This is a genomic window from Kitasatospora sp. NPDC001132, from assembly GCF_053598415.1.
This window is the reverse complement of the sequence record NZ_JBSFKF010000023.1, coordinates 52984-108283: the sequence shown is the minus strand read 5'-3', so window position 1 is coordinate 108283 and position 55300 is coordinate 52984. Positions and strand designations below refer to the sequence as shown.

At 73.4% G+C, this 55300-nt stretch carries 55 protein-coding genes (2 of these 55 running past the window's edge); 33 read left to right on the top strand and 22 right to left on the bottom strand.

Annotation, left to right across the window (positions count from 1 at the left end; translation table 11 throughout):
* The 7 genes from ACWDBE_RS26965 to ACWDBE_RS26935 all read left to right on the top strand — a co-directional run.
* A protein-coding gene (locus tag ACWDBE_RS26965) for a hypothetical protein (RefSeq protein WP_449809353.1) crosses the window boundary here: on the top strand, window positions 1–293 show its 3' portion. It extends 292 nt beyond the left edge of the window; only the last 293 of its 585 coding nucleotides appear in the window; the start codon falls outside the window, past its left edge; it ends in the stop codon at window positions 291–293.
* The gene (locus tag ACWDBE_RS26960) at window positions 217–747 is read left to right on the top strand and encodes a DUF6879 family protein (protein ID WP_402404227.1); all 531 of its coding nucleotides are present in this window, start codon (window positions 217–219) and stop codon (window positions 745–747) included. Before ACWDBE_RS26965 ends, ACWDBE_RS26960 begins: the two co-directional genes overlap by 77 nt.
* A 31-nt stretch (window positions 748–778) precedes the next feature.
* Window positions 779–1627 carry a helix-turn-helix domain-containing protein gene (locus tag ACWDBE_RS26955; RefSeq protein WP_449809342.1) on the top strand — a complete coding sequence of 283 codons (849 nt, stop codon included), beginning with the start codon at window positions 779–781 and terminating at the stop codon, window positions 1625–1627.
* Between the two features lie 134 nt (window positions 1628–1761).
* Window positions 1762–3216 (top strand): ASCH domain-containing protein, encoded by a 1455-nt coding sequence (locus ACWDBE_RS26950; protein ID WP_449809341.1) that lies wholly within the window; start codon window positions 1762–1764, stop codon window positions 3214–3216.
* On the top strand, window positions 3213–3638 hold the full coding sequence (locus tag ACWDBE_RS26945) for an arsenate-mycothiol transferase ArsC (protein ID WP_449793078.1): 426 nt from the start codon (window positions 3213–3215) through the stop codon (window positions 3636–3638). The genes ACWDBE_RS26950 and ACWDBE_RS26945 overlap by 4 nt, the downstream gene beginning before the upstream one ends.
* 187 nt (window positions 3639–3825) lie before the next feature.
* Window positions 3826–4590 (top strand): CPBP family intramembrane glutamic endopeptidase, encoded by a 765-nt coding sequence (locus tag ACWDBE_RS26940; protein ID WP_449793077.1) that lies wholly within the window; start codon window positions 3826–3828, stop codon window positions 4588–4590.
* Between the two features lie 100 nt (window positions 4591–4690).
* Entirely contained in the window at window positions 4691–5350 is a 660-nt protein-coding gene (locus tag ACWDBE_RS26935) for a class I SAM-dependent methyltransferase (RefSeq protein ID WP_449809340.1), read from the top strand.
* On the opposite strand, the gene ACWDBE_RS26930 is transcribed toward ACWDBE_RS26935, so the two are convergent.
* Both ACWDBE_RS26930 and ACWDBE_RS26925 read right to left on the bottom strand, forming a co-directional pair.
* Entirely contained in the window at window positions 5323–6084 is a 762-nt protein-coding gene (locus tag ACWDBE_RS26930; RefSeq protein ID WP_449809339.1) for a helix-turn-helix domain-containing protein, read from the bottom strand. The genes ACWDBE_RS26935 and ACWDBE_RS26930 overlap by 28 nt on opposite strands.
* Entirely contained in the window at window positions 6081–6716 is a 636-nt protein-coding gene (locus ACWDBE_RS26925) for a hypothetical protein (RefSeq protein ID WP_449809338.1), read from the bottom strand. The genes ACWDBE_RS26930 and ACWDBE_RS26925 overlap by 4 nt, the downstream gene beginning before the upstream one ends.
* A 378-nt stretch (window positions 6717–7094) precedes the next feature.
* Between ACWDBE_RS26925 and ACWDBE_RS26920 the strand changes: the two genes are divergently transcribed.
* Window positions 7095–8048, top strand: a complete 954-nt coding sequence (locus ACWDBE_RS26920) for a hypothetical protein (RefSeq protein ID WP_449809337.1) — start codon at window positions 7095–7097, stop codon at window positions 8046–8048.
* A gap of 52 nt (window positions 8049–8100) precedes the next feature.
* Entirely contained in the window at window positions 8101–8916 is an 816-nt protein-coding gene (locus tag ACWDBE_RS26915) for a hypothetical protein (RefSeq protein WP_449793072.1), read from the top strand.
* Here ACWDBE_RS26915 and ACWDBE_RS26910 read toward each other — a convergent pair.
* Window positions 8876–10186, bottom strand: coding sequence for an RNA-guided endonuclease InsQ/TnpB family protein (locus tag ACWDBE_RS26910; protein ID WP_449809336.1), 1311 nt, complete (start codon window positions 10184–10186; stop codon window positions 8876–8878). The two genes, ACWDBE_RS26915 and ACWDBE_RS26910, sit on opposite strands and share 41 nt — an antisense overlap.
* A 149-nt stretch (window positions 10187–10335) precedes the next feature.
* Between ACWDBE_RS26910 and ACWDBE_RS26905 the strand changes: the two genes are divergently transcribed.
* A complete protein-coding gene (locus tag ACWDBE_RS26905; RefSeq protein WP_449809335.1) occupies window positions 10336–11241 on the top strand; it encodes a hypothetical protein in 906 nt (301 codons plus the stop codon).
* On the top strand, window positions 11238–12260 hold the full coding sequence (locus ACWDBE_RS26900; protein WP_449809334.1) for a hypothetical protein: 1023 nt from the start codon (window positions 11238–11240) through the stop codon (window positions 12258–12260). The genes ACWDBE_RS26905 and ACWDBE_RS26900 overlap by 4 nt, the downstream gene beginning before the upstream one ends.
* 175 nt (window positions 12261–12435) lie before the next feature.
* Here the strand turns inward: ACWDBE_RS26900 and ACWDBE_RS26895 are convergent, their stop codons facing one another.
* Together ACWDBE_RS26895 and ACWDBE_RS26890 are read right to left on the bottom strand one after the other, a co-directional pair.
* The gene (locus ACWDBE_RS26895) at window positions 12436–13527 is read right to left on the bottom strand and encodes an endonuclease/exonuclease/phosphatase family protein (RefSeq protein ID WP_449809333.1); all 1092 of its coding nucleotides are present in this window, start codon (window positions 13525–13527) and stop codon (window positions 12436–12438) included.
* A gap of 10 nt (window positions 13528–13537) precedes the next feature.
* On the bottom strand, window positions 13538–14185 hold the full coding sequence (locus ACWDBE_RS26890) for a M15 family metallopeptidase (RefSeq protein ID WP_449809332.1): 648 nt from the start codon (window positions 14183–14185) through the stop codon (window positions 13538–13540).
* Window positions 14186–14327: 142 nt separating this feature from the next.
* Between ACWDBE_RS26890 and ACWDBE_RS26885 the strand changes: the two genes are divergently transcribed.
* The gene (locus tag ACWDBE_RS26885; protein ID WP_449809352.1) at window positions 14328–15047 is read left to right on the top strand and encodes a response regulator transcription factor; all 720 of its coding nucleotides are present in this window, start codon (window positions 14328–14330) and stop codon (window positions 15045–15047) included.
* Window positions 15044–16174 (top strand): sensor histidine kinase, encoded by a 1131-nt coding sequence (locus tag ACWDBE_RS26880; protein ID WP_449809331.1) that lies wholly within the window; start codon window positions 15044–15046, stop codon window positions 16172–16174. The genes ACWDBE_RS26885 and ACWDBE_RS26880 overlap by 4 nt, the downstream gene beginning before the upstream one ends.
* A 298-nt stretch (window positions 16175–16472) precedes the next feature.
* On the opposite strand, the gene ACWDBE_RS26875 is transcribed toward ACWDBE_RS26880, so the two are convergent.
* Window positions 16473–19340, bottom strand: coding sequence for an AfsR/SARP family transcriptional regulator (locus ACWDBE_RS26875; RefSeq protein ID WP_449809330.1), 2868 nt, complete (start codon window positions 19338–19340; stop codon window positions 16473–16475).
* Between the two features lie 393 nt (window positions 19341–19733).
* Between ACWDBE_RS26875 and ACWDBE_RS26870 the strand changes: the two genes are divergently transcribed.
* Window positions 19734–20399 carry a hypothetical protein gene (locus tag ACWDBE_RS26870; protein WP_449793064.1) on the top strand — a complete coding sequence of 222 codons (666 nt, stop codon included), beginning with the start codon at window positions 19734–19736 and terminating at the stop codon, window positions 20397–20399.
* Between the two features lie 50 nt (window positions 20400–20449).
* Complete coding sequence (locus ACWDBE_RS26865) at window positions 20450–21064, top strand: RICIN domain-containing protein (protein ID WP_449793063.1); 615 nt, start codon at window positions 20450–20452, stop codon at window positions 21062–21064.
* Between the two features lie 97 nt (window positions 21065–21161).
* Here the strand turns inward: ACWDBE_RS26865 and ACWDBE_RS26860 are convergent, their stop codons facing one another.
* Window positions 21162–21572, bottom strand: coding sequence for a winged helix-turn-helix transcriptional regulator (locus tag ACWDBE_RS26860; RefSeq protein WP_449793062.1), 411 nt, complete (start codon window positions 21570–21572; stop codon window positions 21162–21164).
* A 138-nt stretch (window positions 21573–21710) separates the two neighbouring features.
* Between ACWDBE_RS26860 and ACWDBE_RS26855 the strand changes: the two genes are divergently transcribed.
* Window positions 21711–22751: a zinc-binding alcohol dehydrogenase family protein gene (locus ACWDBE_RS26855; protein WP_449793061.1), complete on the top strand. Its 1041-nt coding sequence runs from the start codon at window positions 21711–21713 to the stop codon at window positions 22749–22751.
* Window positions 22752–22755: 4 nt separating this feature from the next.
* A complete protein-coding gene (locus ACWDBE_RS26850; RefSeq protein WP_449793060.1) occupies window positions 22756–22962 on the top strand; it encodes a hypothetical protein in 207 nt (68 codons plus the stop codon).
* 421 nt (window positions 22963–23383) lie between these two features.
* On the opposite strand, the gene ACWDBE_RS26845 is transcribed toward ACWDBE_RS26850, so the two are convergent.
* The 4 genes from ACWDBE_RS26845 to ACWDBE_RS26830 form a co-directional block, all read right to left on the bottom strand.
* Window positions 23384–24277 carry a helix-turn-helix domain-containing protein gene (locus ACWDBE_RS26845; protein WP_449809329.1) on the bottom strand — a complete coding sequence of 298 codons (894 nt, stop codon included), beginning with the start codon at window positions 24275–24277 and terminating at the stop codon, window positions 23384–23386.
* A 10-nt stretch (window positions 24278–24287) separates the two neighbouring features.
* Entirely contained in the window at window positions 24288–24530 is a 243-nt protein-coding gene (locus tag ACWDBE_RS26840) for a hypothetical protein (protein WP_449793058.1), read from the bottom strand.
* 543 nt (window positions 24531–25073) lie between these two features.
* Entirely contained in the window at window positions 25074–25508 is a 435-nt protein-coding gene (locus ACWDBE_RS26835; RefSeq protein ID WP_449809328.1) for a carboxymuconolactone decarboxylase family protein, read from the bottom strand.
* A gap of 938 nt (window positions 25509–26446) precedes the next feature.
* Window positions 26447–27550 carry an NADH:flavin oxidoreductase/NADH oxidase gene (locus tag ACWDBE_RS26830; protein ID WP_449809327.1) on the bottom strand — a complete coding sequence of 368 codons (1104 nt, stop codon included), beginning with the start codon at window positions 27548–27550 and terminating at the stop codon, window positions 26447–26449.
* Between the two features lie 149 nt (window positions 27551–27699).
* On the opposite strand from ACWDBE_RS26830, the gene ACWDBE_RS26825 reads away from it, so the two are divergent.
* Window positions 27700–28134, top strand: coding sequence for an NUDIX hydrolase (locus tag ACWDBE_RS26825; RefSeq protein WP_449790222.1), 435 nt, complete (start codon window positions 27700–27702; stop codon window positions 28132–28134).
* 174 nt (window positions 28135–28308) lie between these two features.
* On the opposite strand, the gene ACWDBE_RS26820 is transcribed toward ACWDBE_RS26825, so the two are convergent.
* The 4 genes from ACWDBE_RS26820 to ACWDBE_RS26805 all read right to left on the bottom strand — a co-directional run bounded on the left by ACWDBE_RS26820 (window position 28309) and on the right by ACWDBE_RS26805 (window position 32687).
* Entirely contained in the window at window positions 28309–29721 is a 1413-nt protein-coding gene (locus tag ACWDBE_RS26820; protein WP_449790223.1) for an MFS transporter, read from the bottom strand.
* Between the two features lie 428 nt (window positions 29722–30149).
* The gene (locus ACWDBE_RS26815; RefSeq protein WP_449809326.1) at window positions 30150–30773 is read right to left on the bottom strand and encodes a TetR/AcrR family transcriptional regulator; all 624 of its coding nucleotides are present in this window, start codon (window positions 30771–30773) and stop codon (window positions 30150–30152) included.
* Window positions 30770–31732 (bottom strand): quinone oxidoreductase family protein, encoded by a 963-nt coding sequence (locus ACWDBE_RS26810; protein WP_449790225.1) that lies wholly within the window; start codon window positions 31730–31732, stop codon window positions 30770–30772. Before ACWDBE_RS26810 ends, ACWDBE_RS26815 begins: the two co-directional genes overlap by 4 nt.
* Before the next feature lie 106 nt (window positions 31733–31838).
* On the bottom strand, window positions 31839–32687 hold the full coding sequence (locus ACWDBE_RS26805; protein WP_449790226.1) for a MerR family transcriptional regulator: 849 nt from the start codon (window positions 32685–32687) through the stop codon (window positions 31839–31841).
* Between the two features lie 423 nt (window positions 32688–33110).
* Here ACWDBE_RS26805 and ACWDBE_RS26800 point away from each other — a divergent pair, with 423 nt between their 5' ends.
* Window positions 33111–34958 carry a protein kinase domain-containing protein gene (locus tag ACWDBE_RS26800; RefSeq protein WP_449809325.1) on the top strand — a complete coding sequence of 616 codons (1848 nt, stop codon included), beginning with the start codon at window positions 33111–33113 and terminating at the stop codon, window positions 34956–34958.
* 58 nt (window positions 34959–35016) lie between these two features.
* Here ACWDBE_RS26800 and ACWDBE_RS26795 read toward each other — a convergent pair whose 3' ends face one another.
* The gene (locus ACWDBE_RS26795; protein WP_449809324.1) at window positions 35017–38004 is read right to left on the bottom strand and encodes an AfsR/SARP family transcriptional regulator; all 2988 of its coding nucleotides are present in this window, start codon (window positions 38002–38004) and stop codon (window positions 35017–35019) included.
* A 201-nt stretch (window positions 38005–38205) separates the two neighbouring features.
* Here ACWDBE_RS26795 and ACWDBE_RS26790 point away from each other — a divergent pair, with 201 nt between their 5' ends.
* On the top strand, window positions 38206–38709 hold the full coding sequence (locus tag ACWDBE_RS26790) for a hypothetical protein (RefSeq protein ID WP_449790229.1): 504 nt from the start codon (window positions 38206–38208) through the stop codon (window positions 38707–38709).
* A gap of 111 nt (window positions 38710–38820) precedes the next feature.
* On the opposite strand, the gene ACWDBE_RS26785 is transcribed toward ACWDBE_RS26790, so the two are convergent.
* Window positions 38821–39681 (bottom strand): alpha/beta fold hydrolase, encoded by an 861-nt coding sequence (locus ACWDBE_RS26785; RefSeq protein ID WP_449809323.1) that lies wholly within the window; start codon window positions 39679–39681, stop codon window positions 38821–38823.
* Window positions 39682–39838: 157 nt separating this feature from the next.
* On the opposite strand from ACWDBE_RS26785, the gene ACWDBE_RS26780 reads away from it, so the two are divergent.
* The 3 genes from ACWDBE_RS26780 (at window position 39839) to ACWDBE_RS26770 (ending at window position 42407) form a co-directional block, all read left to right on the top strand.
* The gene (locus tag ACWDBE_RS26780; protein ID WP_449790231.1) at window positions 39839–40144 is read left to right on the top strand and encodes a hypothetical protein; all 306 of its coding nucleotides are present in this window, start codon (window positions 39839–39841) and stop codon (window positions 40142–40144) included.
* Between the two features lie 433 nt (window positions 40145–40577).
* Entirely contained in the window at window positions 40578–41588 is a 1011-nt protein-coding gene (locus ACWDBE_RS26775) for a hypothetical protein (RefSeq protein WP_449790232.1), read from the top strand.
* A gap of 330 nt (window positions 41589–41918) precedes the next feature.
* Complete coding sequence (locus ACWDBE_RS26770; protein WP_449809322.1) at window positions 41919–42407, top strand: RICIN domain-containing protein; 489 nt, start codon at window positions 41919–41921, stop codon at window positions 42405–42407.
* Window positions 42408–42641: 234 nt separating this feature from the next.
* Here ACWDBE_RS26770 and ACWDBE_RS26765 read toward each other — a convergent pair whose 3' ends face one another.
* On the bottom strand, window positions 42642–43193 hold the full coding sequence (locus ACWDBE_RS26765) for a hypothetical protein (protein ID WP_449809321.1): 552 nt from the start codon (window positions 43191–43193) through the stop codon (window positions 42642–42644).
* A 15-nt stretch (window positions 43194–43208) separates the two neighbouring features.
* Entirely contained in the window at window positions 43209–43628 is a 420-nt protein-coding gene (locus tag ACWDBE_RS26760; protein ID WP_449809320.1) for an ATP-binding protein, read from the bottom strand.
* 158 nt (window positions 43629–43786) lie between these two features.
* On the opposite strand from ACWDBE_RS26760, the gene ACWDBE_RS26755 reads away from it, so the two are divergent.
* Both ACWDBE_RS26755 and ACWDBE_RS26750 read left to right on the top strand, forming a co-directional pair.
* Entirely contained in the window at window positions 43787–44617 is an 831-nt protein-coding gene (locus ACWDBE_RS26755) for a helix-turn-helix domain-containing protein (protein ID WP_449790236.1), read from the top strand.
* Window positions 44614–44826 (top strand): DUF397 domain-containing protein, encoded by a 213-nt coding sequence (locus tag ACWDBE_RS26750; protein WP_449790237.1) that lies wholly within the window; start codon window positions 44614–44616, stop codon window positions 44824–44826. The genes ACWDBE_RS26755 and ACWDBE_RS26750 overlap by 4 nt, the downstream gene beginning before the upstream one ends.
* A 176-nt stretch (window positions 44827–45002) precedes the next feature.
* On the opposite strand, the gene ACWDBE_RS26745 is transcribed toward ACWDBE_RS26750, so the two are convergent.
* Complete coding sequence (locus ACWDBE_RS26745) at window positions 45003–45650, bottom strand: NADPH-dependent F420 reductase (protein WP_449809319.1); 648 nt, start codon at window positions 45648–45650, stop codon at window positions 45003–45005.
* 78 nt (window positions 45651–45728) lie between these two features.
* On the opposite strand from ACWDBE_RS26745, the gene ACWDBE_RS26740 reads away from it, so the two are divergent.
* The 4 genes from ACWDBE_RS26740 (at window position 45729) to ACWDBE_RS26725 (ending at window position 47692) form a co-directional block, all read left to right on the top strand.
* On the top strand, window positions 45729–46100 hold the full coding sequence (locus ACWDBE_RS26740; RefSeq protein ID WP_449790239.1) for a winged helix-turn-helix transcriptional regulator: 372 nt from the start codon (window positions 45729–45731) through the stop codon (window positions 46098–46100).
* Window positions 46101–46295: 195 nt separating this feature from the next.
* The gene (locus ACWDBE_RS26735) at window positions 46296–46739 is read left to right on the top strand and encodes a peptidase inhibitor family I36 protein (protein WP_449790240.1); all 444 of its coding nucleotides are present in this window, start codon (window positions 46296–46298) and stop codon (window positions 46737–46739) included.
* A 44-nt stretch (window positions 46740–46783) separates the two neighbouring features.
* On the top strand, window positions 46784–47221 hold the full coding sequence (locus ACWDBE_RS26730) for a peptidase inhibitor family I36 protein (RefSeq protein ID WP_449790241.1): 438 nt from the start codon (window positions 46784–46786) through the stop codon (window positions 47219–47221).
* A gap of 39 nt (window positions 47222–47260) precedes the next feature.
* Window positions 47261–47692 (top strand): peptidase inhibitor family I36 protein, encoded by a 432-nt coding sequence (locus ACWDBE_RS26725; RefSeq protein WP_449809318.1) that lies wholly within the window; start codon window positions 47261–47263, stop codon window positions 47690–47692.
* Window positions 47693–47914: 222 nt separating this feature from the next.
* On the opposite strand, the gene ACWDBE_RS26720 is transcribed toward ACWDBE_RS26725, so the two are convergent.
* Window positions 47915–48637, bottom strand: coding sequence for a heparin lyase I family protein (locus tag ACWDBE_RS26720; protein WP_449809317.1), 723 nt, complete (start codon window positions 48635–48637; stop codon window positions 47915–47917).
* A gap of 143 nt (window positions 48638–48780) precedes the next feature.
* Window positions 48781–50169, bottom strand: coding sequence for a uracil-xanthine permease family protein (locus ACWDBE_RS26715; protein WP_449809316.1), 1389 nt, complete (start codon window positions 50167–50169; stop codon window positions 48781–48783).
* A 637-nt stretch (window positions 50170–50806) separates the two neighbouring features.
* Here ACWDBE_RS26715 and ACWDBE_RS26710 point away from each other — a divergent pair.
* From ACWDBE_RS26710 to ACWDBE_RS26695, 4 genes are all read left to right on the top strand, one after another.
* Window positions 50807–53593 (top strand): BTAD domain-containing putative transcriptional regulator, encoded by a 2787-nt coding sequence (locus tag ACWDBE_RS26710; RefSeq protein WP_449809315.1) that lies wholly within the window; start codon window positions 50807–50809, stop codon window positions 53591–53593.
* 91 nt (window positions 53594–53684) lie between these two features.
* Complete coding sequence (locus tag ACWDBE_RS26705; protein WP_449790246.1) at window positions 53685–54170, top strand: RipA family octameric membrane protein; 486 nt, start codon at window positions 53685–53687, stop codon at window positions 54168–54170.
* Complete coding sequence (locus ACWDBE_RS26700; protein WP_449790247.1) at window positions 54167–54469, top strand: DUF7701 domain-containing protein; 303 nt, start codon at window positions 54167–54169, stop codon at window positions 54467–54469. Before ACWDBE_RS26705 ends, ACWDBE_RS26700 begins: the two co-directional genes overlap by 4 nt.
* Window positions 54470–54663: 194 nt before the next feature.
* On the top strand, window positions 54664–55300 hold the 5' portion of the coding sequence (locus ACWDBE_RS26695; RefSeq protein WP_449809314.1) for a SigB/SigF/SigG family RNA polymerase sigma factor. It continues 266 nt past the right edge of the window; the window shows 637 of its 903 coding nt (coding positions 1–637); its start codon is at window positions 54664–54666; its stop codon lies beyond the right edge, outside the window.

Here is a 55300-nt window from a genome sequence, read left to right as displayed (position 1 = left end):
GAATCGACCCTGAGACCAACGAGGAAGGCTCGCCCACCGTCTGGGCGGACGTGGCTCAGCGTCGGCTCGTGATCCAGAGCGACACCGTCACCGGGGCCGAGTTCGCGGAAGTCAACGAGACCGAGTGGGTTGCCGGGCACAAGGTCGGCGTACCCGACCACGAGTCCGTGATCAGTATCCCCGAGCGAATGATCCCCATCATCAGGAAGGCTTGCGATGCCATCGAACGTGCCGGACTTCAGGACCCTGCTCCGGGAGACGAAGAAGTCGGCCGTGCATCTGGAGATGCGTGATCAGTACAGCGTCGGCGACGAGGCCGACCAGTTCGCCGCATGGAAGGCCGGACACCGGTACTCCCTGGAGAACCGGGCCGAGTGGTGGCATCCGTTCCATGACTTCGTGGTGGAGACCATCGCCCGTGGGGTGACGATCCGGCGTGCCCGGATCGTGTCGGAGCCTGTCACCGAGTACATCCGCTACGAGCACTCCCACACGTTCACCAACATCGCGGCCGGTGAGCAGATCCGATGGCTGCCCCGGAGCCGGGCGCTGGACCTCGCGTTGCCAGGAGCCGACTTCTGGTTGTTCGACAGCCGGATCGTGCGGTTCAACCTGTTCACGGGCGACGGTGAGTGGGCTACTCCCCGGAACGTGATGACCGAGGAACCGGCCACCGTGGATCTGTGCGCGAAGGCTTTCGAGGCCGTGTGGGAACGAGCAGTACCCCACGAGGACTTCGAGGTCTGAGCCAGCTCCGAACCGCCCGGGTGGACAGCACATGCCATCGTCGTCTTCGTCCAGCGTCGTCGCCGCACGGAAGGCCATCGCCGACCAACTGGTCGAGATCCGCAAGGACGCCGGACTCAAGGGGAGCGAGCTGTCCGCCCTGTGCGGTTGGCATCCGGCCAAGACCTCTCGCATCCAGTCCGGCAAGGCCGCCCCGTCGGAAGACGACATAAGGGTCTGGTGCACGGCCTGCGGCGCCGGCGACCGGATCCCCGACCTGATCGCGGCATCCCGCGCCGCCGATTCGATGTACCAGGAGTGGAGGCGCCGGAACAGCTCCGGCATGAGGCTCGCGCAAGAGAAGGTCATCAGCGACTACGAGCGCACGAGGCTCTTCCGGATCTACGTCTCCAACGTGCTCCCCGGCTTCTTCCAGACCGCCGAGTACGCCACGGCGCTCATGCAGTCCATCACGGACTTCCAGGGCACCCCGAACGACGTCGCAGCGGCCGTACCGGCGCGCTTGGCTCGGGCACGGCTCATGTGCACGGGGACGCACCGGTTCGCGGTCCTGATCGAAGAGTGGGTGTTGCGAACCAGGATCGGCAGTGCGGAGGACATGGCCGCTCAGCTCCGCCACCTGCTCACGTTGATGTCGCTGCCCTCCGTCTCCATCGGGATCATCCCGGCCGGCGGCCCGCGAGTCATCTGGCCGCTTGAGGCCTTCTACCTCTTCGACGATCAGCGGGTGGCGGTGGAGACCCTGACGGCGAAGGTCAACGTGCTCCAGCCCAGAGAGATCACCGACTACATCCGGGCCTTCGTGGGCCTGTCGGGCATGGCCGTGTACGGGGCGCAGGCCAGGGCGCTGATCCTCGATGCCGTTGACTCTTTGGAGTGACGAACCGCAAGAAGGCGCAAGTTCGTTGAGAGCACCGCACCGGGGTCCCTACGGTCTATCACGCACCCCGCCGCCGGCCGGTGCTCTCGCACCACCTCACCCGCCGTACCATCACGACCCGAGGGAGGCGCACCATGACCACCTCCGCGTTCCGGTCCCCGAACACGGTGCTCGCCAACGCCGTCGAGGACGCCGTGGACGTCCTGCGGCCGCGCATCTCTGACTCCGACATCGAGAACGTCAGCTTCTCCGTGGGCACCCAGATCAACGGGCACCCGCACCTCGGAACCCACCTCGTCCAGAGCCTCGCCTTCCTCCTCGCGGAGCGCGCCCGCGACGAGTTCGGCCTCGACACCGGCGTGGAGTTCTGCGCGCTCGACAACTCCCCGGCGGAGACGACCAACGTCGACGGGCGCCGCTACCAGCGGGCCTACGACCACCACCTGGGCGCCGACGAGATCTCGTCGCTCATCGCCCGGCACTACCTGCCGCTGTTCGACGCCTGCAGCGCCCGGACGAACGTGCCGTACACGGTCACCACCTACACCCGCCAGCAGGACACCCCGGCCTTCCGGGCCGAGTTCCTGCGGACGCTGGAACTCCTCGACGAGATTGGCGCCTGGCTCTCGCCGAACAGCGGCACCGCGCACATCCGGCTGCCCTGCCCCGACTGCGGATGGGCGGAGAAGTACGCGGACCGGACGCGGCTGCTGGAACTGGACGACGTCGGCGGCCTGTTCGAGGCGCACTGCTTCGAACACGGCCGCCACGAAGCCGACATCACCCCGATGGGCGGCGGCTACCTCGACCTCGCCACGCTCTACCGCAACGTCGTCAAGGAACGCTCCTACCGGCCCGGCGACCGCACCCTGCACGTCATGGTCAAGGGCGGCGACTGGGCCTTCGGGTGCCAGCTCGTCGACGGCGCGCACGCCGCCCTCGGCCCGCCGGCCGGACCCCTGCCCGTCCGGATCTTCACCCCCCAGATCCTCGGCAGCGACGGCGGAAAGCTCTCGAAGAGCCTGCTGCGCGAAGCCGCCGACGCCGGACCCGCCCGGGACGACACCACCCCCGCGTGGCTGCTCGACCCCTCGGCCTGGCCCGGCACCCGAGAGGACTACGTCGAAGCGCTGACGGGCCTTGGCGAACTCGTGCTGAGCGACCCCAGGCACTTCTTCCGGTCCTACACCACAACCGCATTGGAAGACCTGATGAGCACCCGCCGGCCCGCCACGCACGACTCCCAGGCCAAGCGCCCCCGCACCATGCCGATCTACCGGCAGTACTTCGACCTGATCGCCAAGGGCGAGAAGACCGTCGAGGTCCGCGTCGCCTACGAGTCCATGAAGCGGATCAGGGTCGGAGACCTGATCAACTTCACCTGCCGCGAGTCCAGTTGCCTGACCAGGGTCACACGGATCGGGAAGTACCGCACCTTCAGGGAGATGTTCGGCACCGAGCGGGTGGAAGCCGTCAACCCCCACGCCACCGAGGCCGAACAGCTCGAGGCGATCCACGCCATCTTCCCGCCCCACAAGGAGGCGCTGGGCGTGCTCACCTTCGAGATCGAACGGGTGGACCCCCGGTGAGTTCTCCGCGCCGCCGCAACGTCCTGGTGATCTGCAAGGGCAACCACTGCCGGTCCCCGATCGCCGCGCTGATCCTCGCCCAGCAGGCCGGTGGCACCCTCGACGTGCGCTCGGCCGGCACCAGGGACTGGCATGTCGGCAAGCCCGCCCATCCGCTGATGATCCAGGCCGCCGCCGGGTTCGGCTACGACCTGACCGCGCACCGCGGCGTCCTCCTCGACCGGCAGCAGCTCGACTGGGCGGACGACCTGCTCGCCGTGGACGACGAGACCGCCGACACCGTCCGGGCCCTCGCCGGGCCCGACCGGCCCGTGCGCGTCCTCGGCACCGGCATCACCGACCCGTGGGGCGGCGAACTGGAGGACTACGTCCGGGCCGTCGCGGAGATCCACGACGCGGCCCGGCTGTTCCACACCGCCTGATCGGCACGACACCGACCTCTTGCCGGGCGGGCCCGCGGGGCGCGCGGGGCCGCCCGGCCTCTGCTCGGTGTGCTGGGCTCGGACTTGTTCGTCCAGGGTCCTTCCGTCTGGGGGAGTATGGCGGCTGGGTGCTTCCAACTCGGCTGAACTGACGCTGACTTGGCTTCTTCCCGCCTACCATCGAGGCGTGCTGACGCGATGGGGGAGCCGGGTGCGCCGGAACCCGGTGCTGGGGGCGGTCGGGGTTGCGGTCCTCTGGCAGGCGACGATCGTGGTGGTGGCGAAGTCGCTGCCGCCGATGGAGCCCGGATGGTTCCCGCAGTTGGGGCCGACCGTGGTCAACCTGGCGGGTGCGGTGGTGGTGCTGGTGCTGCTCCGAGCCTGGGGTATGTCGGCAGCCAGCGGGGTGACGAGCCTTGGCGTCATGGCGCGTTGGCCGGCTCTGCTGCCGGTGGCGGCGCTGGCGGGCCTGGCGGCGCTGCCCGGGATCGAGGGCAGTACGGCGACCCTGGTGGGCGGGGTGGCGCTGATGCTCAGCATCGGGGTCAGCGAGGAACTGGGCAGCCGGGCACTGGTGCTGGAGGTCGCGCGGCCACTCGGCCCGGTGCGTGCGGCGGGGCTGACGGCGGTGCTGTTCGGGGTCGGGCACCTCGACAACTGGCTGTTCTTCGACGCCCCCCTGGGCAACACGCTGTGGCAGGTGGTGGAGGCCGGTGCGTTCGGCTTCTGCCTGTGCGGCGCGCGCCTGTACATCGGGAGCATCTGGCCGCTGGTCCTGGTGCACGGGCTGTCCGACTACCTGCAGATCTACTCGCCCGGGAAGACGCCCGATTGGCTGCAGGCACTGGGCGTCGTCGTCGACCTGGCGCTGGGACTGGTACTGCTGCTCCGAGCTCCGACGGTGCCAGTTCCTGGCCCTCCGGAAACGGTGCGCCCCCCGGCCCAATCCTGAAGTGCTCCCTCGGGCTTGCCCCGCGGAGCACGCGGGGCCGCCCCAGAGCGCGAGCGAATCGTTCAAGACTCCGCCCCAAGCGGCCGCCCACACTGGCCGGATGACCACGACCGACACCTTCACCCCCGCCGCCGGGCGCCTCGCCCTCGGGCTCTACGACCCGATCGTCTCGCTCACCCGCGAACGCCTCTGGCGCAGCCTGCTCGCCATGCACGCCGCCCCCCGGCCCGGCGACCTGATCGTCGACGTCGGCTGCGGCACCGGCTCCCTCGCGCTCCTGCTGAACCGGGCCGAACCCCAGGCCACCGTCATCGGCGTCGACCCCGACCCCGCCGTGCTGCGCCTGGCCCGCCGCAAGGCCGCCGCGGCGGGCGGCACCGCCGACTTCCGCAACGGCATGGGCGACGCGGTGGACGGCCTGGTCGGCCCCGGGACGGCCGACACCGTCGTCTCCAGCCTCGTCCTGCACCAGTGCCCGCTCCCCATGAAGCAGGCGATCCTCACCGCCATGCACCGAACCCTGCGCCCCGGCGGCAAGTTGGTGATCGCCGACTACGGCAAGCAACGCACGCCGGCGATGCGCCTGGCCTTCCGGATCGTCCAACTCGTCGACGGGAAGCAGGACACCCAGCCCAACGCCGACGGCATCCTGCCCCGGCTGATCGCCGAGGCGGGCTTCGAGAACGTGCGCGAGGTGGAGACCGTCGCGACGGTGACCGGGTCGCTGTCCTTCTACACCGCGCGGCGGGCCGGCGGCTGAACGCCCGCGCACCCGACGTCCACCCCGCGCAGGGCGGGCAGCACCTGCGCGGGTGTCAACCCGGTCAACTCCCGCATCCAGCGGGTGAAATGGGCCTGGTCGGCGAACCCGCCCGCAGCCGCCGCCTGCGCCGGCGAGCACCCGTCGCGGAGGGCCAGCGCCGCCCGGGACAGCCGCTGCCAGCTGCGCCAGCGTGCCAGCGGCACCCCCAACTGCCGCTGCGCCAGGGCCCGCAGGCGCTGCGGGGACAGCCCCACCCGCGCGGCGAGACCCTCCAGCGGCACCTGGTCGTCGGCCAGCGCCGCCATCGCCGTCCGCAGCCTCGGGTCCAGCCCGGTGGCGGGCAGCCCGCCACCGGGCCGGACCTCCCGCTCGGTCAGGCCGTGCCACTGCGGGGCCACGGTGACGCCCTCGCCGCAGTCCTGGCGCAGCCGGTCGGCGAAGGCGCAGTGCGGGTCGACGAAGAAGACCAGCACCTCCCGGACCGGGCGCATCCGGTGGCGCACCATCGGCGGCACCACGATCGCGGGACCGCGGTGGCGCTGCCCCGCCGCGTCGTCGATCGCCACCCGTGCGGCGCGCTCGCCGGCGGCCCCGCCCGCCTGCCCGCCCGCGACGGCGACCTGGAAGGCGGCGTGCCGGTGGAAGGCGCTGTCCGCCAGCGGCCCCCGGTACAGCGCGTACCCGGGGACGACGGCGAACCGCGGCCCGGCCCCGGGCGTCGCCGCCCTCACAGGCCCGCCTCCCGGGCCCGCCCGGCCAGGCGGACGGCGAAGTACGGCGCGGCGGCCAGCGCGAGCAGGGCCGACGCGCTCCAGAACGGGCCCCCCAGCGGGCTCGGCCGGCCGGTGACCATCCGCCCGCCGTCCTCCAGCCGGACCCGGGTCTCCTGGCCGTCCGGGTACGGCTCGTCGACCGGGCGCTCCTCGTCGAACTGCCGTCCGTCCACGCTCCAACGGTAGGTGCAGCCGTACGTCCTGGCGCCCAGGCCGCCGCCCTCCACCGGCAGTCGGCCCGTCACCCGGCAGTGCGTCACCACCGCCGGCACGCTGCGCGGCTCGTGCGCCCGCACCCGGACGGTGTGGACGGCCTGGGCCGCCGCGAACGCCGCACCCCAGGCGGCGGTCAGCAGCAGCACCGCCCACAGGCAGATCGCCGTGTACGCGCCGCGGCCGGCCCTGCGGCGCAGCGGGACCGACGCAGCCACGCCCACCGCCAGTGCGGCGGCGCACAGCCACGCCGGCCGCCCGTCCACCGGTTCGTCCTGCGACCACGCCCACACCGCCGGCACCCCGGCGGCGGCCGGCACCGCGAGCGCCGCCGCGGCCGTCCGCGCCCACCGGCGGTCGCGTTCCTTGCCCGCCACGGCTCGTCCCCCTTCCTCCCCGGTTCCCCTTCCCGGTTCCCCTGCCCGTTTCCGACGCCGTGGCGGCCCGGCGAGCGGGTCCTCGTGCCGAGCGGTGACGGGAGCGCGGCATCGTCACGGGCCGGGGCGGGGGAGCCGGTGTTCGAATCGATGTGTCGACTCTGTGTCATCACCGCAGGACAGCGGCCCATTGCGGTTCGATCACGGTGTGTCCGATTCGTCGAACATTGGGGGAAAGTGTGGTGGTTGATTTTGTTGGCAGTGGTGTCGGCGGCCTCTCATAATTCCTGCCGACACGTGTGACGGAAGCCCCGGAGAACCCCGATGGGGGAGTGGGGCCCGCGCGTGCGATTCCGCATTCTTCCTGGGGGGATCCCTTTGCCCGAGCCCGAGAACGAGGGCGCCGCCGCCGGGCCACCGGCACCGGCCGAACCGGCTGTCGCCGACACCGCTGCCGAGGCCGCTGTTGCGGGTGTCGCCGCCGACGGCGCTGCTGCTGACGTCACCGACGCCACCGACGCCGCTGCCGACGCCGTCGCGCCCGCGCCGGAGCAGGTGCCCGTACCGCAGCCCGCCCCGCGCCGGCTGCCGCGCGCCGTGGGCGTCGCGCTGGCCACCGCCGGCCTGCTCGCCGTCACCGCGGCCAGCGCCGCCGTGACGGTCGCCGTCGGCAAGCCCGACGCCCGTCCGGCCGTGGCCGCCTCCGCCCCGCCGAAGGCGGCGAGTGCGAGTGCCAGTGCCAGCGCGAGTGCGACGCCCTCGGCCGAGCCCGTCCCGGTGCCCACCGCCGTCCCGGCCGAACCCGCCCCGGCCAGCACCGTCAAGGGCACGGTCAAGAACGGCCAGCACGAGGGCGACCTGCGCTATTTCCTGCTCCCCATCCCGGCCGGCGGCGAGTCCTACGGCCCCGCGGACGGGATGGCCCTGACCAACGACGACGTCTCCGCGCTCTTCGGCAAGCAGGACGGCATCATGGACATCCTCGGCTCGTACGGCTACAAGGGCGGCGCCACCCGGATGTACCGGACCGCCGACGGCAAGGCCGAAGTCACCGTGACCATCCTGCAGTTCGGCTCCACCGCGATGGCGCGCGACTTCGTCAAGGGCTACAAGATCAAGTCGCTGGAGCCGTTCGACATCGACGGCGACCCGGGCGGCCACGGCTACCTGCAGACCCCCAAGCACGAGTCGTACACCGGCTCGATGAGCGGCATCTCCAGCCAGGGCGACGTCCAGTACACGATCGACGTCGACGTGAAGGGGACACCCGACAAGGCACTGCTGAACGAGCTGATGAAGCGCCAGCGCGAGTGGCTCACCACCGGCGGCTGAGCCCGGCTCCCGTCCGCCCGCCCTTTCCCTTCCTTCCTCTGGAGCCACTTTCGTGACCACCGAACCCGCGGAGCCGTCGCCCGCCGTTCCGCCGCCGCCCGCGGCCCCGCCCGTCGCACCGCCCCTCGCCGTGGACAACAGCGAACCCTCCCTCCCCGACGGGCAGTTGACGGCCGAGGCCGGCCCCGCCCCGCGCGCCCCGCGCCGCCCCCGGCCCGTGCTGCTGAGCGCCTGCGCCCTGGTGCTGGGCACCCTGGTCGGCGGCGGCGTCGGCTACGCCGTGCAGGCCCAGCGCCCGCCCACGCCGCTGCCGCCGCTCCAGGTCGCCCGCCCGTCCTACCCGGCCGACACCGTCGACCCGGCCGCCCTCGCCGCCGAGCAGCCCAAGCCGCTCGCCATCGACGGCGACCTGACCAAGCTGCTGATCAGCGCCCCCGAGGGCAGCACCCCCTGGGGTGACTTCCCGGACAAGCCGGCCTGGATCTCGATCGGCGAACTCGCCGAGGAGAGCGGCACCGAGGCCAAGGTGTTCAAGGAGCTCGCCTCCAGCGGCTTCCGGCGCGCGGCCGAGGTGGCCTGGAAGAAGGACGACGTCCGCTACCGCGTCACGCTGATCCAGTACACCGCCGACCACGCCGACATGGCCAAGTCCCTCACCTGGCCGGCCTTCGCGGACGGCGCCAGCGGCGGCTACAAGGTGGACGGCATCCGCTACCCGTGGGCGGACAGCAACGACTCGTACTACCTCGGCGAGGCCTACGCCAAGCGCGGCCCGCTGCAGATGAAGGTCGAGGTCTTCGGCGCCCAGCCGGTGAACCCCGACATCCTCAAGGACATCGCCAAGCGGCAGTGGGAGCGGCTGGTTTGACGTCCTCCTCGTGCTGAAGCACGGGGATTCCGGCTGCGCCCGCGGCACGGGGCTTGCGCCCGGTGCCGCCGACGCTCCGGTGGGTTCCTGTTTCCACGGGCCGTGCCGGGCGTGGGATTGCCACGCCGGGGCTCACCGGCCCTCCGCAGGCGTTCAGCCTGTCCGCCCGCCCGGCGGCCAGGATGTTTCGAGCAGCATTGAGGTCGCGATCGTGAGAGGTGCCGCACGCGCCACACGTCCACATGCGGACGCCCAGCGGCTTGGGCCCGTCCAAGGTCCCGCACGTGGAGCACACCTGCGACGTGGGTTGGTACCGGCCGATCACACCGATGTGTCGTCCGTACCGCATGGCCTTTTCCTCAAGGAGACGCCGGAAGGTGGACCATCCGGCGTCGTGGACGGACTTGGCCAGGCGGGTGCGGGCGAGACCGTGCACGTTCAGATCTTCCAGGTACACCGCTTGGGTTTCGCGGATGATCCTGGTCGTCTGTTTGTGCAGCCAGTCCATGCGGGTGTCGGCCACTTCGGCGTGCGCTTTGGCGACCTTGCGCCGGGCTTTCGCCCGGTTCTTCGATCCCTTGGCCTTGCGGGACAGAGCCCGCTGGGCGGCCTTCAACCGGCGCTCCGCTTTTCGCAGAAAGCGCGGGTTGTCGATCACTGTGCCGTCCGAGAGAACGGCATAGGTGGTCAAACCCAGGTCGACTCCGATCTCGGTGTCCAACTCGGGAAGATGCCGGTGTTCGACGTCCACGACGAAGCCGGCGTGGTAGCGGCCGGAGGGATCGAGAATCACCGTCACGGACGAGGGGTCGGAGGGCAGGAGCCGGGACCACTTGACCCGGACGTCACCGATCTTGGCAAGATTCAGCTTGCCGTTGGACCGCAGGCGGAACCCGTTCCGGGAGAACCGCAGCGACTGCCGGTTGTCCTTGCGGGACTTGAACACAGGCGGGCCCACCGGGCGAGCGACACGCTTGCCGGACTTCGAATCGAAGTAGTTCCGGTAGGCGCTGTCCAGGTCGCGAAGGGACGACTGCAAGGCGTCCACCGAAACCGACCCAAGCCACGACCTGGCAACGGTCTTCTTCGCCTCCGTGATCACAGCTTTGGCCAAAGCGCCAGACGGGATGTTCGACCGGTCCGTCTTCCACGCCTGCTTCCGCAGGGCGAGCGCATCGTTGTAGACCATCCGCACGCACCCGAACGTGCGTGCCAAAGCCCGGCGTTGACCCTCCGTCGGATAGATGCGATAGGAGTACCTGAGATACACGGGACCAGCCTGCCAGCAGGCACTGACAATCACCTGTGGCCACCTGTACGGCGGTCCGTTCCAGCGGCGAAACGCCGTTCCCTGACCTGCCTCGTAGGCAGTCCGTTTCCTCCCCAGGCCAAAGCCGGGGGTATCCACGGAGGTCCCCGATGAACGACGACACCGTGACCGCCGCACCCGCCCCGGGCCCGCCCGAGCCGGCGCCCGGCGCCGTGACCGTCGACCCCGCGACGCCGGTCGACCCCGCGACGCCGGTCGACCCCGCGATGCCGGTCGCCCCCGCTTCGCTCGCCGACCCCGCCGGGCCCGCCGGGCCGGGCCCCGCGTCCCGCCGGCTGCTGCGCGCGGGTGCCGCGACCGCCGCGGCCGCGCTGGTCGGCGTGGCCATCGGCATCGGCATCATCAAGACCCAGTACGACGACCCCGCGCAGGCCACCGCCGCCCCGTCCACCGCTCCCGCCCCCACCGCGACCGCCACGCCGTACGGCGCCAAGTCCAACGGCAGCCACTTCGGCTCGCTGCGGGACCTGCTGCTGCCCGTCCCGGCCGGCTACGAACTCGGCCCGGACGACGGCGGCTACGGCAACGACGCCGAGCTGAACGGCGAGCAGCTGTCCGCCGAGCTGGAGTCCGACCTCCAGCAACTCCCCAAGGAGAAGCGCGACAAGATGCGCTCCTACTGGGAGAGCATGCACGTCAAGGCCACCGGTGTGCGCACCTACCGGGCCGCCGGGGACGACCTGGTGGTGGGCCTGCGGCTGCGCCAGTTCAACCAGCAGGAAGTGCAGCGGATCAACGAGTACACCGCGGTCTTCACCGGCGACACCGGCCTGTTCCGGATCGGCCCGGCCATCCCCGGCCACCCCGAGGCGCACTGCTACCTGATGCCCGCGCCGCCGTCCGCCCCGATCGACTACCTGGAGTGCTCGGCCGCCGAGGGCGACCTCCTGGTGATCATGAGCGCCGAGGGCGTGGCGCCGCTGCCCAAGGACAAGATCGTCGCCCTCTTCACCCTCCAGCTCGACCGCCTCGCCCGCCCGGGAGCGTCCGTATGACCGACCACGCCACCCCGCCGCCCGCGCCCGAGAGCGTGCCCGCGCCCGGGAGCGCTCCCGAGGCGGATCCGGTCCTGCCGGCGCTCGCCGAGCCCGTCGCCGCCCCCGAAGCCCCCGAAGCCCCCGAAGCCCCCGTGGACCCCGCCGTCCTCGCGGAGCAGGCGGCCCGCCGCACCCGCCGCCGCAAGGCCGCGGTGCGCTGGAGCTGCGCAGCCCTGGTGTTCGCCCTCGCCGGCACCGGCACCGCCCTGGCCGTCACCGCGCCCGATCGCACCGACCTGCCGGGCCTGGCCACCGCGAGCGACGGCCGCTACACCTTCGCGCCGCTGACCCTGCCGCCCCTGCCCGCCGGGAAGAACGCCCCGGACGGCCGGGGCGCGTCCCTGCACCACGCGGACCTGCGCCACCTGCTGCTGCCCGCCCCCAAGGAGGCGGGCGGCTCCCTGACCCCGCCCGTCTTCCCGGCCCCCACCCCGGCGCCCACCGCCTCGGGTTCGCCCACCGCCTCCCCGGCGCCGACCCCCTCGGCCTCCGCCGCCGCGCCCTCCGCCACGCCCGCTGCCGGCTCCGAGGTCGGCCCGTGGGTGCCCTGCGACGCGCTCGCCGACGAGCAGCAGGACCCGGTCAAGACCCGGATCCTGCTGCTGGAGGACGCCTGCCGCGCGGCCACCGTCCGGGAGTGGACCGCCTCCGACGGCACCCGCACCCAGATCCGGCTGCTGCGCTTCGGCTCCTCCAAGGAGTCCTGGGACGCCTTCGCCGACCTGCGCGGCAAGGGCCGCCCCAAGGCCGCGGCCGACACCAAGAGCACCCCCCACGACGACTGGGACACCCTCGACGGCGTCAGCCTCACCACCGTGGAGTCCACCGCGGCCGGCACCAAGGGCACCCCGACCGCCCGGGTCGCCTACCTCTCCGCCTCCGACCTCCTCGCCGTCATCACCATGACCAACCCCGCCGGCGTCCCGATCGCGCCGTTCCGACAGGTCGTCACCCTCCAGTCGGACCTCCTGGCCTGATCCTGCTTCGGCCACCGGGCCGGTTCCCCCTCGGGGGAGCCGGCCCGGCCGCGTTCCCCGCCGTGTTTCCCCGGGCCGCTCGTCCCCGCCTCCTGGAACAAGATCGTCACGCCGCGCTCGCGGCGGCCCGGCTGCGGCTGGTCGCCCGACCGGGGCCGGCCGGCGAGGTCCGCCGCTACGCCGACAGCCGTGCCGCCACCGGGCGGTGGTCGCTGGGCGTGACGGGGAGCGTCCAGGTGGCGGTGGCGGCCAGGCCCCGGGTGAGGACGTGGTCGATGCGGACCAGGGGGAGGGCGGCCGGCCAGCTGAAGCCGAAACCGAAGCCCACACCGGACCCGGAGTCGCCACGGGCCACGGTGAGGCGGCTGGCGAGCGGGGCGAGCGCCCGGTCGTCCGCGGCGGTGTTGAGGTCGCCCAACAGCAGGACCCGGCGCAGCGGTTCGGCGTCCAGCGCCCGGGCGAGGGCGGCGATGTCACGGTCGCGGTGGGCGGTGGCGAAGCCGGTGACGCCGGCCCGTACCGAGGCGAGGTGGGCGACGTACACGGCCAACGGCCCACCGGGAGCGCTGACTTCGGCCCGCAGGGAACGGTTCCAGCCCGGGTCGATGACCAGCCGCCGGGACTCCGTCACCGGGTAGCGGCTCCACAGCGCGACGGTGCCGGTGCGGGCGTGGTGGGGCAGCGCCCGCTCCAGCACGTCCCGGTAGGCGGGCAGGGCCGCGTCGGTGACCTCCTCCAGCGCGACCAGGTCCGGCCCGGCGGCCAGCAGGGCCCGGGCGGTGCCGGCCGGGTCCGGGTTGGCGGCGTTCACGTTGTGGGTGACCACCGTCAGCCCCGGCCCGCCGGCCCCGCCCCCCGTCGGCGCCGGACCGCCGGACAGCAGCACCGGCCCGAACACCACCGCCCACACCACGGCCAGCACCCCGCCCGCACAGGCCGCCACCGGCGCCCGGCGCAGCGCCGCGCACAGCAGCGCCGCCACCGCCACCAGGCCGCTCCACGGCAGGGCGCTCTCCCACAGGCCGCCCAGGCCCAGGCCGAGGTCCGGCACCAGGCGGTGGCCGCCGAGGGCGAGGGCGGTCAGCAGCCCGAGCACGGCGGGCACGCACCCGCGCCGCCACATCGGTACGGCCCGCCACCGGGGCGCGGCGCGCCGGGCGGGCGCGGTAGGCCGGGCGGGTGCGGTACGCCGGGCGGGTGCGGTGCGCCAGGCGGGTGCGAGCCGGCGCCGGGGCGGCCGGGAGTCCTCGACAGGGGTGTCGGTCACGGTGCGCCCCTCACCCTGCGGCGTCCGGCAGCGGAGCCGGGCAGGTCCCGCCCGGCCGGGTGAGCAGCTCGAAGTGCCAGATCTCGTTGTCGTACACCTGGCACAGCCCGTACCGGGCGCCGTGCTGGATCAGCCAGTAGTCCGCGTTGGTCGGCCCGACGTCCACCGCCTTGCCGGAGACGTGCGCGGACTTCTCCGGCGTGTTGACGAACCTGCGGGCCTGCTCCACGCTCCCGTACCTGCTCACCGCCTTGTCCAGCAGCCGCTGCTGGTAGGCCTTGTTGCGCCAGCCGGAGGTGACGGTCATCTCGATGCCCTCGGCCCGGGCGTCGCCGGCCGCCCGCCGCAGGGCCTCCAGCAGTGGCCCGTCCAGGTTGCGCACGGCCGGGGCCTCGGTGTCGAAGGGGCTCAGCGTCCGGCCGTCGGGTATCTCCCCGTCCGCCTCGCCGCCGGTCGCGGTGGGCTGGGCGGTGACGGTGGCCGCCAGGGAGCGCAGGACGGCCCCGGTGCGCGGCGGGTCGGCGGCGCACGCCCCGGCCAGGGCCAGCACCGCCGCCGCGGAGGCGCCCGCGGCCAGCCGCCGCTGTTTGCCCTGAGCCACCGCCGCCGCCGCGGCCCGCGTCTGGTCCGCCGTCTGAGTCGTCCGTGTCGGGTTCATTCCCGCCTCCCGGTGTGTTCGTCCGTTGCCGGACCATTGGAGGAGGCGCGGTGTTGCGAGGACGTCTGCGCAGGTCGATACGTTTTCGATACACCCCATGGGGTCCAATGAGGTGCGAACGGCGACGACGGGAGAACGGCACGTGCGGGTCCTGGTGGTGGAGGACGAGATCTACCTCGCGGAGGCGGTCCAGGCCGGCCTGCGGCTGGAGGCGATCGCCTGCGACATCGTCACCGACGGCGACGCGGCGCTGGAGCGCTTGGCCGTCCACAGCTACGACGTCGTCGTCCTCGACCGCGACATCCCCGGCACCCACGGCGACGACGTCTGCCGCAGCATCGTCGAGCGCGCCCTGGGCTGCCGGGTGCTGATGCTCACCGCCGCCGCCCGCCTGAACGAGAAGGTCGCCGGCTTCGAACTCGGCGCCGACGACTACCTCACCAAGCCCTTCGACCTCGCCGAACTCGTCGTACGGCTGCGCTCGCTGGCCCGCCGCCCCGCCCAGGCCGCCCCGCCCGTCCTGGAGTACGCCGGGCTGCGCCTGGACTCCTTCCGCCGCGAGGTCTACCGGGACGGCCGCTACGTGGGCCTGTCCCGCAAGCAGTTCGCCGTCCTGGAGGTCCTGATGACGGCGCGCGGCGGCGTCATCAGCGCCGAGGACCTGCTGGAACGCGCCTGGGACGAGAACGCCGACCCCTTCACCAACGCCGTCCGCATCACCATCTCCGGCCTGCGCAAACGCCTCGGCGACCCGTGGGTGATCCACACCGTGCCGGGGGTCGGCTACCGCCTCGCCGACCCCTTCGTCGACCCCGGTACTGCCCCCGGCGCCGATACCACCCCCGGTGAGGGCACCCGGTGACCGCACGCAAACGGCCCCACCGCCTCACCGCCCGGATGCGGCTGACCCTCAGCTACACCCTCTTCGCCGTCACCGCCGGGCTCCTCTCCCTCGCCGTCGTCTACGTCGGCATGCGCTACGTCCCCAACTACCCCCTCACCTCCTCCAACCCCCGCTACCGCTCCGACGCCCCCTCCCGCCAGGAGATCCTGCACTCCCTGCTCACCGCCAGCGGCTACGCCCTGGCCCTGCTGACCGCCGTCGGCCTGGTCGGCGGCTGGCTGATCGCCGGCCGGGTGCTGCGCCCGCTGCAGGACATCACCCGCGCCGCCCACCGCGCCGCGAGCGGGGCGCTGGAACACCGCATCGCCCTCGCCGGGCCGCGCGACGAGTTCACCGACCTCTCCGACGCCTTCGACGAGATGCTGGCGCGCCTCCAGCGCTCCTTCGAGGCCCAGCAGCGCTTCGCCGCCAACGCCTCCCACGAACTGCGCACCCCGCTGGCGATCACCCACACCCTGCTCCAGGTCGCCGCCGCCGACCCGGCCGGCCAGGACTGGCGCCTGCTCGTCACCCGCCTCCAGGACACCAACCGGCGCGCCATCGAGATCAGCGAGGCCCTGCTCCAACTCGCCGACCTCGGCAACGCCCCGCCCGACCTCGCCCCCACCGACCTCGCCACTGCCACGGGCGAGGCGCTGGCCGCCGTCCGCGACGAGGCCGAGGACCTCGGCATCACCCTCACCGCCGACCTGCGCCCCGCCCCGACCACCGGCAACGCGGTGCTGCTGCGTCAGACGGCCGTCAACCTGCTGCACAACGCCCTGCGGCACAACCTGCCGGCCGGGGCCGGCGGGCGGGTCACCGTCGCCACCGGGGCCGACCCCGAGCGGCCCGGGCGGGTGCACCTCACCGTCGCCAACACCGGCCCGCAGCTGACGGCGGAGGCCGTGGTCACCTTCACCGAACCGTTCCTGCGCGGGCGCGGCCGCACCGCCCAGACCGACCCGTCCCGCCGCGGCCACGGCCTGGGCCTGGCCATCGTCGCCGCCGTCGCGGAGGCCCACCACGGGGAACTCCACCTGACCCCCGAACCGTCCGGCGGTCTGCGGGTGACGCTCAGCCTGCCCGGCCCGGCGGAGGAGTAGGGGCTCCCTCGACGGACTGCCCGACCGCTGGGGCCCTGCCGCCCGGGCCGCCCGACCGTTGGGGCCCTGCCGCCTGGTCGGTTCGTCTGCCCGACTCTCCCGCCTGGCCGCCGGGACCCTGCCGCCTGGTCGCCCGGCCTTCTCACCTGATCTCGCCGGGCCGGTTCGCCCGTCCGCCCCGGCCGCCCGCCTACCTCCGGCCGCCTCGCCGGCCTGCCCGCCGGGCCCCCGCTGCCCGGCCTTCCCGCCTGACCCCGCCCCCGGCCGCCCTCGTGGTCGTAGGCGGCCGGGGGCAGGGTCAGGAGAGGTCGGGTGGGGTGAAGCCGAGGGTGGTCAGGAGGGCGACCGGGCTGCGGTAGTGGGCGGGGAGGTCCTGGTACAGGTCGAGGGCGGCGGCCCAGGAGCGGCGGGCGGCGCCCGGGCGGCCCAGGGCCTGCTGCGCGGCGGCCAGTCCGGCCAGGGAGTTGGCCCGCTGGTCGGTGAACCCGGTGACGTGCCGGCCGACGGACAGGGACCGCGCGAAGTGGTGCAGCGCCTCGTCGGGCCGTCCGGCGGCGTAGCGGGCGAGGCCGAGGACGTTGCGCAGCGAGCAGCCCAGGACGGTGTCGTGGAGGCCCAGTCCGGGTGCGAGCAGCCGTTCGGCCAGGGCCCGCGCGTCCTCGTACCGGCCGAGGAAGAGGTGGACCGAGGCGAGGCTGGTCTCGCACAGGCGGATCGTCCAGTGGTCGGCGTCCGGGCCGTCGGCGGGCAGCAGCCGCAGGGCGCCCTCGTAGTGGCGGGCGGCTTCGGCGTAGTCGTGGGAGAAGAAGTGGAGCGCGCCGAGGTTGGCCAGTACCTGGCCCTCGGCCGCCGGGTCGGCGGCCGTGCGCACCAGGGCGAGGGCCTGTTCGTAGTGCCGTCGGGCCCGGACCAGGTCGCCCACGGTGCTCCAGGCGTGGCCCTGGTCGTTGAGGGCGCGGCCCTCGGCGAGCGGGTCCGCGAGGCGCCTGGCCGCGGCCACGGCGGTGCGGCCCAGGGCCAGCCGTTCGGCGTGCAGGCCGCTGCGGTGGAGGTGGATCCACAGCAGCGCGGGGAGTTTCCAGGCGGTCTCGTCGTCCTGGTGCTCGTAGGCGTGGCCGGGGGTGGCGAGCAGGTTGTCGCGCTGCCCGTCGCACCACCGCATGGCCTCGTCCGGTCCGGCGAAGGCCGTGGTGGGCAGGCCCTCGGGCGGGGGCGGCAGCGGCACCCGGGGCCGTCCGGGTATCAGCATCCGGGCGGCGGCCGACGCCTGGTGCAGGCACCAGGCGTACCAGCGGCGCCGGGCGAGGTCGTGGGAGTGCTCGCTCTCCTGCTGCGCGGCCCGCTCGACGGCGAACAGCCGGACCAGGTCGTGGAAGCGGTAGCGGCCGGCGGAGTGCTCGGCGAGGAGGTGGACGTTGGCGAGCCGGCGCAGGAGCCGTGCGCTCTGCGGGCCGTCCAGTCCGCCGACCGCCTGGGCGACCGGTGTCGACAGGTCGACGGCGGGGCTGGTCGCGAGCAGCCGCAGGAGGCGTCCGGCGGGCGCGTCGAGGGCGCGGTAGGACAGCGCGAACACCGTGCGCAGCCGGGTGGACGGGTCGTCGCCGTCCGCTTCGAGGACGTCCAGGCGGGTGCCCGCGGCGGCGAGTTCGGCGGCGAAGTCGGCGAGGTCGTGGTGCGGGCGGTCGCGCAGCCGGGCGACGGCGAGGCCGACGGCCAGCGGGAGGTGGCCGCAGGCGTCGAGCAGCCGCGTGACGGCGTGCTCCCGGCCCTCGACGCGTTCGGCCCCGAGCACCCGGCGCACCAGCGCCCGTCCCTCGGCGGGGCTGAAGTCCGCCAGCTCGATCCGGTGGGCGCCCTCGCGCACGACGAGCCCGGTGAGCCGGTCGCGGCTGGTCACGACGACCGCGCAGCCCCCACTGCCGGGCAGTAGCGGGCGGACCTGCTCGGCGTCGAGCGCGTTGTCCAGGACGATCAGGACCCGGCGGCCGGCCAGGACGGAGCGGTAGAGCGAGGCCGCCTCGTCGAGCCGGCCCGGGACCTCCCCGGTCGGCACGCCGAGGGCCCGCAGGAAGGCGGCGAGGACGGCGTGCGGCTCCTGCGGGCCGGCCGGCGACCAGCCGTGCAGGTCGGCGAAGAGCTGGCCGTCGGGGAACCGGTCGCGGGCGCGCTGGGACCAGCGCACGGCCAGGGCCGACTTGCCGCCGCCGGCGATGCCGGTGATCACGGTGACGGCCGTGGGGGGTGGGGGTGAGCCGGTGGGGCCGTCGGCGGGGTCGGTGGCGGGGGTGCTGCCGGGGCCGGTCAGGTGGCGGTCCATGGTGCGCATGTGGTCGTCGCGGCCGACGAAGGACGGCAGCTCCCAGGGGAGTTGAGCCGGGCGCGGACGGGGCGGTTGCGCGGGCGGGGCCGCCGGCTCGGACCGGTGGGGCGCGGACGGATCCGCCGCTCCCAGTAACTCGCGCTGGAGCGAGCGCAGTTCGGGGGAGGGGTCCAGGCCCAGCTCCTGCGCGAGGTGCCCGGCGTGACGGCGGTAGACCGCCAGGCCCTCGGCGTGCCGGCCGGAACGGGCCAGGGCCGTCATCAGGTGCCGCACCAGGCCGTCGCGGATCGGGAACTCGGTGACCAGGGCGGTGAGTTCGGAGACGATCCGGTCGGGCCGCCCGGCCGTCAGCTCCAGCTCGTAGAGCAGCTCCAGGGCGGACATCCGCCGCTCCTCCAGGCCGGCCGCGACCGCCGCCAGCGCCCGGCCCGGCAGCCCGTCCAGCGCCGGGCCGCGCCACAGCGCCAGCGCGCCGCGCAACCGGGCGACCCGGTCGGCGCCCGCGGTGGCGGCGGACTCCACCAGGGCGACGAACTCCAGGGCGTCCACCCGGACTTCGGGCCCGTCGAGGAGGTAGCCGGGGCCGTCGGTGCGGATCGGCGGGGCCTGCCCCGGGCCGGGGGTGAGCGCCCGGCGCAACAGGCCGACCATGTTCCTGACCTGGCGGTCGGCCGTGGCCGGCGGCGCCTCGTCCCAGACCGCGTCGACCAGCCGGGACACCGACACCGTCCTCCCGGCATGGGCCACCAGTGCGGCCAGCAGGGCCTGTTGGCGCCGCCCGCCGACGGCGAGCACCGTGGAGTCCGGGGCCCGCACCTCCAATGCCCCCAGGATCCTGAACTCCACGCCCCGCCCCTCCGGTGGGCCGGCCGCCGTGGTGGCGCACCGGCGCTGCCGCTCTTTCCGCTCTTCCGCTCTTCCGCTCTTGTGCTCTTGTGCTCTTTCGCGCTTCCGCTCTTCCGTCGCGCCCGTTCGCGTCCCTGGGGGTGCTCGGTGCCGCCGCCCGACCGGCCGTACGGGCACGGACGACGGCGGGGCAAGGTCATCTTGGCCCGGGCGACGTGTCCTGTCCATGGCATGTCGTCGGGCCGCCCGTGCGTACATCGTGATCCGGTCATGAGGAATTCGTGACGGGCCGCGGCAGGATCTCCACCAGTCCGGACGGCACCCGCACGGCACCGCCGCGCACCCAGCGGGTGCCGCGACCGGCCGACCCCACCTCCTCGGAAGGAGACCCCCGTGAGCTCCCCGCACCCGCCGAACCGCCGGCGCCCCCTGCGCCGCGCGATGGCATCGAGCGCCGCACTGCTCACCGCCTTCACCTCGTTCGGCCTGGTCAGCGCCACCGCCGCCGCCGCGGCCCCCGTGCCGGCGCCCCCGACGGCCTTCTGCAACCCCGCCGTGGACACCGAGTGGACCGAGGTCCTCAGCAGCAAGGTCGAGCCCCTCGTCACCGACTTCCTGGCGGTCAACGTCGCCGACGGCACCACCGGTCAGCGCACCGAGACCCTGACCCGGGTCGACTCCGTCACCACCACCGTCAACAACAGCACCACGATCTCGGCCTCCGCCGGCTTCCTGTTCCTCAAGGTGTCCGCCAAGGTCGGCTTCGACGTCCAGAAGACCACCTCCTCCACCACCACGAGCACCGTCTCCACCACCTGGTACCTCAACAAGCCCGGCTACTACGGCCTCTACCGCGGCACCAAGAAGGTCAGCGGCGAATGGGTGCAGTACACCTGCGCGCGCGCCACGGGCACCACCGGCTTCTGGGTGAACACCAGCCCCGGCGGCAAGGGCACCTACACCACCTACGACGTCCCCGAGCTGGGCACCGTCTCCTGCGCCTCCCCGGAGCCGGCCGGCACCGTGCGCGGGGCCGCCCGCCAGCGGCTGTCCTGCTGACCGGCCGCACCCGCCGCCCCCGACCACCCAGCCGCGAAAGCGAGTTCACGATGCCCACAGCACTTCGCCCGGGACCGCGCCGCCGCGCAGCGCGCCCGTCCGGACGGCTCCGACGACTGACCGCGCTCGCCACCACCGCGCTCGCCGGCGCCCTGCTGCTCACCACGGCACCGGCCGCGGTGGCCGCGCCCGCCCCGGCCCCGGTCCCGGACCGGGGGAGCGACTTCGCCTGCGACGCGGGCTACTACCGCATCAAGGCCCCCGGCGACAGGCAGTACCTGACCGTCGCCCTGTCCTCCTGGAACCACGGCTCGGTCATCCAGTACCAGTGGGAGGACCAGGACAACCAGAAGTGGCAGGTCTGCCGCAAGCGCCAGGGGGACGGCAGCGAACGGGTGGTCTTCCGGGACGGCTGGCGCCACTGGTGCATGTCCGTCGACCGCGGGTTCCGCGACCCGGGAGCCTGGCTCCTCACCGTCGGCTGCGACGACGACTACGTGCCCGAGCACCAGCAGTTCTCCATGCTGAAGGTGCCGGGCACCGACCTCTTCGCCCTGCGGATCCAGCACACCGACCTGTGGTTCTCCGCGCAGTACCACGACACCAACGGGAGCCAGATCCTGCAGAACACCGTCCCCGACCTGTACACCCTCGAACTGGCCTGACACCGCCGCCCGCCATCGCCGCCGCTGCCCGCCGCCGCCCGAAGTGCCCCGGGGCGGCGGCGACTTGCCGCCCCGGGGCACTTCGGGCTCGCCGGGCTCAGGCGGGGCCGGGAAAGCGGTCGATGTTGCGCTCCACCCAGGTGCGCAGGTGCGCCAGCGGGACGCAGGCGTCCACGCCCAGCGCGGTGAGGCTGTACTCGACCCGCGGAGGGACCTCGGCGTGGATCTCGCGATGGACCAGGCCGTGCTCCTCCAGCCGGCGCAGGGTCTGGGTGAGGACCTTGGGGCTGACACCCTGCAGGCGGGTGCGCAGCGCGCCGAAGCGTTGCGGGCCGTCCTCCAGGGCTCCCAGGGCGAGGGCGCTCCACTTGTTGGCGAGCAGGTCGAGCATGTCGCGGCAGGGGCAGGCCGCGGCGTAGACGGACTTGGGGTCGGTGCAGTCGGGGGCGTGGGTCTTCGGCGGGTGGGTTGTCGGCGCGAGGGTCGTCGTTGTGCGGGTCGTCGTCACCCGCCGATGGTACCCATCGGGTACTGCTTCGGTACCCGATGGGTACCAATGGTCCTTGCGGGTAACCACTACCCCTCGCATACCGTCGCCGACGTGCCCGGACGGCGGTGCGCCGCCCCGACGACGAGGAGACCCCTGATGCCCGCGACGACCACGATCCCCGTGACGATGCCCGCCGTCGCCTACCGCCGGAGCCTGCCGGTCGATGACCCGCAGAGCCTGCTCGACGTCGAGCTGCCCGTACCCCAGCCGGGCCCGCGCGACCTGCTGGTGCGGGTGGAGGCGGTGGCCGTCAACCCGGTGGACCACAAGGTCCGGCAGAACGCCGACCCGGGCGGAGAGCCGCGGGTGCTGGGCTGGGACGCGGCCGGCACCGTGGTCGCGGTCGGCGCGCGGGTGGAGCTGTTCGAGGTCGGCGACGAGGTGTACTACGCCGGCGCCCTGGATCGGCCCGGTGCCAACTCCCGCTACCACGCGGTGGACGAGCGCCTGGTCGGCCACAAGCCGGCCACCCTCTCCTTCGCCGGTGCCGCCGCGCTGCCGCTGACCGCGCTGACCGCCTGGGAGGGTCTCTTCGAGCGCCTCGGCCTGGGCACCGGCGGCCCGGAGCAGGGCGGCACCCTGCTGGTGACCGCCGCCGCGGGCGGCGTCGGCTCGCTCGTCACCCAGCTCGCCCGCACCCTCACCGGCCTGACCGTGATCGGCACCGCGTCCCGCCCGGAGTCGGCCGAGTTCGCCCGCCGCATGGGCGCCGACCACGTGATCGACCACACGCTCCCGCTCGGCCCGCAACTGGCGAAGGTCGCCCCCGGCGGTCTCGACCACGTCTTCGGCACCGTCGCCACCGACCGCAACCTCACCGCCTACGCCGAGGCACTGAAGCCCTTCGGCGGCATCGTCGCCATCGACGACTTCGACTCCCTGGACATCGGTGTCCTCAAGGGCAAGAGCATCTCCTTCCACTGGGAGTTCATGTTCACCCGCTCCCTGCACGCCACCGCCGACCAGGCCGTGCAGCACCGGATCCTCGACCGGGTCGCGCGCCTGGTGGACGCGGGCGTCCTGACCACCACCGCCACCCGCGACCTCGGCCCCGTCACCGCCGCCAATCTCCGGGCCGCCCACCGCCTCCAGGAGTCCGGTGCGGCGATCGGCAAGACGACCCTGACCGGGTTCTGAGCCGATGCCCCGGCGCACCGGCCAGGTCGAGGCCCTGCTCGCCACCGGCGGCGGGGCGGTGGCGGCCCTGGCCGCCAGGGTCCTGCTGTCCGGGCTGTACCAGCACCACGGGCAGGACCCGGCCGCACTCGAAGGGGTCGACGTCGCGGTCCTGGCCGTCGGCGTCGTCACGGCAGTCCTGATCTACCGCTGGTTGCTGCGGCGGGACTGACGCCCCGGCGCACCGCCCGCCCCGGCGGATCCGGTGACCACCGCACCGCCCGCCTCCGCCCGCCTCGGCGAAGGACCTCCCCACCCCGTACCTCGACGGAGCGCTGAGGAACGCGGACTACGTCCACGTCGGCTCCCGGCAGGACAGCCAGCTGGCGCGGTCGCCGCGGTCCGGCCGCTGCCCCGGGGTCAGGGTCTTCGACCGGTTGTCCCACCGCGGGACCATCGACCGCTACCAAGTGCCGCTTCTCGATGCCCGTTTGCGGGATGAACTCATCGGTCTCCACCAGCCCCGCCCGGGTGACCTGCCTGCGGAGTCCACCGATGCGGAGGCGATCGCCACGTTCCTCACGGCGCACTTCGGCCGGCACCTGCTGCCCGAGGGGGAACCACCACCGATCCCGCCTTCGCCGTAGGCACCACTACCCGCTACGGCACGGGAAGTCGGCCGGACCGACTCCTCGCCGCGGCTCGGTGGGGGCGTCGAGGGGCCGCTCCGGTGCGGCAGGCCGGGGCCGTCGGCCTCCCGCGTTCGTGCGCGGGGCCCTTGGCCGGGGGACGGGCCGTCCCGTCAGCCGGCCGACGCGGCTCGGGAAGTCGGCCGGACCGACTTCCCGCGCGGGGCGGTCGTCGAGGGCACGGCGCAGGCGCCGGACCTCGGCGTGGGCCTCGGCGAGTCGGCGGTGGACGTCGGGCGGCGGGGGAGGGGCGCCGGCGGTACGGCGCAGGGCCGCGATCCACTCGGCCTCCTCCACCGGGCCCACCCCGCAGGCCCGGACGAACTCGACGAGGACCCGCTCGGTGCAGTCCCGCTCACCCGCCAGCACCCCGTGCAGGGTGCTGCGCGGCAGGTGGCTCACCGCCCCCCGCACCGCGCGCGTCTCCAACTCGCGCAGGGACGGGCTCCCCGCGCGCAGCCGCAACCGCCGCATGGCGACGAGCAGTTCGCAGCGCTGCGTGACGTACGGCAGGGCCCGAACCGCGCCGGCCGCGGCGGGTGCGACCGGCACGGCCTTGGCCCCGCTCCCGCGCCGCCCGGCCCGGGCGGCGCGGGCGCGCAGCCACAGCCGCTCGGCGGTGCGCACCGAGCCGCCGCAGGCCCGGACGTAGGCCTCGGTGACCGGCCAGGTCGGCACCGTACGGCCCTCGTCCGCGCGGGAGAGGGTGGCGAGGGAGACGGGCCGGGCGAATCCGGCGGTCTTGCGCGCCATCTGGCTGTAGGTGAGGCCGGAACGCTCGCGCAGGGCACGCAGCCACTGCGCGAGCGTCCGGATGTCCTTGTCCCCTTCAACCAGGGCGCTGTTCAGGCGCCCCACCGGCCGCCTCCTAGCGGGCCCGGAGGGCGGTGAGCGCCTCGGCCAGGCGGCGCACCAGCTCTATGCCGAGCAGCCCGGCACCGGCCAGGGTGGCGACGGCGGTACGGGCGGGGGTGCCGAAGGCGGTCAGGGCGGTGGTGAGGAGAAGGACGACGACCACGAGCACGGTGGCCGGGACGGGCACCGGGGCCCCCGGCGCCGTCCGGACCTCGACGCACGCCGCGTGCGCGGCCGGGGTGTACTGCTGTTCCATGCGGTCTCCGCTTCGCTGGGTTGCGGTTGTTGCCACTCGACCGGGGTCCTCGCGCGCCCGCCCGGCCTTCCAGAGCCGGGCGGGCCGGACACCCACGCACAGGGTCGCCGTGGCCTGCGGGGGCGGTCCAACGCTTTACGCCCCCGTTTCTCGCTTTGTCCCACTCGAAGTTGAGAACCCGTCGGGATGAATCCGCAGCTCACGGCCGCCGGCCCGGCCACGCCCCGGGGCCCGGGTACCCGCCGTGTCCGACCCTCCGCGCCCCTTCGGGCTTGCCACGAGGAATGCGAAACGCCATCCTCTGTGGATATCGGCGGGGTGAGCGCCCCGCACAGGCCCCGCCCAGGGCCAGGGCCCGGGGGCGCCCGGCTCCCAAGCCCCACGTCTCACGCACGCGGTCTCCCCGGCCGTTGCCACTCGACACCACCCAGGGGATCCGGCTTGCCCTGTTCCAGCAGGGCGGGCCAGGTGCGGCACCGCCGTCGCACCAGAGCACATGCACCACCGGGCCGCTCGGCCGGCTGCCGACCGCCGGTCAGCCGGTCAGTCGGCCGGGCGGTCCGCCGTGACCGGCAGGAGGCCGCGCTCGCCGAACACCTTCTTGGCGACGAAGGTGGCGTTCAGCGCCTTCGGGAAGCCGCAGTAGGCGGCGGAGTGCAGCAGCGCCTCGACGATCTCCTGCGGCGTCAGCCCGACGTTCAGCGAGGCGTTGACGTGGACCTCCAACTGCGGCTCGCACCCGCCCAGCGCCGTCAGCATGCCCAGGGTGACCAACTGCCGCTCACGCGGCGCCAGCCCCGGACGGCTGTAGATCTCCCCGAACCCCCACGCGACCACCTGGTGCCCGAGCTCGGGACTGACGTCACCCAGCGCCTCCACCATCCGCCGACCGGCCTCCCCGTCGACCCGGTCGAGCACCTCCAACCCGTGCGCGAAACGCTCCCGCCGAACCTCGGCCTCCTCCACGGACCCACTCATCCGCGCTGCTCCTCTCCCGTCGTCCCGGCCGCCGACCACCGGCGGCGGCGACCACGGCAGAAACCGTAGGACTTGGAGCGCACTCCAACTCAAACCCGACACGCACGCTAACCCGCCTCCACAGGAAAATTTGCGGCCCGACCTCCCTGAAATGGCATCACTGCGCCCTACCGGAGCCGAAAGATTTCCTGCGACCCCCATCCGAAGGGGTGGCACCAACACGCCACAACCCTTCGCCCGAAGCTCACCGGGGAAGAACCGCCGACCACAGCCTGATCTTCCGCGTCGCGCCATGCCGGCGGCTTCATTGCGGGTGGAGTGGGAAGTCGGCGGGCCTGATTTTCCGCCCAGGGTGGGGGCCTGAAACTGAGCGACGGTCACCCGGCCGTGTCATTCTTCTGGGGAAGCGGGCCGGGGAGGGGCTGGTTATCCCTTGACGGGGGGTGTGACGGGATCGACCGGTGTCGTGTGCGCGGTGGCCGGGCTTGTCGGTGCGGGGCTGTTGCGGTGGCTGCCCGTTAGAGGGCGGACGGACGGCCTGCCAGCGGCCGGTGTCGCGGGAGTGCGGGGCGGTTCGAAGGCCGCGCTGAAAGTGGCCGTCGTAGAACTCCACCTTGCGGGGGCGATCGATGTCGGTCGGCTTGGCCGACTGCGGCGGGTGGTGCACACCGGCCCCGGACGTGACGTGACTTCGCTGCACCGGGCCGTGTGGACGGCGTTCGGTCGGGAGCTGTCGTTGGCCGATGCTGCTGCCGCTCCGGCTGTACGACGGGTTCGGGAGGAGGTGCGCGCCGAACTGGCCGGGCGTGGCCTGCGATGCGGACAAGCCCGGCTGCCAGTGGCGGGCCTGCTGGCCCTGGCAGCAGGCGGTACGGGCGTGGCCATCGCGGCGCAGGAGGCCGAGGTGGTCGGCCTCCTGCTCCGGGGGCTTGCGGGGGTCAGGCGAGGTGGTACGGGGCGGGGGTGGGGACCTCGACGTCGAGGGTGGTGGCGGCGTGGCGGGCCCAGTAGGGGTTGCGGAGCAGTTCGCGGCCGATCAGGACGGCGTCGGCGCGGCCTTCGGTGAGGATGGCCTGGGCCTGGGCGGGGTCGGTGATCAGGCCGACGGTGGCGACCGGCAGGTCGGTCCCGCGGCGCACGGCCTCGGCGAAGGGCACCTGGAAGCCGGGCCCGGCCTCGATGCGTGCGTCGGGGACGATGCCGCCGGTGGAGACGTCGAGCAGGTCGACGCCGTGGGCCTGGAGCTCCTTGGCGAGGCGGACGGTGTCCTGCGAGGTCCATCCCTCCCGGCCGTCCTGCGGGTTCTCGGTGATCCAGTCGGTCGCGGAGACGCGGAAGAAGACCGGCAGGTCCTCGGGCCACACCGAGCGGACGGCGTCGACGACCTCCAGCGCGAAGCGGATGCGCCCCTCGAAGGAGCCGCCGTAGCCGTCGGTGCGGTGGTTGGCCGCGGGGGAGAGGAACTGGTGGACCAGGTAGCCGTGGGCGCCGTGGACCTCGGCGACCTGGAAGCCGGCGTCGAGCGCGCGCCGGGCGGCGTCGGCGAACTGCCGGACGATCTCGCCGATCTGTTCCTCGGTCAGCTCGTCCGGCGTGGTGTGGGCGGGGGAGAAGGCCTCGGCGCTGGGGCCGACCGGGGTCCAGCCGTGCTCCTCGTCCGGGCTGACGGGACGCCCGCGGTCGACCCAGGTGCGCTCGGTGGATCCCTTGCGGCCGGCGTGGGCGAGCTGGATCGCTGGGACGGTGCCCTGGCTCTTCAGGAAGGAGGTGATCCGGCGGAAGGCCGCGACCTGCTCGTCGTTCCAGATGCCGAGGTCGTACGGGGTGATGCGCCCTTCGGGGCTGACCGCGGTGGCCTCGGTGATGATCAGCCCGGTGCCGCCGGCGGCGCGGGCCGCGAGGTGGGCGAAGTGCCAGTCGGTCGGGACACCGGCCGCGTCCCCGTCCGGGACGGCGCTGTACTGGCACATCGCCGGCATCCAGATCCGGTTGGGGACGGTCAGGGACCGCAGGGTGAACGGGGCGAAGAGGGAGGTGCTCATGTCGGACTCCCGATGGGGTCGGCGCCAATGCGAAGGGGAGAGCATGCAACTTTTGCAGCTGCACTTACAATCGCAGACAATAATTGCGCGCGCAGGGACCTGCAAGGGTGCTCCGTCGGCACCACCTCCCACCTGCGAGAATCAATCCCATGATCGACTCCGCAGCCACCAGCACCCCGGACGCCCCGACCGCCCCGCTCACCGTCGCCGCCGCCGCGATCGTCCAGGAAGGCCGGCTCCTGGTCGTCAGCAAGCAGGCCGCCCCCGAGGTCTTCTACCTGCCCGGCGGCAAGCCCGACCCCGGCGAGGACGCCCTCCAGGCACTCGCCCGCGAACTGGGCGAGGAACTCGGCGCGGCCCCGGTCGACCCCCGCCACCTCACCGACATCCGCGCCACCGCCGCCCTCGAAGGCGTGCCCATGCTGATGACCGTCTTCACCGCCACCCTGGACCGCGAGCCCGTCCCCGCCGCCGAACTCGCCGACCTGCGCTGGACCGACGGCCGCGACGACACCCTGCGCCTGGCCCCCGCCGTCCGCGACCACCTCCTGCCACTGCTGCGCGAACGCGGCGACCTGGCCTGACGTTTGTGGGGTGCGGGAGTCGGCGCGCGCCCGGTGGCGTCGGGTGGCGCTGCCGTTGGCGCGCTCTCCGGAGGGCCCCGGGGCGGGGCGGGAGTCGGCGCCCCGGGACGCCGGACGGCGCCGCCCGGTTCCCCGGGCGGCGCCGTCGATGCCGTACGAGCAGTCAGCCGGCCGTCAGCGCGCCGTCTGCGGGACGCGCTGGCTCGGGACGGCGCCCCGGGCGGCGCGCGGCGCACCTGCGGCACCCGCGGCCGCGCCGACGGTGGCGGGGGAGGCGCCGAGGGCGGTGCCCCGGGTCTCCTCGGCCCACATGACGCAGACCAGCAGCCCGACCGCCGTGGTCCCGGCCGCGATCAGCATGGTCGGGCCGGTGCCCAGCCCGGTCAGCGACAGCGGCAGCAGGTAGGTGCCGACGGCCGCGCCGATCCGGCTGACCGAGGTGGCGACGCCCACCGCGGTGGCCCGGATCTCGGTCGGGAACAGCTCGTTGGGGTACGTCCAGTCGAGCACGTTCGGCCCGCCGCACAGGAAGGCGTACGCGCACAGCGCCAGCAGCGCGACGGCGGCCGGGGCGGTGGGCCACACGCCCAGCAGCGCCAGCGGGACGGTCATCAGCGCGAAGGACCAGATGATGACGGGCCGGCGCCCGCGGGTGTCGATCAGGCGCAGCGCCGGGTAACAGCCGAGCAGGAAGACCATGCTGATCAGGCCGGTGCCCAGGGTCTCCATCACGGTGCCGCCGGGCATGCCGAAGGAGGAGAGGATCTGCGGGCCGAAGGTGAGCATCGCGAACAGCGGGCCGACCTGGCACAGGAAGAACAGGCCGCAGAACAGGGTGCGGCGCCGGTAGGGCTGGGTCATCAGCAGGCGCAGTCCGGCGGGGCGGCCGCGCTCGGCCGGGTCGGGCATCAGTTCCCGGCCGTCCACGCGCACGCCCAGGTGCTTCTCGACCACGCGCACCGCGTCGCCGACCCGTCCGTTGGCGGCCAGCCAGCGCGGCGACTCCGGGGAGCCGCGCCGGATCACCAGGAACACCACGCACAGCACCGTGGAGCTCGCCAGCATCCACCGCCAGCTGCCCGGCCCGGCCAGCTCCAGGAAGAGGTAGCCCACCACGTAGGCGAGCACGGAGCCGGCGTACCAGGCGATGATCTGCTTGCCGAGCAGCCGGCCGCGGTGCTTGGTGGGCAGCCACTCGGCGAGCAGCGAGGTGGCGATGGGGTAGTCGGCGGCCACGGCCAGGCCGAGCACGAAGCGCAGCACGGCGATCGCCCACACCGCGTCCACCCAGAAGGAGAGCACCGAGCAGGCGACCATCACGAGCAGGTCGGCGGTGTACATCACCTCCCGGCCGATCTTGTCGGTCAGCACGCCGAAGAGCGCGCCGCCGACGAACATTCCGACCAGGGCGGCGGCGCCGATCAGGCTGACCTCGGCGGTGGACAGTCCGAGGTCCGGGCGCATCCCGATCAGGGCGACGCCGACGATGCTCAGGATGTAGCCGTCGAGCAGGGGGCCGCCTGAGCAGGCGAGGGCCAGCCTGCGGTGGAACGCGGTATACGGGGCGTTGTCGATGGTCTGGGACATGTGCTTGGGGTCCTCCGGAGCGTACGGCGCGCGACCGCGCACCGTGCGCCGGGTAGACGGCAGGGGAAGACGCCGCCCACGTCGGACGGCGCCATCGCCCGGTCACAACGGGCGACCGTCCACGGTTGCCCGGCCCCCGCGGGGCCGCCACCGGGCCGAAGGTCGAGGGGATTCACGACCAAGGTCCCGAAGCGGACAGGCCCTTCGCCCGTGCCGGATCGCCGCCCGCCCAGTCCTGCCGGGACGAGGCGCCGTCGCGGGCATCGAACGCGCGCCGGGCGTGACCCTCGTCACTCGAAGCCCCAACAGGCCTGGGAATGTGGCCCATTACACATCCGGGCGGTGTCCGTCCGTACGGAGACGACCCCGCTGCGTCACCTCCGGAGCGCTCACGCGCGCCCCGCCGTCAGCTCCCGGTCAGCTTCCCGTCAGGACGTGAGCCCGAGCCGGGCGAGGCCCGAGTCCAGCGCCGCCTCCAGCTGGTCGGTGGAGCCGGTGGTCATCAGGATCAGCACTCCGCCCTGGACCCCGGCCAGCAGCGCCGCCGCCTCCCGCTCGGCGTCCAGGTCGGCGGCGGCCACCCCGCCGGCCTGCAGGTGCCGGATGCCCGCGGCGAGCTGGCGCTGCCACTGCCCCAGCAGTTCGGCGGCCACCGTGCGGCCCGCGCCGGTGGCGGTGCCCAGCTGGGACAGGGCCACGTGCAGCGGGCAGCCGACGCCCTGGGCGCGGTAGCGGGCGAGGACCTTGTCGCGCCACTGCCGCCAGGCCTCCCGGGAGGTGAGGGAGCCCAGTTCCGGCTGCTGGTCGTCGAGGACCCGGGCCGCCTCGAAGCGGGCCACGGCCAGCAGCAGCTCGTCCTTCCCGCCGGGGAAGTAGTGGAACAGCTGGCTCTTGCTGGTGGCGGTGCGGGCCATCACGTCCTCCAGGCGCAGCGCGAACACGCCCTCCGCGCGGATCTCCCGCGCGGCGCCCTCGATGATGCGCCGCCTGGTCGCGGCGCCCTTGCGGGTCGGCGGAACGTGCTCCTTCACCGTGCTCGCGAGGGCGCTCACGGCAGCAGGACCAGCTTGCCGGTGGTGCGCCGGGACTCCAGGTCCGCGTGCGCCCGGGCGGCCTCGGCCAGCGGGTAGCGGCCGGTGACCTGCGCGGTGAGCCGGCCCGCCAGGACGAGGTCGAACAGCTCGCCGGCGCGCCGTACCAGCGCCTCGCGGGTGGGGACGTGGTGGTGCACCACCGGGTACGTGAGCAGGATGCTGTTCGGCAGGTCGGTGGGCCGCAGCTCGGGCACGCCCATGAAGGGGCCGTAGTAGGCGTGCACCCCGTGCGGGCGCAGGGCCAGCTGGGAGGAGCGGAAGGTGTCGGCGCCGCCGCCGTCGTAGACGACGTCGGCCCCGCGCCCGCCGGTCAGCTCCCTGATCCGGTCCTCGAAGCCGCCGCCGGAGTGGACCAGCACGTGGTCGGCGCCGGCCTCCTTCGCGACGGCGGCCTTCTCCTCGCGGGAGACCAGGCCGATGACGTCGCCGCCGCGGGCCTTGACCAGCTGGGTGAGCAGCCGCCCGACGCCGCCCGCCGCCGCGTGCACCACCGCGGTGTCGCCCGGGGCGATCGGGTAGGTCTCGGTGCTCAGGTGGCTCGCGGTCAGGCCCTGCATCAGCAGGCCGCCCGCGACCTCGTCCGGCACCCCGTCGGGCACCTTGACCAGCGAGGCGGCCGGGACGGCGAGCAACTCGGCGTAGCTGCCCGGGTGGTAGAACCAGGCCACCCGGTCGCCGACGGCCAGGCCGTCCACCCCCGCGCCGAGGGCGGTGACGTGGCCCATGCCCTCGGCGCCGAGCACCGCCGGCGCCGCCCAGCCCGGGCCGCCCTCGGCGCGGGCGCCGACGTCCATGTAGTTGACGCCGGCCGCGCCCAGGCGCACCAGCGCCTCGCCGGGGCCGGGGACCGGGTCCGGCAGCTCGGTCCAGCGCATGACCTCGGGGCCGCCGTGCTCCTCGATCCGGATCGCGTGCATGGGCTGACACCTTTCTGTACGGGGCTCGTTCGGGAGGGGGTGCACAGCACGGTAGGCAGCCGAAAATGGACCCACAAGTCCAGAAATCCGTACGGTGGTCGGGTGTCTACCGGCCCGCCGCCAGCGGCACGGCGACGTCCGCGACGTGCTCCTCCGGCCCGGCGGTCGCCCAGTTCGGGTAGTACACCTCCCGGTTCGGCCCGCCCCGCCGGTACCCGCGGGCGGCGACCCAGGCGCCCACCGCGTCGTGGGCGGCGGCCATCGCGGCGAAGCCCCGCCGGGGCAGGGCGGTGTACGCCTCGCGGTGCGCGGGCTCGATGCGCACCCCGAACGGGCCGTGCGGGCCGACGGCGTTCGGGGTGGGGGCGCAGACCTCGACCAGGGCGTCGCAGTCCTCGCCCACCAGGCCGTGGAACACCGCGAACAGCGGCCCGGACAGGCACGCGTCCACCTCCCGCAGCCGCCCGAGCAGCGACTCGCCGGCCTCGGCGAGGAAGCCGGGCAGCGCGGCAGCGTCCACGTGCCGCCGGACGAACAGGACGTGCTGCTCGGGCACGTCGCGCTCGGCGATCTCGAACATGGTGGTGCTCCTTCCGGTCAGGACCTCTCGGGCGTAGCCCACCGCTTCCCGGCGGGCCGCGTGCTCGGACTCCCGCTCCCGCCAGTACGCCAGCAGCGCCCGCTCGCCCGCGCCCGCGCCCTCGCCCGGGCCCTCGTCGGCGTCGCCGTCGACGTCCAGTACCGACGGGATCCGCGCCAGCGGCAGCCCGGCGGCGCGCAGCAGCGCGATGCGCCGGGCCCGCTCGACCTGCGCCGGGCCGTAGCGGCGCACCCCGGTGAGCGGGTCGACCAGGGCGGGCGGCAACAGCCCCCGCGCGCCGTAGAGCCGCAGGGCCTTGAGGCTGAGCCTGGTCCTGGCGGCGAGTTCGCCGATGGTGATCATGTCCTCCTGCACGCCCGCCACTGTGCCCCCTGCCCCAGGGGCAGGGGCAAGCGGGCAGGCCGCAAGCGGGCGGGGGCGAACGGGCAGGCCGCAAGCGGGCAGGGGCGAACCCCATGCTCCGGCAACACCCCGGCCCCGGTCGACGGCGGCCTCGCCAACACCATCGGCGGCCCCGAAGGGCGGCCAGTGCGCCGAACTGTGACGAACCATCGGCAACGACCGCAGGCCCCGACCGTCCACGGTCCGGGCCTGCCGGCCACCGATGGCCGGAGTTGAGCGTGATTCCTATGATGGACAGTCAGTAATTCGTTATGCCGGTGCCATGATCCTCGGAGTGTGCCACCGGCTCAGGGCGCGCCCGGGGGACGGGGCCCGCCCCCGGATCCGCTCCGGTCCTCGGCATCGGTTCCTCGGTTCATCGATTCAGGGAGAAGCATGCGCGGCACCGTGCTCGCCGACCGCTACCGGCTGGTGGACTGGCTGGGCGGCGGGTCGATGGGCGACGTGTGGCTCGCCGAGGACGAGGTCCTCGGCCGCCGGGTGGCGGTCAAGGTGGTGAAGCCCGCGCTGCTGGACGAACCCGGCTTCGCCGAGCGCTTCCACGCCGAGGCCCGCGTCATGGCGCAGCTGCGGCACCCGGGCATCGTCGGCGTGTACGACTACGGGCACGACGGCGGGCAGGACGGCGGGCACGGCGAGGGGTACTCGGGCACGGCCGGGCGGCGCCCGGTCGGCTACCTGGTCATGGAACTGATCGACGGCCAGCCGCTGAGCGCCGTCCTGGAACACGGCGGCGCCCTGCCGGCGGCGCAGGCCCTGCGGATGGCCCTGCAGGTGCTGGAGGCGCTGGAGGCCGCGCACGAGTCCGGGGTGGTCCACCGGGACATCAAACCGGCCAACCTGATGGTCCGCGGCGACCGGACGGTGATCGCGGACTTCGGCATCGCCCGGCCCGCCTGCGACGCCCGGCTCACCGTCCCGGGGATGGTGCTGGGCACCGCCGCCTACCAGGCGCCGGAACAGGCTTCCACCGGGACGGTCACCGCCTCCGCCGACCTCTACGCGCTCGGCGTGGTCCTCTACGAGTGCCTGGCCGGCCACCTCCCGTACGAGGGGGAGACCGCCCTCGAAGTGATCCTCAAGCACCTGACGGAGCCCGTGCCGCCGCTGCCCGGGGACGTGCCCGAGCCGGTGTGGGCGCTGGTCGAGCGGGCGATGGCCAAGGAGCCAGGCGAGCGCTGGCCGGACGCGGCGACGATGGCCACGGCGGTGCGGCGCGCCCTCGCGGCGGTCGAGGGGGCGGTCGAGGGGACGCCCTCGCCCGCGCCGGTTCCGGACCGGACCCAGGCCCAGGCCCGGACCCGGCCTGCCGCCGTACGCCCGCCGCGGGCCGGACGCCGCCTGCGGACGCTGGCCGGGCTGACGGCGCTGACCCTGCTGTGCGTGGCCGGGGCCGCCGGGGCCACGGTGGTGCGGCCCGGCCGGGCGCCGCACGGCGCCGTCGCCCAGCCCCCGGTGCCGGAGCCGGTCGCGCTGGTGGAGGCGGCCCGCCCGAGCGCCCAGCAGGCGGCGGCCCCCGCACCGTCGGCCGGAGAGGGCCAGAGCCCCGCACCCGCCGCCGGGCCCGAAACGCCCACCGGATCGCCCCTCGCCGCCCCGCCCACCGTCCCGCTCGCCGCCCTGCCCGCCGCCCCGGCTCCCGCCGTACCCGGCCGGAGCCCCGCCCCGCCCCCGGCCGCACCCGCCGCCGGTCAGAACTCCGTTCCGCCCGCGCCGAGCCCCTCCGCCCCGGACCGGCCCGCCACCGGCGAACCGGCCCCGCCCACCGCGACCGCGACCGGGACGCCGCCGCCGTCCGTGCCGCCCACGGCGCAGCCGAGGCCGCAGCTGCCCGCCCTGGCGCAGATCGCCGGTGCCAACGGCGCGTTGGACAACTACCAGTCCGCGGACGTGGACGGCAACATGGTCGGCACCTACGTCGTCAACGGCACCTCGGCGCAGCTGTGGCGGCTGGACAAGGTCGCGGAGGGGATGTACTACCTGCGCAACGCCTCCAGCAACTTCACCAAGGTGCTGGACCAGGACCGCACGAGCAGGCAGGTGCAGATCTGGTCGAGCCCGCCGGCCGTCTGGAACCAGGTCTGGGACATCGAGCCGGTCCCGGGCGGCTACCGGATCTACAACGTCGGCACCCGGCTGTGCCTGACGTCCGAGGGCATCGGCGTGGGCACCCACGGGGCGGACTGCACCGGTGCCCAGAACCAGCTGTGGACGATCAGCTGAGCCGCCGCTGAGCCGCTGAGCCGCCGACCGCCGGCCGTCGGCCGGGCCGGCCGACGGGTCACGCCGGAAGCCAGGACGGCCACTGCCGGCGCGGCCGCACGACGGGCCCGCCGGGGCTGATCAGGGCGCGCAGCCGGTTGGCCTCGGGGGAGCCGATGGAGGCCAGGATGTCGTAGGCCTCCGACCGGCGCGCCAGGGCCTCGTCCGGTGCGGTGCCGCTCTCGGCGAGCGCGTCGCCGAGCGCCGCCAGCGCCAGCCCCCGCCCCCGGCGGTCGCCGTCGAGGGTCAGCACCTCCACCGCCCGCCCGGCCGCCGCCACCGCCTCCGCGCCGCGGCCCACGGCGCGCAGCGACTCGGTGAGCCGCAGCAGGGTGCGGCCCGTACGGCGCCGGTCGTCCGGCCGCAGCAGGGACAGGGCGTTGCGGTGGTGGCGCAGGGCCTGCTCGAACTCGCCGCGGTCGTGGGCGATCGTCCCCAGCGAGTCCAGGGCGAGCGCCTGCAGCTCGTAGTCGGCGAGCCGGTGGCAGATCAGCAGGGACTGGTCGACCACGCGCACCGCCGCGTCGTACCGGCCGAGTTCGGTGAACGCGCCCGCCAGGTTGAGCAGTTCGGCCGCCACCGAGCGCTGGTCGCCGAGCCGCTCCCAGACCGAGATCGCCGCCGTGAAGCCGCCGAGCGCGTCGCCCGGCCGGCCGACCTGGACGAACAGGGCGCCCAGCGCGGCGTGGGCCAGGGCGAGCAGCGGCCCCGGCAGGCCGTCGGCGGCGCACAGGTCGCGGGTCCTGAGCAGCTCGGCGAGGGCGGCGGGCTCGGAGCCGACCTCGGTCAGCAGCCGTCCGAGCACCAGCCTGGCCCTGACCTCGGCCGTCCGGTCGCCCGCCCGGACGGCGGCCTGGAGCAGGATCTTGGCCGCGTGCCCGAGCGGCCGGGTGGCCTGCCCGGTCTCGCACAACAGGCTGCAGCCGAGCAGCAGTTCGGCCGCCAGGTCGAGCCGGGGCGGTTCGGGGAGCCCGGCGTACTGGCCGACCAGCGCGCCGACGCCCTGGTAGTCGACGCCGCCGGGCGGCGCCACCGTGCGGGGGCCGGCGCCGGCCCCCGCCTCGGGCAGGGCGGCGCGGGCCGCGGACGGGCCGAGCGCCGCGACGGTCTCCGCGTGCTGACGGGCCACCAGGCGGGTGAGCACGGCCGCCGGGCGGTCCTCCTCGCCCCGCACCTGCCCGTCCGCCTCCGCCTCCGGGGCGAGCCGCTGGGCGAAGGAGCGCAGCAGGTCGTGGTACCGGTAGCGGTCCGGCGGCGCCGTCTCCAGCATCGAGCAGTCGACCAGCGACTCGGCCAGCTCCTCGGCCTCGTGCTCGGGTACGTTGAGCACCGCCGCGACCGCGCCCGGCGACAGGTCGGGCACCTCCGGCACCGCCAACAGCCGGAAGGCACGGGCCTGTTCGGGCGTCAGCTGGTCGTAGCCGAAGCGGAACGCCGGCTCGACGGCGAGGTCCCCGGCGCGCAGCACGTCCAGCCGGCGGAGGTTCCCGGACAGCTTGTCGAGCAGCCGCTCCATGGCCCAGCCGGGCCGGCAGGCCAGGCGCGCGGCGAGGATGCGCACGGCCAGCGGGAGGTGGCCGCAGAGCCGGACGAGTTCCGCCGCCGTGTCCTGCTCGGCCCGCAGCCGCTGCTCGCCGATCACCTGGCCGAGCAGGCCGAGGGCCTCCCGAGGGGCGAACGCGGTCAGCTCGACGACCTGCGCGTTGGGCAGCGAACCGAGCCGGGCCCGGCTGGTGACGAGGACGGCGCAGCCGGGCCGCCCGGGCAGCAGCGGCCTGATCTGCTCGGCGTCCCGGGCGTTGTCGAGGACGACGAGCACGCGCCGCTCGGAGAGCAGCGAGCGGAACTGGGCGGAGCGTTCGGCGAGCCCGGAGGCCAGCCCGTCGGCCGGCACGCCGAGGGAGCGCAGGAAGACGCCCAGCACCTCCTCGGGCCGGGTCGGGCGGCCGTCGGCCCCGTGCAGGTCGAGGTAGAGCTGGCCGTCGGGGAAGTCGGCGGCCAGCCCGTGCGCGACGTGCACGGCCAGCGCCGTCTTGCCCACGCCGCCCAGGCCCGCCACGACCGCCACGGGCACGGTGCGGGGGGCGAGCAGGACGGCCCGCAGCGCCTCGGTCTGCGTCTCGCGGCCGGTGAAGTCGGCGAGGTCGGCGGGGACCTGGGTCGGCCGCACCGGCGCCCGGTACGGCGGGCGGGGCGCGGTGGTGGCACCGGTGGCGGCCGCGGTGGCGCCGGTGGTGGCGGCGGGCCGGGGCGGCGCGGGCGCCAGGAGGGCGGCGTCGGCCGCCAGGATCCGGCGCTGCAGCTCGCGCAGACCGGGCCCGGCGCTGACGCCGAGCTGCTCGCGCAGCCGCCGGTCCGTGGCGCGGTACGCGCCCAGGGCCTCGGCCTGCCGGCCGGTGCGGTAGAGGGCGAGCATCAGCAGTTCGCAGAACCGTTCCCGCAGCGGGTGTTCGGCCGTGACCGCGGTCAGTTCGGCGACGACCTCGCCGGACGGCCCGGCCTCGACCTCGGCCGCCAGACACGACTCCAGGACGGTCACCCGGCGTTCGGCCCACTCCCCGCGCTGCCGCTCCGCGTACGGGCCGGGCAGCGCGGCCATCGGCTCGCCCTGCCACAGGGCCAGCGCCGAGCGGAGCGCGGCGGCGGCGCGGGCGTGCTCCCCGGCGGCGCGCAGCGCCTTCGCCTCGCCGACGAGCTCCTCGAGGCGGTGGGTGTCCAGCGCCCCGGCGTCCACGGTGAGCAGGTAGCCGCCGCTGAGCGTGCTCGGCGCGTCGGGCCCCAGGACGCGGCGCAGGCGGTGGACGTAGGTGCGGATCACGGCGGACGGCTTGGCGGGCGGCTCCTCGCCCCACAGGTCGTCGACGAGCTGGCCGGCCGACACGGGGTGGTTGGCCCTCAGCAGCAGCGCGAGCAGCAGGCTCCGCTGCTGCGGCGAGCCGAGCGCCAGCTCACCGCCGTCCCGCCACCCCCGCAGCGGCCCCAGCACCGCGAACCGTAAACCACCCACCGGCCGTCCCCCTCCACCCGCGAAAAATCCCCCGGGGCATTTTACCGGCCGCATCGCCCCTGGTCAGGGCGGCTCATCCGGGCCCCACCGACCGCTTGTCCATCACCTGTCAACAGGCTGTCGACCATCTGTCGACGGGTGCGCCCGAGGCTTCGAGCAGGAGACCGCACCGACGCGGTCCCAGAGCGAGAGGAACACCCGATGGCACAGCGGAAGTCCCTGGTCCGAGCGACCCTGGCCGCGGCCGGCGTCGCCGCCGCGCTGTTCACGGCGGCGGCCCCGGCCGGCGCGGCCACCGCTCAGCAGCAGCCCGCCCAGGAGCAGACGCAGCTGCTGAGCGCGGCGCGCAGCACGGAGGTCCTGGTGGTCAACTGGACGGGCTGCGAACTGCGCCTGCAGAACAACTGGCTGGACCACGGCATCTGGACGACGGCTCCGGACCCCATCATCAGCGACGGAAAGACCGGACGCTGGCAGTCCGAGAGCAACGGCTTCATGACCGGCACCGAGGGCCACGTCATCTACGACGCGGCGAACTGCGGGAACCCGGGGCTCAACGGCAAGCGCGTCCAGCTCCACTGGAACAACCCGTACGTCGGCAGCAACGGCTACGACACCGCGGGTTCCGACCCGATGTTCGGGTTCGCGCAGAGCGGGGGCAGCGGCAACAACGCCGCCGTGTACTGGACGATCAGGGGCCTCTGATCGCCCCGACCCCTGACTGACGGGCCTGACCGACGGGCGCCCGGCCGGGACTTCCTCCCCCGGCCGGGCGCCCGCGCGTGTTCGGCAGCCGTCAGGTCAAGCGCCGTGAGGTCATCCGGCGGGCAGCAGCGCGGCGACCTCCGCCAGGACGCGGGCCGCCGGCGCCGGGTCGACCAGCCACTTCAGGTGGCTGCCGGTGAGCGTGCGGACGTCGTACCGGTTCTCCGGCGTCAGCTCGTCGCCCTCGCGGATCATCCGGTCCTGCATGGCGAGCGGTATGCCGGCGTCCTCGGTCAGCCGCACGTACGTCCGGGGGATCCGTCCCCAGGTGTCGGCCTGCGCCCGGTCCTCGGGCGTGCCGGCGTCGAGGTTCTCGTCGGGCTGGAAGGTGTTGAGGAGGACCAGGAACTCGTCGTCCGTCCCGTCGGCGAGGAAGGCCGCCTTGAACGCCGCGAGGACGGAGGGGTCGGCGGTGCGGAAGTTGGAGCGCAGCAGCCCCAGTTCGGCAGGGTTCCCGACCATCGCCGCCGCCATTCCCGGGGCGTCGACCGCGGCCATCTCGGGCTCGGCGTAGTAGGCGCCGACATCGAGGTCGACGGGGGCCCAGGCGGACACGTAGACGATGCGGTCGATCAGGTCGGGCCGCCGGTTGGCCGCGACGGTGGCCGTCAGGCCGCCGCGGCTGTGGGAGACCAGGACGACGGGCCCGTTGCGCTTGGCCCGCTCCAGTATCGCGACCAGGTGCGCGACGTTGTCGGCGAGCGTCACGCCCTTGATGGCCCCCGGCGCGGCGGCGAGCCCCTCGAGGTCCTGCGGCGCCTGGTAGGCGCGCGGGTACGTCGCGGCGAACCCGTGCCCGGGCAGGTCGACGGCGACGGAACGGTGCCCCAGGAGGCCGAGTTCGGCCTGGAGCGGCGCGAAGGAGAAGGAGCTCGCGAAAGCTCCGTGGACCAGTACGAACGTCGGTTGCATGTCTTTTTTGCTCACTTTCTGACCCGTGTTCAGTGAAAGATCATCGCACTGTCCGCAGGGGCCCGTCTCGGCCATTCGTGTCGCCGGTGGATACAACCGATCACGAACCCGGCATGCTGACCGCAACGTTGTCCGAGACGCGACGAAGGAGAAGGCCATGCGACGGATTGCGGCTCTGGGGACCGGTGCGGCACTGCTGGTGGCAGCCGGGGTGATGGCGGCTCCGGGGGCGTCGGCGACCTCGTACTGCAGCACCACCCAGGGCGCGAACTGGGGATCGGTGAGCTGCCAGACCACCGCCACGAAGAACCACTGGCAGCTGGTGCTGGTCTGCAACAACGACAACGTCAAGGGCAACCAGACGACGGTCATCGGGTCCTGGCACATGGGCAACGGCAGCGACACCCTGTACTGCCCGACCGGCTACAGCGCGGCGTACACCAAGGTCAACAACGACAACTGACCCGCCGCGCAAGGAAATCGGCCCCCACCGCCCGGCGGGGGCCGATTTCCGTACGTGCCGCGCATTCACTCTTCCGGCGTATTGGGCAAGGTGGTTCGAGCCCGATACATTTCCTGTACCGGGACGTTTCCCCACGAACCCGCACCAGGTGGCGATTCGCCTTCGCTGCGCCGTCACCCGCGACCTTTCGGAACGGGCGCACCCGCCGTCCCGACCCGACAGGACCGACCCACCGACACCTCCGGCGGCCACGGACACCGGCCGCCGACGAGGACGGCCCGCCCGTCCGACGGCGCGTGAGCCGACGCACGGCGTACGGCCTCCGGCGTACGGCGCTCGGCCCGAAGACCCGCGTCCGGCGGGACCACCGCCGAAGAACCCGCACCGGGCCCGTCCCGCCGTCCGGCACCCACCGTTCACTCGGGGAGGAACCATGAACGCCGCCGCCAACTGGAACGACATCCTGGTCCGGGACAACTTCCAGGACACGGGACAGACCCCCACGTCCGACCCCGTCTGGGAATCCCCGGACATCATCCCGTTCGGCAGCGACATCCTCGACTTCGGCCTGCTGGAGTCCAGCTACGGCGGCCCCGACCTCGGCATCAGCCACCCCATCGTGCAGGGGCGGCTCAACCGCATCTACGTCCGCGGGAAGAACCTGAGGACCGGATGCCCCACCTCCGGCGACGTCAGGCTCTACTACGCCCCCGGCGGACTGCTCCTGGACCCGCGGGCATGGACCCCGCTCAACGCCGAGGGCGGCGGCACCACCGTGCCGTTCACCGTCCGCGGCGGCAGCAGGGAGATCCCTCCCGGGCAGATCTGCGTCAGCAGGTCCGCCTTCCTCTGGCCGAGCCAGAACCCGCCCGGCCACTACTGCACGATCACCACCGTCGACACCCCCGCCCACCCCATGCCCGCGACGCTGCCCACCTTCAGCTCGCTCGTCGACTACCTGAACTGGGTCAGGTACAACCCCAACGTCGGCTGGCGCAACATCGACGTCATCCCCTGCCGGCAGACCAACTACGTCCTCTCCAACCTCGCCATCTGCAACCTCAACAACACCCGGACGCGATTCGTCTTCGGGATCTCCGGCACCGACCTGCCCGCCGGCACCGCGACCTTCTCCAACACCGACCAGCAGGCCCCGTTCAGCCTGGCGGCGCAGATCTACCCACCCGGCGACGACGAGGGGTACACGCGCTCGATCCTGCTGCCCGCCAACTACTCCGGCACGGTCACCGTCGTGGTGCGGTTCGACACGCCCCTCCCGTGCGACGCCCGGATCGTGCTGCGCGCCTACAACCCGGTGACCGGCAACGCCGGACCGCTCGAACGGCGACTCGCCGTCCCGCTCACCGGCGTGCCCGGACTTCACGACGCCCTGTTCCTCGAACTCGGCGCGTACACCTTCGTCGCGGCCGAAAGCGGTTCGTGACCGGCCCGGAGTTCCTGACCGGCCCGGAGTTCCTGACCGGCCCGGAGTCCGGGCAGGACGACACACCGTAGGGGCGACCGGGGGGAGTGGCCGCCACCCGGCTGGTCACTCTGCGTCAACACCCTCGCTCCGACGGCGAGTTGCCGCAGGTGGGCCGCGTGCGACCGCGCCCGTTCGGCTGGCCCCGGGGTGATACGCCCGGTGCGGTCTTTCACCCGCGAAGGGCAAGGGGCCCCGGCCTCGCCCGGTCCGGCGGCGCCGGCGGTGTCCAGGATGTTCGTGGACGTCCCAGGAATCGCCTGCGACCGATCGAGTGAAAGAGAAGACGACATGACGAAGACCGGCAAGATCGCACTGGCCGTCGCCGCGGCGGGCCTGTACACCGGCGCCCTCACCGCCACCGCGCCCGCGGCCTCCGCCCAGCCCACGGAGTTCAACGCGCTGGTGTCGTCGGAGAAGTACGGGAACTTCCTGCACCCGGGCCCCGGCGACAACGTGACCCTCGGCGACTCCAACGAGTGGATCTTCCGGGAGGTGGACCCCGGTACGTACGAGATCCGGGTGGCCAACCGGCCGGGCTTCCCATGCGTCACCTCCTTCGGCGAAGGGGATGTTGTGAAGCTGGGCGACTGCGGCTCCGCGTTCGGCCACCAGACCTGGAAGCTGCAGCCCGCGAAGCCGGGCCAGACCGAGCCCGTCCTCATCGAGTCCGCGGACCGCCCCGGCGAGGTCCTCGAACCGCACGGCCTCGGCGAGAAGGTCACTCTGGAACACCTGAGCGGCGACATCGCCCAGCAGTGGAAGGTCTACGGCCGGTAAGGGAAGCGGCCCGCCCGCGGCGAACGAGCCTGCACACCCGGCGGGCTCGTTCCCGTTTCCGGCGACGGCCGGGGCGCGCAGGAAGTCGGCGGGGTCGACTTCTCGTGCACGACACAGACCTTCAGGCGCGGGCCGCTCAGCCGGAGCGGCCCGCGCAACCCATCGCACCGACCGCCGCCCCACCAACCGCGCCGCGCAGGAAGTCGGCGGGGTCGACTTCTCGTGCGCGGGGGTTCAGGTGCGGGTGGTTTGGGTGCGGCAGTGGGTGAGGGCGTAGCGGATGCGGGGGTCGGGGTTGGGGGTGGTGGTGAGGAGTTCGCCGGCGGTGGTGAGGGTGGTCCAGTAGGTGGTGGGGTCGCCGGTGCGGGGCAGGGGGTGGGTCGCGGCGAGGGAGAGGTAGGCGGCGGTGAGGTTGCCGGTGGTGAACCAGCGGGTGAGGCCGTGCTGGTGGCCGGGGCGGATGCCGCCGATGGCGTCGATGGCGGTGAGGAAGAGGTCGACGACGGCGCGGCCGGTGGCGTCGAGGGCGACGGGGATGTCGAAGACGCCGAGGGCTTCGAGGAGTTCACCGGTGTCGGCTTCGGAGTTGGGGCGAGGGTCGGCGAGGAGGGCGTCGTGGCAGTCGGCGAGGCGGCGGGTGGTCTCGGCGTGGGGGATGTCGAGGGCGAGGCAGACGGCTCGGGCGACGGGCAGGGGCTGGTGGCCGAGGCGGGCGAGGAGGGCGTAGGTGGCGGCGGGGGTGGCGCCGCGGGAGAGGGTGTGCCGGGCGAGGGTTGAGAGGTTCACGGGGGGCTCGGGCTTTCAGACGGTGGTGACGGGAGCGATCAGGACCCAGACGAACTTGCCGATGCCACAGGGGCGGGGGGCGCAGCCCCAGCGTTCGGCGAGCTCGTTGACGAGGAACAGGCCGCGCCCCTGCTCGTCGTCGGGGGAAGCGGTGCGGAGGGACGGCTGCCCGGAGCTGGCGTCGTGGACTTCCAGCCGGAGGCGGGAGTTGACGAGGGTGAAGTGGACCTCGATGTGCCGGTCGTCGGGCGCGTCCGAGTGCTGCACGGCGTTGGCGAAGAGCTCGCACAGCAGCAGCTCGGCGGTGTCGCGGTAGCGGTCCCCGGAGGGAAGCCCGGAGAGGTACGCCCGTAGCAAGTAGCGGGCCAGGGGCGTGGATTCGGCGCAGGAGTCAAGGCGCGCGACGAAGGTGCGGGGGCGCCGGGCAGTGAGCATGGCGAAGGACCTCAAGGGGATTGCGTGCGAAAGATTGCGCTGTGCACCCGGCGGATCACCAGGTGTAGCCATGGTGGCGTCTTGCCCGCTACGATCGGAAGGCTTCCCCACTTGACATCTTCCCCGTGTGGAATTCGCGCAGCAGTGGAGGTCTGACGATGCGTGAGTCTCAGCTGGATCCATCGGCTTCGCCCCTCAGGGCGTTTGGTGCTCAACTGCGCAGGTTGCGCAAGGCGGCGGGCTTGACGCAGACCCAGCTTGGTGAGCTTACCCACCTGAGTGATAGTCAGATTTCGAACCTCGAACGAGGGACACGCAATCCCACACTTGACTGGGTTCGAAAGGCTGACAAGGCAGTCGATGCCGGTGGAGCATTGGAACTGACGTACTGGAGTCTCAGTCGATCGTCGTTGCTGGAAGGGTTTCCCGAGTATGCGGCGCAAGAGGCGAAAGCCCAGCGCATCTCCCACTTCGAGCTGGGCATCATTCCTGGCCTGACGCAAACGATGGAGTATGCCAGCGCTTTCGCGTCCGCAGCCGTACGGCGGGGCAGCATCACCGAGGAGCAGGCTGCGGACCGACTCGACTTCCTTGCCACACGCCAGAAGCTGCTTGACCAGCGGTCGGCGCCACGCCTGCACTTTGTCCTGGATGAAGGCGCCCTCCTGCGAAGGGTGGGAGGGGCCAAGGTCATGGCGCGGCAGCTGGCACACCTTGAAGACCTCGCAAGCCGCCCGAACATCACCATCCAGGTGGCGCCGTTCTCACTCGCGGAGGAGCTTCCGTTCACCATGATGGTCACGCTGCTGACCATGGCGGATCGGTCACTCCTGGCATACTCGGAGTGCCAGCTGCGCGGCTTCCTCGAGCGAGACGCTGACACTGCCCAGGCCTGGGAGCGGGACTACCATCAGCTCCAGGTGGAAGCGCTGTCGAAGGCTGCGTCACTGGAGAAGATCCACAAGCAAGGCATGAGAGGAACGTCATGATTCGCCCTGTAGACCTGTCCGGCGCCGCATGGTTCAAGAGCAGTTACAGCAACAACGGCGGGTCGTGCGTCGAGGTGGCTCCCGGCTTCCCCGGCCTGGCGCCTGTCCGCGACTCGAAGGACCCCGAGGGTCCGGCTCTCGTCTTCCCGTTCGAGGCCTGGGCGTCCTTCGTCGCTGCTGTCCGCGGTGGCGAGTTCGGCGAGGTCTGAAGTCGGCCTGATGCCCGGCTGGGGGTTCCCAGTCGGGCGTTTTGCGTGTGTGGGGGAGGGCAGGCAAGGGCCATGAGTGCTCTGGAACCTGATCTGGCCGACGCCATAAAACACACCCCCGGTGATCACGCAGTGGCCGTGCCCGTTCCCGCGCCGATCCGACACAGGAGCGCGGGTCAGGAGGGATCGACCCCCGCGTACTCCAGCGGCGGCGCGATCGCCTGAGCATCCGCACCTTCGCCCACCCACAGGCCGATCAGGAGCGCGGCCGTCGCCTCCAGCAGGCCCGCCCGGTCGAGCCCCCCGCCGTTGACCGGCACGCATCCGATGTCACGGACAAGGAGCCGTGCCGTTTCGAGAGCCGGTGCATCGTCACCGCAGAGCGGCACCGCGAGAGGGCGTCCGTCGAAGACCGGCGGCGTCAAGCCCCACACGCTCTCGTGACAGAGATTGAATGCCTTGACCACGGACGCACCGGGCGCCGCAGCCGCGACGCGCTCGGCCGCCGAGGGCCCGCCCCGGGTCTCAAGGACGAAACCCGACGCCAGCGGGTTGGTGCAGTCGATCAGCGTCCGGCCTCGCAGGGTGTCGGCCAGGCCGGACACCACGCTGATCGCCGCCGAGTACGGCACGGCCAGCAGTACCGCGTCCCGGCCGTGTCGGGCCGCGTCCCGCAGAGTCCCCGCCCGAGCGCCGATCCGGTCGGCCAGGGTCGCGGCGCGGCCGGCGTCCCGCCCGCCCACCAGCACGTCGTGCCCGGCCCGCGACCACCGTGTACCCAGCACCCGCGCCATGTTGCCCGTACCGGCAATCCCGATCCTCATCAGTTCAGCCTCCTCGTGGTGATCCCGTAAGTCGGATTCGGGACGACACTAGGAAGCCGCTCGGGCACCATCTGGTAAGTGACCACTGATCAGGACTTCGTAGCCGACTGCCGCGCCCGCCTCGCGTTCGACCTGCTGGCCAACACCTGGAACGCAGTGGTGGTGTGGACGCTGCGCGATGGTCCCGCGAGACCCGGTGAACTGCGCGAACGGATCGGCGGGATCAGTCCCAAAGTCCTTACGGAGACGCTGCGTCGGCTCCAGTTCAACGGGTTGGTGAAGCGCCGCGCTTTCGCCGGGTCGCCGCCGCGCGTGGAGTACACCCTCACTGAGTTGGGGCGAACGCTGCTGGGGCCGATCGAGGCATTCGGCGCCTGGGCCTTCGAGCACAGCGAAGACGTGATGGCAGCCCGGGAGCAGGCTGAGGAGTCCGGACACGATCGCGGTTGACGCCGAGGCGAGCGGCATGCGGTCCTCGGACGGGATCGCGAAGTCGCACGGGAGTATGAGGCCGTCAGGCGTCGGATTCACATGCAGTCGGATGACTGATGTCTCCTCAGTGCCCCGGCCGTCACAGTGGTGTCGCTCCGCAAGCGATGTGTCGGAGCACCCCCCTGGGCATGCAGAGATACAGAGGAGATCAGGATGAACCTGCGGCGAACGGCGACGAGGCTCGCGGTGGGTGCCGCCACGGTGGCCGGGGTGCTCGCCGCCACGACGACGACCGCGAGCGCCGATGTCCTCACCACGATCCAGACCGGCGCCGGCAAGTGCCCCGCCAACTGGGTGTGCCTGTGGAGCGAGAACAACTTCATCGTGGGGAACCCGAAGGGCGGCACCGACTACGGGGCCATCGGCGCGAACCAGAACATCCCGGACATGGGGGTCATCAAGTTCGTGGCCCAGGAAACCCGCTGGAAGGGCATGCAGGACGAGGCCTCCTCGGTCGTGAACAACACCGGGAGCAGCATCTGCTTCTACGAGCACAACAACTACGGCGGCCTGGAGTTCAGGATCGGCCCCCGGGAGCAGTGGGCCTCGGTCCCCTCGTGGATCAACGACAGGATCAGCTCCTTCAAGTTCTGCTGAACCTGCCCTTCCCCTCCACCTGAACCCGAACGGAACCGATCGTCATGAAGCTTTCCAGGAACCTGTCCAAGCTCGGCCTGATCGCCGCCGCCGCTGCCGGTCTGATCGTGACCACCGCGACCTCCGCGAGCGCCACCAACATCTACAACATCGGCCACGGGGCCGGATCGTGCCCCAGCGGTTACATCTGCCTGTGGTCGGAGGCCAACTTCATCGAGGGCACGTTCTACAACGACGCCAAGTTCGGTGCCTTCGCCTCGAACCAGAACATCGGCGACATGGGCAAGCTGCAGAAGGTCGCCAGCACGGACAAGGGCATGCAGGACGTCACCTCGTCGGTGCTGAACAACACCGGGAGCCACGTCTGCTTCTACGAGCACAACAACTACGGGGGCCTGGAGTTCAAGATCGGCCCCGGGGAGCACTGGCCGTACCTGCCGTCATGGATCAACGACAAGATCAGCTCCTTCAAGTACTGCTGACCCCGACCTCCACCTGATTCCCGAACGGAACAGATCGTCATGAAGCTCTCCAAGAACCTGACCAGGCTGGGCCTGGCCGCCGCCACCGCCGTCGGGCTGGTCGTGACCGTGGCGGGATCCGCCGGCGCCAACACGATCCTCACCATCGGTCACGGCGCCGGAGCGTGCCCCGCCAACTACGTCTGTCTGTGGTCCGAGGGCGGGTTCGTCCGCGGCGAGCCCTACCAGAAGTTCGGGTCGTTCGCCTCGGACCAGAACATCAGCGACATGGGCAAGCTGAAGCCGGAGGGCGCCTTCTGGCAGGGGATGCAGGACATCACCTCGTCCGTGGTGAACAACACCGGGAGCAGCATCTGCTTCTACGAGCACAACAACTACGGGGGCCTGGAGTTCAGGATCGGCCCCCACGAGCAGTGGCCGTCCCTGCCGTCGTGGATCAACGACAAGATCAGCTCCTTCAAGTACTGCTGACCCGTCGCAGGCCCCGACCGGCCACCTCAGCCACCTGAAGCGCAGGCCCGGACCGCACCCCCCGCGGTCCGGGCCTGCGGTCTTTCGACGACGCGGCCCGCCGGTCCGCCGCAGGCTGTCCGGTTACCGCCGTCCGTGCCCGGCCGCCCGGTGCGCGGATGAACCGAGAGGCCCGGACCGCGCGTTGGGGTGGTCCGGGCCTGGGGGTGGACTCGGCGGGGGTCAGGAGCCGGCGGTGGCCGCCTCCAGGGTCGTCGCCATCACCGGGCTGGTGAAGGTGTTCGTGGCGTCGCCCGTGGCGGGGTGGTAGGAGCCCCACTTGAGGTAGTTGCGGTCGCCGTCCCAGGTGGTGCCCTTGAAGGTGCCGGAGCCGGTCATGAAGGTCTGCTTGACCCCGTCGAACCAGAAGTCGATGGTGCCGTCCGTGCGGCCCAGGTGGATCTTCAGCGCGTACGAGTGCCAGGTGTTGTTGGCCGTCTGCGCGGTCCACAGCGAGTGCGCCACGTGGGCGGTGTCCCACTCCTGGAGGCGGACGCGGCCGTTGACGATGTCGATCTCGATCGGGTGGTTGGCCGTGTCGGTGCTCGGCGAGCACTTCAGCTGGAAGACGTACCGGCTCTCGGTGTCCTTGACGTCCACCTTGGACGACCAGCCCAGGTAGAAGGTGTCGCCCTCCTTCAGGTCGGGGCTGAGCGTCTCGCAGCGCTCCTCCCCGGCGGCCTGGAAGGCCCGCCACACGCTGCCCTTGACGGAGTCCTTGACGACGCCGAAGTTGCCGGCCGCGCACTGGACGGCCTTGAAGGAGGACGGGCCGGTGCTGGTGCTCGGCGTCCACAGGACCTGGCCGGCCGCGCTGGAGGGCGTCACCCCGGCGCAGGTGATCGCGAGGGTGCCGAGGGCGACGGCCGCGGTGGCGGCCTTGCGGCGGTGGGACAGAGGGGACATGCCTCTCCAAGGTGGATGAGTGGCCGGTGCGGACGGGCAGTGATTCGACCACCGCACCGGCCCGTCCGGCCAGACGGAACGGCCGGCGGAAGATCCTTTTCGGACACTTCCGCCGGCCGTCGCGCCGTGCTCCCTGCTCCCGGTTACACGCCGGGCCGGCTCTGCTCGTCGTACGAGGAGGTGCCCTCGTCCAGCAGCGGCTCCTGCGTCTTGAGGTGCGCCGGGGCCAGCGCCCGCAGCACGTGGTAGCCGGTGATGACGACCAGCGTGCCGAGCGCGATGCCGCTGAGGCTGAAGGTGTCGGTGAACTTCAGCGTCACGTTGCCGATGCCGATGATGATGCCCGCCGCGGCCGGCACCAGGTTCAGCGGGTTGCGCAGGTCCACCTGGGCCCTGGTCCAGATCTGCGCGCCGAGCAGGCCGATCATGCCGTACAGGATGACGGTGATGCCGCCGAGGACCCCGCCGGGGATCGCGGCCACGATGGCACCGAACTTCGGGCACAGGCCGAACAGCAGCGCGAAGCCGGCCGCGCACCAGTACGCGGCGGTGGAGTAGACCCGGGTGGCGGCCATGACGCCGATGTTCTCCGAGTACGTGGTGTTCGGCGGGCCGCCGACCGCGGTGGAGAGCATGGAGCCGATGCCGTCCGCGGAGATCGCGGTGCCCAGCTTGTCGTCCAGGTTCGTGCCGGTCATCTCGCCGACCGCCTTGACGTGCCCGGCGTTCTCCGCGACCAGCGCGATCACCACGGGCAGCGCCACCAGGATCGCCGACCACTGGAACGACGGGCCGTGGAAGGTCGGCAGGCCGATCCAGTCCGCCTTGCCGACGCCCGACAGGTCCAGGCGCCAGTGGTCGGTCAGGTGCCCGGCGCCGTCCACCGAGTGGATCTTCCCGAAGACCTGGTCGAACAGCCAGGAGATCCCGTAGCCGAACAGCAGCCCCAGGAAGATCGCCACCCGCGACCAGAAGCCGCGCAGGCACACCACGGCCAGACCGGTGAACAGCATCACCAGCAGCGCCGTCCACTGGTCCTGCGGCCAGTACACCGAGGCGGTCACCGGGGCGAGGTTGAAGCCGATCAGCATGACCACCGCGCCGGTGACGATCGGCGGCATCGCGGCGTGGATGATGCGCGCCCCGAACTTCTGGACCGCCACCCCCACCAGGAACAGCACCACGCCCACCACGAACACCGCGCCGGTCACCGTCGCGCTGGTGCCGCCCTGCGCCCGGATCACCGCGGCCACGCCCACGAAGGACAGCGAGCAGCCCAGGTAGCTGGGCACCCGGCCCTTGGTGGCCAGCAGGAAGATCACGGTCGCCACGCCGGACATCATGATCGCGAGGTTCGGGTCGAGCCCCATCAGCACGGGCGCCACGAAGCTCGCCCCGAACATCGCCACCACGTGCTGGGCGCCGAGCCCTACCGTGCGGGGCCAGGAGAGCCGTTCGTCGGGACGGACCACCGCCCCCGGTGCGGGCGTGCGCCCGTCACCGTGCAGCTTCCAGCGCACGCCGAGATCCATGGTGAGGTTTCGCTTTCTCTGTACTTCCGGGGAACTGTCCGCACCATTGTCCTGGCCGCCGGGTGCCCCGGCGATCACACGCACCCGCGTGAGCTGCGGAGACGTGTGCTGAGGCCTGACGGGCCCGGTGCTGTCGGGGATCTTACGGCCACCGGCCCCGCGCGATGGATCCGGCCGGGGCCGAGTACCGGTCGGGCCCGACCCCGGACGCCCCTTCCACCGCCCGGCTCGGCCCGTGTTCACCGCCGCCCGCTCCCAACGTCTCATCCACGCGTTCCAGGGCTCCGGCATTCCCCCAGCTCAGAGCCCGTCCCGGTGTCCCAGCGTCCCTGATCGGCCGCAGACCGTGGCGCCCGGGACGGATCACCGCGCAAGCTCCGGTCAAGCGTCGGCGCGGGAAGCAACCCCGCGCTGCCCGCCAAGGGTCTCCCCATCGACGACCCGCTCAAGGTCACGTACTGGCAGCAGTCCATGGACGACGCCGTCACCTGGTAGTTCCCCAACGCGGCGGGCCCGGCTCCGGTCCCGCCGCCCGGGAGCCCGCCGCCCCGCCGCACGTGGACCAGGGGGGCGACGCTCCGCGATCGACAGATCGCCTGCCGTCATATGATTGTCATATACATCTAAGGGGTGGTGCGTGGAGTTCCGACTGCTGGGCTCGGTGGCCGTGGTGGCCGAGGACGGCCGGGAGCTTCCGGCCGGATCGGCCAAACGCCGCAGCCTGCTGGCCATGCTGCTGCTGAACCCCGGAGCACCGGTCACCGTCGAACGGCTCACCGAGGCCCTCTGGGCGGACGAGGCGCCGCCCCGGCACTCACGCACCGTCATCCACAACCACGTCTCCGGACTGCGCGCCCTGCTCACCGCCCACGACGCCCCCGCCGCCGGCATCGAACTCGTCACCGACAACGGCGCCTACCTGCTGCGGGCACCCGACCACGCGGTGGACACCGTACGGTTCGAACAACTGGTGGCCCGCGCCCGCACCCTGGACGACGCCGGCCGCGCCGCCGCCGACCTGCGCGAGGCCCTCGCCCTGTGGCGGGGCCCCGCCCTCTCCGGCACCACCCCCGGCCTGCAACTGCAGTGCGCCGCCCAGGCCCTGGAGGACCTGCGGCTGGCCGCCGTCGAGGAACTGGCCCGCGCCCACGGCCGGCTCGGCGACCACGGCGCCGCCGCGCACCTGCTGCGCACCGAGGCCACCGCCAACCCGCTGCGCGAACCGCTGGTCGCCGAACTCATGCACGCGCTCGGCCGCGCGGGGCGCCGCTCGGAGGCCCAGGCCTGGTTCCACCGCACCCGCCGCGCCCTGGCCGAGGAACTCGGCATGGACCCCGGGCCCGTACTCACCGACGCCTACGACCGGCTGCTGCGCACCGACGCCCCGCCGAGCCCGCCCGTACCGGCCCCCGACCCGGCCCCCGAAGCCGCCCCCGCCCCCGTCGCCGTCCAGGTCCCGGTCCCCGTCCTCATCCCCGTGCCCGAGCCCACGCCCGCCCCGGCGCCCTGGCCCTTCCCCCGCCGCCCGCGCGGCTTCGCCGGCCGGGAGGACGAACTGGCCGCCGTCGACCGGGCCACCGCCGCCCCCGGCGCCGTCGCCGTGCTCACCGGCGGCGCCGGCGTCGGCAAGACCGCCCTCGCCCTGTACTGGGCGCACCACCGCCACCGGGACTTCCCCGACGGCCGACTCTTCGTCGACCTGTGCGGCCACAGCACGCTGCCGGAACGCGACACCGCCGCCGTCCTGCGCGAACTGCTGCTCGCCCTCGGCCTGCCCGCCGAGCGGATGCCCGCCACCCCCGAGGCGATGGCCGCCCGCTACCGGGAACTGACGGCCACCCGCCGGATGCTCATCGTCCTGGACAACGCCCGCCGCTCCGAGCAGGTCCGCCCGCTGCTGCCCGACGGCGACGACTGCGTCACCCTGGTCACCAGCCGCGACCGGCTCGGCGGCCTGGTCGCCTCCGACGCCGCCCGCCCGGTGCCGCTGGCCGAACTGTCCTCCCCGCAGGCCGTCTCCCTGCTCGCCGCCACCCTCGGCCCCGACCCGGTCGCCGCCGAACCCGAGGCCGCCGCCCGGCTGGCCGGCCTGTGCGACGGCCTGCCGCTGGCCCTGCGGCTGGCCGCCGCCCGCCTCGCCACCGGCCCGGCCCGCACACTCGCCGCCCTCGCCGACGAACTCGCCGACGAGCAGGGCCGCCTGGACCTCCTGGACGTCGAGGACACCAGCGTCGCCGCCGCCCTCGCCCTGACCGTCCAGCACCTGAGCGACCCCGCCCGCCGGACGTTCCGCCGCCTGGGCGCCCACACCGGCACCACCCTCGACAGCCGCACCGCCGCCGCCCTGGCCGGCTGCCGCCCCGAGGAGGCCGCCGACGCCCTGGCCCAACTGGCCACCGCCCACCTGATCGTCCAGATCGGCCGGGACGCCTACACCCTGCACGACCTCGTCCGCCTCTACGCCCGCAGCCTGCCCGGCGACACCGACACCCAGGTGCTGCCCCGCCTGCTCGACCACCTGCTCAACACCCTGCTCACCGCCTGCGCCGCCGCCGAACCAGGCAGCGAGCCGTGCTGCACCCTGCCGCCCGGCACCCGCCGCCCCGCCGAGGTCCGCCCCTTCCCCGACCGGGCGAGCGCGCTCGCCTGGTACGCCGCCGAACGCGACACCCTGCGCGGCGCGGTCGAGGCGGCGGTCGCCGCCGGACTGCACGACCGGGCCTGGCGCCTGGTGCTGCTCCAGTGGCCGCTGATCGTCTGGCAGGTCAGGGACGGCTGGGTGCCGTTGCTCGAACACGGCCTGGCCGCCGCCGAGGCCGACCGCGACCCCGGCGCCCAGTCCCGCGCCCGGGCCCTGCTGGGCTGGGTGCTGCTGGAGGAGGACCGCCCCGGGGAGGCCCTCGTCCACCTGGAACGCGCCCCCGACCTCGCCGACCGGGCCGGCGACGGCACCGCCAGGGCCGTCGCCCTGGTCAACCTCGCCGTCGCCCTCGCCCGCCACGGCGACCGGGCCGGCCGCGCACGGGTCGGCAGCCTGCTGCTGAAGGCCCTGTCCCTGGCCGAACGGGCCGACCGCGCCGACCTGGTGGCCCTCGCCCGCCAGCACCTCGCCCACGAGTGCCTGGCCAACGGGGCCGCCGAGGAGGCCGCCCACCACGCCGCCCGCGGCCTGGCCGTCGCCGAACCGCCCTTCCCGGTCACCCGCCGGGTGGTCCTGCAGACCCTCTACGGCCGCGCCCTGGCCGCCACCGGCCGCCCGGAACAGGCCGCCCGCCACCTCGGCGCCGCGCTGCGCGAGGCCCGCGCCCACCAGTACGGGGAGGGCGAGGCACAGGCAGAGGCGGCCCTGCGCGCCCTGCCGACCGGCACCGCCACCGCGGCCACCCCGGTCGCGGTGGCCGCCGCCGTCGGCGCGCAGCACTGACGGGCCGGCCCGCAGGGAAGGATGGACACATCGGGCCGAGCCCGGGCAGCGGGCGAAGCCGGCACACCACCCGCCCGAGGGGGGCCGCGCGATGACCAAGCCGCAGGAGCCGAACGGCCGGTCCGAAACGCTGGAACTGTACCTGCTCGCCGTGGAGATGGCCGACCGGATCTCCGCCCGCCGGGGCAGCGCCAACACCTTCTTCCTGTCCGTGCAGACCGCGCTGGTCACCCTGATCGGCTTCGGCATACCGAAGTTGTCGGAGTCCCCGTGGTGGGTGGCGACGGCCGTCGCGCTGGCCGGCATCACCCTCTCCGGCGCCTGGTGGATGCAGCTGCGCAGCTACCGGGACCTCAACGGCGCCAAGTTCCGGGTCATCAACAGCCTGGAGGAGAAGCTGCCCGCGCGGATCTACACCGAGGAGTGGGACGTCCTCAGGAACAGCGCCGCGACCGGCCGGCGCCACCGGCACTACACCGAACTCGGCACCACCGAACGGCTCGTGCCCGTGATATTCGCGCTGGCCCACCTGATCCTGCTCACCGGCACGCTCGTCACCGGCACACTGGCCGTATGAGCCACCTCGACCCCATCGCCGACCTGATCCGCTCCTGCCTGCCCACGGAGGCCAGACCTCCCGAGGGCTCCGACGACCTCTTCCGCATCTACGCCGTGCTGCTCCAGGCCAAGGGCGAGCAGGTCACCGACGAGGACGTCCACAACGCCTGGACGGCCTGGACCCAGACCACCGACGACACCCACCGCGCCCTGGTGCCCTTCGACGACCTCGACGCCCCCACCCGCGCCCTCGACGCCCCGTACACCCTCGCCATCCGCACCGCCGCCCGCCGGCTCCACCGCCCCACGGCCCCTTAGGAGTTGACCCTGCGAAGCGGCACCCGCGCCCCCGACCCGGCCGAGCCGGGCCGCGGCCGTCCCCGCGCCGGCGGACGGCCGCGGCCCGGACACCCGCCCGGGGTTCACGAAACCTCCACGCGCGGCCACTGCATCGATCGGCCGAGGCGGGGTATCCGGGGCGTTCGACCGTGCCGACACGAGGAAGGACTCCGATGGTCACGACCACTGGTGAACTGACCGCCTCCGCCGCTTCGCCGACGAAGGACCCCTCCCGCACGGCCGCCCCCGCCGCGTCGGCGCTGCGCGACCTGCTGCCACCCGAACTCGCCGCGGCCGAGGACCCGCGGGAGGTCCCGCCGGCCGACGCCCGCGAACTCACCCGGGTGCTGCTGCGCCGCCTCGCCGTCCTGGAGGAGGGCACCCGGGAGTACTCGTACGTGCGGGCCACCCTGGTGGAGATGAACCTGTCCCTGGTCCGGTTCGCGATCCGCCGCTTCAACGCCCACCGCGAGCCGCAGGAGGACCTGCTGCAGGTCGGCGCCGTCGGCCTGATCAAGGCCATCGACCGCTTCGACGCCGAACTCGGCGTCGAGTTCACCACCTTCGCCCTGCCCACCGTGCTCGGCGAGATCCGCCGGTACTTCCGCGACACCACCTGGGCCGTCCACGTGCCCCGCCGCCTCCAGGAGCTGCGGATCGTCCTGGCCAAGGCCCAGGAGAGCCTGGCGCAGGAGCTGGACCGGGCCCCCACGGTGGCCGAACTCGCCGCCCACCTCCAGCTCGCCGAGGACGAGGTGATCGAGGGCCTGACCGCCGCGAACGGGCACACCGCCGGCTCCCTGGACACCG

Bases quoted from the DNA above. Each gene is read 5' to 3' on its own strand.
- ACWDBE_RS26775 (WP_449790232.1), top strand. From the start codon at position 40,578: ATGAACGCCGCCGCCAACTGGAACGACATCCTGGTCCGGGACAACTTC.
- ACWDBE_RS26830 (WP_449809327.1), bottom strand. From the start codon at position 27,550: ATGAGCACCTCCCTCTTCGCCCCGTTCACCCTGCGGTCCCTGACCGTC.
- ACWDBE_RS26780 (WP_449790231.1), top strand. From the start codon at position 39,839: ATGCGACGGATTGCGGCTCTGGGGACCGGTGCGGCACTGCTGGTGGCA.
- ACWDBE_RS26890 (WP_449809332.1), bottom strand. From the start codon at position 14,185: ATGAACCCGACACGGACGACTCAGACGGCGGACCAGACGCGGGCCGCG.
- ACWDBE_RS26835 (WP_449809328.1), bottom strand. From the start codon at position 25,508: ATGAGTGGGTCCGTGGAGGAGGCCGAGGTTCGGCGGGAGCGTTTCGCG.
- ACWDBE_RS26800 (WP_449809325.1), top strand. From the start codon at position 33,111: ATGCGCGGCACCGTGCTCGCCGACCGCTACCGGCTGGTGGACTGGCTG.
- ACWDBE_RS26960 (WP_402404227.1), top strand. From the start codon at position 217: ATGCCATCGAACGTGCCGGACTTCAGGACCCTGCTCCGGGAGACGAAG.
- ACWDBE_RS26935 (WP_449809340.1), top strand. From the start codon at position 4,691: ATGACCACGACCGACACCTTCACCCCCGCCGCCGGGCGCCTCGCCCTC.
- ACWDBE_RS26810 (WP_449790225.1), bottom strand. From the start codon at position 31,732: ATGCACGCGATCCGGATCGAGGAGCACGGCGGCCCCGAGGTCATGCGC.
- ACWDBE_RS26760 (WP_449809320.1), bottom strand. From the start codon at position 43,628: ATGCTCACTGCCCGGCGCCCCCGCACCTTCGTCGCGCGCCTTGACTCC.
- ACWDBE_RS26725 (WP_449809318.1), top strand. From the start codon at position 47,261: ATGAAGCTCTCCAAGAACCTGACCAGGCTGGGCCTGGCCGCCGCCACC.
- ACWDBE_RS26950 (WP_449809341.1), top strand. From the start codon at position 1,762: ATGACCACCTCCGCGTTCCGGTCCCCGAACACGGTGCTCGCCAACGCC.
- ACWDBE_RS26905 (WP_449809335.1), top strand. From the start codon at position 10,336: ATGAACGACGACACCGTGACCGCCGCACCCGCCCCGGGCCCGCCCGAG.
- ACWDBE_RS26865 (WP_449793063.1), top strand. From the start codon at position 20,450: ATGCCCACAGCACTTCGCCCGGGACCGCGCCGCCGCGCAGCGCGCCCG.
- ACWDBE_RS26955 (WP_449809342.1), top strand. From the start codon at position 779: ATGCCATCGTCGTCTTCGTCCAGCGTCGTCGCCGCACGGAAGGCCATC.
- ACWDBE_RS26900 (WP_449809334.1), top strand. From the start codon at position 11,238: ATGACCGACCACGCCACCCCGCCGCCCGCGCCCGAGAGCGTGCCCGCG.
- ACWDBE_RS26755 (WP_449790236.1), top strand. From the start codon at position 43,787: ATGCGTGAGTCTCAGCTGGATCCATCGGCTTCGCCCCTCAGGGCGTTT.
- ACWDBE_RS26730 (WP_449790241.1), top strand. From the start codon at position 46,784: ATGAAGCTTTCCAGGAACCTGTCCAAGCTCGGCCTGATCGCCGCCGCC.
- ACWDBE_RS26855 (WP_449793061.1), top strand. From the start codon at position 21,711: ATGCCCGCGACGACCACGATCCCCGTGACGATGCCCGCCGTCGCCTAC.
- ACWDBE_RS26735 (WP_449790240.1), top strand. From the start codon at position 46,296: ATGAACCTGCGGCGAACGGCGACGAGGCTCGCGGTGGGTGCCGCCACG.
- ACWDBE_RS26840 (WP_449793058.1), bottom strand. From the start codon at position 24,530: ATGGAACAGCAGTACACCCCGGCCGCGCACGCGGCGTGCGTCGAGGTC.
- ACWDBE_RS26850 (WP_449793060.1), top strand. From the start codon at position 22,756: ATGCCCCGGCGCACCGGCCAGGTCGAGGCCCTGCTCGCCACCGGCGGC.
- ACWDBE_RS26700 (WP_449790247.1), top strand. From the start codon at position 54,167: ATGAGCCACCTCGACCCCATCGCCGACCTGATCCGCTCCTGCCTGCCC.
- ACWDBE_RS26825 (WP_449790222.1), top strand. From the start codon at position 27,700: ATGATCGACTCCGCAGCCACCAGCACCCCGGACGCCCCGACCGCCCCG.
- ACWDBE_RS26820 (WP_449790223.1), bottom strand. From the start codon at position 29,721: ATGTCCCAGACCATCGACAACGCCCCGTATACCGCGTTCCACCGCAGG.
- ACWDBE_RS26750 (WP_449790237.1), top strand. From the start codon at position 44,614: ATGATTCGCCCTGTAGACCTGTCCGGCGCCGCATGGTTCAAGAGCAGT.
- ACWDBE_RS26790 (WP_449790229.1), top strand. From the start codon at position 38,206: ATGGCACAGCGGAAGTCCCTGGTCCGAGCGACCCTGGCCGCGGCCGGC.
- ACWDBE_RS26770 (WP_449809322.1), top strand. From the start codon at position 41,919: ATGACGAAGACCGGCAAGATCGCACTGGCCGTCGCCGCGGCGGGCCTG.
- ACWDBE_RS26705 (WP_449790246.1), top strand. From the start codon at position 53,685: ATGACCAAGCCGCAGGAGCCGAACGGCCGGTCCGAAACGCTGGAACTG.
- ACWDBE_RS26745 (WP_449809319.1), bottom strand. From the start codon at position 45,650: ATGAGGATCGGGATTGCCGGTACGGGCAACATGGCGCGGGTGCTGGGT.
- ACWDBE_RS26715 (WP_449809316.1), bottom strand. From the start codon at position 50,169: ATGGATCTCGGCGTGCGCTGGAAGCTGCACGGTGACGGGCGCACGCCC.
- ACWDBE_RS26720 (WP_449809317.1), bottom strand. From the start codon at position 48,637: ATGTCCCCTCTGTCCCACCGCCGCAAGGCCGCCACCGCGGCCGTCGCC.
- ACWDBE_RS26785 (WP_449809323.1), bottom strand. From the start codon at position 39,681: ATGCAACCGACGTTCGTACTGGTCCACGGAGCTTTCGCGAGCTCCTTC.